Below are 57,671 nucleotides of genomic sequence, written 5' to 3'. Positions count from 1 at the left end.
TGAGGGTCTCACTCTTTTTGTGAGGCTCTCAATAAAATGAGGTAATACAAAATTTAGTCATAGGCTGACATGTGCAGCCTGCGTTATAGGTACATGATAATTCAAGATTATCTTCATAACAACCTAGCAGTCTCATGATCAAACCCTTACGGGATTTTGTCGAACTTCTATAATTTGTGACTTAGGGAATTCGAACCTGTCCATTACCTCTAACTAGCCATTTATAAGTAGTCAGTTCTTCTAAACCCATAGGACCTCGAGCATGTAATTTTTGAGTACTTATACCAATTTCAGCACCTAAACCAAACTGAGCACCATCGGTAAAGGCGGTTGAAGCATTAGCATAAACAGCAGCTGCATCAACAGATCGGAAAAACTGATTAATTCTTTCAGAATCTTCACAAATCATAGACTCTGAGTGCTTTGAGCCAAATTTATCAATATGATTCAATGCATCCTTAAAATGAGGTACTGTTTTAATTGATAGTTTGTAAGACAAAAACTCTGTACCAAATGAATCTTTATTAGCTAAAAATAAAAGAGAACTTGGATATTTATCCAAAAGATACTTATACGATTTTTCGTCAGCTAAAATCTCAACATTCTTTTCTGCTAATTGACTAACAAGATCAAATAAATCAGTTAATCTATCTTCGTGAATAATTAAACAATCCAATGCATTACAAACACTTATTCGTCGTGTTTTGGCATTAAATACAATAGCCTTGCCTTTATTTAAATCTCCAAATTTATCGAAATAAACATGCACAACGCCAGCACCTGTTTCAATAACAGGAATACTAGCGTTATCTCTAACATAGTTAATTAATTGCTGAGAACCACGTGGAATAAGGACATCAACATACTTACGTGCTTTCATCAGTTCTGTTCCTGCTTCTCTTGAAGCTGGCAATAATTGAATTATATTGGAATTCAATTTATTTTCTTTCAACACATTTTTGATTAAACCTACAATAGCCTTATTGGAATTTTCAGCATCGCTTCCACCCTTCAAAACACAAGCATTACCAGACTTGAAACAAATTGCAAAAACATCGAAACTAACATTAGGTCGTGCTTCATAAATAACTCCGATGGTTCCCAAGGATACCGATATTTTCTCTAGTAAAAGACCATTATCCAAAATTTTACTCTCTAAAATTCTTCCCAAAGGTAAAGGTAGTTTTATCAGGTTTTCTATATCACCAGCAATGCCATTTATACGATCTGCGTTAAGTAACAAACGATCATACTTGGGATCATCCAAAGACATTTTATCCAAATCTATTTGATTTTCTTTAAGTAAAAAAGACGTGTTCTTTCGTACAGATTCTGCCAAGCACATTAAAATTTTATTGGTGACACTATCGCTAAGAAAAACCATTTCTCGTGATGCCTCTTTTACTTTTTTGAATTGTTCCAAACAGTTCATAATCTTCTTTTATATATTAATAATACGCTTAGTGTTTTGAAAAATTGAATAACGACATCATCAATTAATACAAGAGCAAATAATCGTAATGAATTAGTGGTCGAACACCCGTTTTTCCTTGATACTTTTCTGCCATTTTTTTATCATACTGAGCCTTTCCTATACCTATTAGATTTTCAGACTCATCAATAATCTTAATAATATCACCCTTCTGGAAATCACCTTCAAAAGCTGTTATTCCAACAGGTAATAAACTTGTTGCTTTTAAAGAACATAGCGCATCTAAAGCTCCCATATTAATAGTCACTTTAGCTTTTGCAAATCCCTCAGAGCATTCCAGCCATTTTTTAACACTAGAGGTTCTCTTATTCGGCAAAAACATAGTATGATCTACTGAATCTCGGTCATTCAACAGACTTATTAAAATATCTTCAGTCTCGCCATTTGCAATATGAACACGTATACCCGATTTAGCAACTCGACTTGCGATATTACATTTTGTAAGCATACCTCCCCTTCCAAAATTTGATTTCGTAGTTTGTATATACTTTTTTATTTTATTCAAATCAGCATCAACAGTTCTTATTACAGAAGATGAACTATCATCTGGATGACCATTATAAATTCCATTAATATTAGATAATAAAAAGAGAGAATCAACATTCATCATTTCAGAAATTAAACCTGACAACTCATCATTGTCGGTAAACATAAGAGCTGTAACCGAAACAGCATCATTCTCATTTATAATAGGGATTATATTCGTTTCAAGCAGACTTGTCAAACAATTTTTCATATTTAAATAATGTTCACGAGTTCTAAAATCTTGTTTAGTAACAAGAACTTGAGAGCATACAATACCATATTCACTAAACATTGAAGAATAAATGTTCAATAATTCAACCTGCCCTACAGAAGACCATACTTGTCTTGCAGATACAGAATTCATTTTATGGGGCATTTTTACTCGAGCTCTACCAACAGCAACTGCTCCCGACGAAACTAAAATAGGCTGAAAACCCATAGAGATTGCCTTGGCAAGTTGTTTTACAATACTCGATATTCGTTCTACATTTAATTCACCATTATCATTGGCTAGAACATTAGAACCTAATTTGATGCATATACGTTTTTTCACTATGTAAAATTCTACAGGTAAATATTTCCCCTATAAACCAAGCAAATGACTTATTGGATTTTATTATTTTTCTATCTTGTTGTATGAAGTTATCAAACCTTTAATTAATGCAGAACTAAAGCCATGATGCTCCATTTCGTTTAAGCCCGAAATGGTAATACCCTGCGGAGTCGTTACTTTATCAATCTCCCTTTCTGGATGACTATCGTTTTTAATAATTAATTCAGCCGCACCTTTTAGCGTTTGAGCAACAATTTTTTGAGCTAAACTTGAACCAAAACCAATTTCAATTCCCCCTTGAGTAGAAGCTCTTATAAAACGCAAAGCAAAAGCGATACCACATGCACCCAAAACGGTCGAAGCTGCCATCAATTCTTCTGGAATTAATTCTGTAATGCCAACTTGATTAAAAAGTCTCAAGACCTCTTCCTCCTTCTCTCTAGTTGCACGATAAGAAGAAATACAAGTCATAGACTCACCTATGGCAATGGCCGTATTTGGCATAGCTCTAAAAATAGTATACTCCTGTCCTAACATCTTCTCAATTTCTGAAGAACTTATTCCTGTTGCCAAAGAAATGATGGTTACTTTTTTAGCATCCAAAAAAGGACTTATTTCCGCCAACACCTCAGATAATTGCCAAGGCTTTACCACCAAAAATATATAATCGGCTCCATCAACAGCTTCGCAGTTATTTTTCGTTACGTGTATGCCTTCCTTAAGAAGATGATCAAGTAAGTGAACTCGTCTCCTAGTTACGGTAATATTATCAGCTGGAATCAAATTCGTTTTCAATAAACCTTTGGCAATAGAACCGCCCAAATTTCCTCCTCCTATAATTGCAATCTTTTTCAATTCCATACAAACACAATTAACATATTAATAAACTTAATTACTCCTTATTTGCTTTAATAAACTGCTAACCTAAATTCAATATCACATTTCTTTTTAGAAATTCATCTCATAATAAACCCATAATTTTACAGGAATTAATTAATACAAAACGATATGATTTAGTTTTAAAACAACTTTCACAAAACAAGAAAGAGAATCAATATCAGACTTTCTTCATTTGAATAAAAGATCTTATTTCATCTCCTAAATTACTTAAGATACGGTGAAATATAAAACAATTATCCAATAGTTAAATGTACACAATTTAAAATATGCTGAGCAACAGATTTAACAAATTGCACGCAATATAACATTTAGTTAAAATACAAACGGATAAATTGATTCAAAATACATAATTTTAAAGTAGAATAAAATCTTAAGGAATACGATTAACCAAACTAATGAGAAAAGACATTTTAAATAACTGCTACTGCATATAACATATCTACTGGATCTGGTTCTTTAGATGCAATCAGGTTTCCCTTTTAAATGGAATCCATAGGATTCAAATAAAATACGAGTCCGATGGAGTCGCAAGCGTACAATTTGATATTGTTATAAATATATAATGGCGATAGGATAAACTACATTATTATAAAAACATGTTACGGTGGGCTGCACCTTTGGTCGTTTGTTAATTAATATAGCTAGAAAGATTATGGGACGCTGTCCCTAAAAATTTCGATGAGTAGCCAAAATGTTTATTTAATGCTGAACACATTCAAATATTTAGCAAATTAAAGAATGTATAATTTAAGGTCCAGAATACCGTAATATCATTTAAAAAAATGCTTTGGTTTAGGAATTGTAACAGATACCCCTGCAACAATATAAATGCAGGAAAAGGAATAATAAATAGCCAAACAGAAAGCTTCAGATAATATATCTACAGAACCAAAGAGAGGAGTTGTAGCAGAAAATTCACCACAAAAGGAAACCTCCTGAAAATAGAAGAAACATTAATTTAGTGCAAGCTAAGCTTGTTTAAGTGCTAATCGACTTCAAAACACATTTTTTAAACGGCTAATTTTTAATTAGAGAGACCTCAAAAACAAAAGATTTAATTGAGTTATTACAAATGATAAAACTTATATTTGTTTAGTCCCTAAAAAACAAAAATGAACTTAACAATTGAAAACATACTATTAGTTGGCTCTCTATTACTTTTTATAAGTATTATAGTAGGCAAAACTTCTTATAAATTTGGTGTGCCTACCTTATTGCTATTTTTAGCAATAGGCATGTTAGCTGGCTCAGAAGGAATTGGTGGCATTAATTTCGACAATCCCAAAATAGCCCAATTTATAGGTATCGTTTCGCTTAATTTTATTCTATTTTCGGGAGGACTTGACACGCATTGGCAAACTGTAAAACCGATACTTAGTGAGGGTATTTTATTATCTACCTTGGGTGTTTTATTAACAGCATTATCACTTGGAACTTTTGTTTGGTGCGTTACAGACTTTACTATTTATGAAAGTATGTTGTTGGGTTCAATCGTATCATCGACAGACGCAGCGGCTGTATTTTCCATTTTGCGCTCAAAAAATCTTGCTCTAAAAACAAATCTACGACCAACTTTAGAGTTGGAAAGTGGAAGTAATGACCCGATGGCTTATGTACTTACTATCGCGTTTTTAACTCTAGTCATTAATCAAGACCAAAGTATTGCTTCTATTATCCCTTTATTTCTACAGCAAATGATTTTGGGCGGCATTGCAGGTTTTGGATTTGGAAAACTCAGCAAATTCATCATCAACAAAATAGACCTTGACTTTAAAGGACTATATCCTATTTTAGTAATAGCCTTAATGTTTATTACATTTTCAGTAACTGATTTTGTGGGTGGTAATGGTTTTCTTTCCATTTACATTTGTTCAGTTTACTTAGGCAACCAAAACTTACTTCATAAAAAAGCCATTTTAAAAATGTACGATGGTTTGGCCTGGCTAATGCAAATCGTATTGTTCCTTACTTTGGGATTACTTGTTTTTCCTACTCGAATTTTCCCTTTTTTGGGTATCGGAATGTTAATTTCCGCATTCTTGATCATAGTAGCGCGACCAGTAGGTGTTTTTATCAGTTTGATATTTTTCAAAATGAAGTTAAAAAGGCGCTTATACATATCATGGGTTGGCTTGCGTGGTGCTGTTCCCATTGTATTTGCAACATATCCCTTATTGGCAGGCATTGAAAAAGCGAATATGATTTTTAATATTGTATTCTTCATTTCTGTTACATCTGTTTTAATTCAAGGAACAACTTTAACTTTGTTTGCAAAATGGCTAAAGGTGGCATTACCAGAAGAAACAAAACCCACTTCTAAAGCCAACAAGTCTGTTTCTGAAGTGATTAAAACAACAATGAAAGAAATTGAAGTTTTACCTGGTTGTTATGCTGTAGATAAAAAAATTGTGGAATTAGATTTTCCAAAAGAAGGAATCATTGCAATGATTAAAAGAAATGACAAATATCTAACACCAAGTGGCTCTACGGTACTTGAAGCAAATGATATGTTACTTATTCTTTCGGACAACCAAGAAGGTATTGATAAGGTTAATGATTGCTTAAAAAGATAATTACACAACTAAAAAAGACAACAAATCAATCTTAAAATAACTTGAGGATCTCCTTTTAGTGAGACTCTCAATAATACACAGATCTGCATTTAGCATACAAATTTATTGGAGCAGAGCACCGTTATATTATTAAAAACAATGTTTAATACGAAAGATCTGAAGATAATAATTTAAAACATTACGGTGCGCGGCACCTTTGATTGGTTACATGGTTAATATAGCTACAAAGATTACGGAACGCTGTCCCGAAAATTTACCCGAAAATTGATTGTATCTTTTGAAGTGAATGATTAATGTTGAAAAGAATAAACACTATACATTATTATTACACAGCATCTGCGATTAGCATACACATTTATTGGTTGAATGAATAATACAGCTACAAACATTACGGGACGCTGTCCCTAAAATTTACCCGAAAGTTGATTGTATGTTTTGAGGTGAATGATTAATGTTGAATTTAATAAACACTATACATTATTATTACACAGCATCTGCGATTAGCATACACATTTATTGGTGCAGAGCAACATCATAGTTGTAGCAAATAAAATTATTGTGTTGTTAAGGTGCAGAGCACCGTTATATTATTAAAGACAATGTTTAACACAAAAGATCCTAATGCAATAATTTAAACCATTACGGTGCGCTGCACCTTTAATTGGTTACATGGTTAATACAGCTACAAAGATTACGGAACGCTGTCCCTAAATATTCCCATGAGTAGCTAAAATATTTATTGGGTGCAGAGCACCTTTAAATATGTAGCAAAATAAATAGCGTTTAGTTAAAGGTACAGAGTACTGCCATATCATTTTAAATGATGCTTTGGGTTAGGAATTGTAACGAATAACACTACATCAATAATAAATACTGAAAAAGGATTATAAATAATCTTCCCAAAATTTTCGGGATTGAAACATTAAAATAAGATATCTGCAGGAGCCAAAGCGAGACTTGTAGCGGAAAGCCTGCCCGAAGGGAACGTCCTAAATAAACTATCGATAAAGTGTACTCCTACAATAAATATGAGATTACGTCAGTCGCTTAGGCTCCTTCGTAATGACAATTCAAAAAAAACCCGATAGTTTAGAACTATCGGGGCTAAATAAAATATAGTGTATTCGCTATTAGATTTTAGCGTTTACCATTGCAACAATTTTGTTTTCAAGAGCTTGCGCCTTGTCAACAATTGCTTGTCCTTTTGCGATGATATCTGCAGCCCAAGCTTTGTCAGCTAAATCGGCAGCATTAATTTTCACATTCATGAAAGCACCAATAACACCAGAACGAGCGGCTAATGCACCTACGCCAGCATCGGTTACCGAGTTAGGGTTTCCAACTTCGGCCATTGCCTTAGCAACATCCATAGAACCTAAACAAAGCTCCATGGTTTGGAAAGGAACCATAGTTGCAAACTTAGTTGCTTCTTCCATAGCCTCGGCACGAGCAGCTTTCTCCTCCTCTGTTTTCTTAGGCATACGAATAGCTTCCATAATTTTGTTGAAGGCATTGGTATCCTCATCCACTAAATGAATTAGTTTTGTGTGATACAATTTACCCATTTCTGCCCAATCGGAAAACTCTTCCCAACGATCGTCCCATCCTGGTTTGTGAGCCGAAAGATTGGCAACCATTGAACCCAAAGCAGCCCCCATTGCACCCATATAAGCAGAGATAGATCCTCCTCCTGGAGCCATAGATTCTGAAGCTGTTTCATCAACAAAAGCAGTTAAGCTCATGTCAACCAATTTTTTCGCTCCTTTGTTAGCTTCGTTCTCAAGAATGTACTCGATAATTTTTTTGTCAGCTTCGAATGGATAAAGTTCGTCTAATCCTAAAGATTTAACAGCAATTTTGATAATCTCACGATCTGCAATACCCGTAGAACGACCTTGCATGCGTAAGTAATGCTTACCTGCATCCAACATAGCCTGCAATGGCACAACACCAACCAACTCAGAACCCGTAACACGAATACCACGAGCTTGAGCCTTAGCACAAACTTCGTCGAAAGCTTTGTGAATTGGAGTGATTGAGATATCAGTCATATTCATAGAAATTTGAGCAACGCCAAATTCTTCGATGAACCAACCAATTGCTTTAGTAGCTTTTAATGTTCCTGGTTCCATGACTGGATTACCGTTAGCATCTTTTACAATTTTACCTGTTGATGGATTTCCTTCGCGCTTTGTACGACCTCTCTCACGAACATCGAATGCAATGGCATTGGCACGACGTGTAGAAGTTGTGTTTAGGTTAAAGTTATATGCAACAAGGAAATTACGAGCACTTACCGCAGTAACACCCGATTTAGCAACAGATTCAGTAAACTCAGCAGGTCCAAAATCTGGTTTCCAACGCTCAGTTACTATACGATCTTTTACTGCTTCGTACTCACCAGCACGACATGTAGCCAAGTTTTTACGTTCTTCAATACGTGCAGCATTCTCGTAACAATATACCGGAATATTCAATTCAGTACCGATACGCTCAGCCAATTTGTGAGCATAAACCACTGTCTCTTCCATAGTAATGTTGGCAACTGGTACCAATGGACAAACGTCGGTAGCACCGAAACGAGGATGAGCTCCTGTATGTTTACTCATATCAATCAATTCAGCTGCTTTTTTAATAGCACGACATGCTGCTTCTAAAACCTCATCAGGCGTACCAACCATGGTTACAACAGTACGGTTAGTTGCTTTACCTGGATCAACATCAACAAGGCTTACACCTTCAACAGATTCAATTTCGTGAGTGATCTGATTGATGATATTCATATCGTTCCCCTCAGAAAAATTAGGAACACATTCGATTAATTGTTTCATTATTTATATACGTTAATTTGTTGTTTGTTTTATTATAATTATCAGTCGCTTGTAATCGATTATAAATCATTATTAGCTAACTTGATTACACTAATTTATGACGAATTTCACGAATAGTTTATTCTATCTGTTCGACTTAATTGTATTGATAAACCTTTTATATTTTAATGATTTCTCTCCAAAATTAATCAACAATCCTAATTTGAAATTGGTTGCTTTAAGATAATTTATTGTTTGTTGCTCATCAATCTTTAACAAGAATGATTTACTTTTCAACTCTACAATTATTGACTCAAAACAAACATAATCAGCTCTAAAATATTTATTCATCTTTTGACCATCATAAAAGAGTTCTATCTTCTTTTCTCTTTCATAAGGCACATTTATTTTTTCCAATTCTTTCGCTAAAGCTTCAGCATATACACTCTCTATAAATCCAGATCCCAAATTACTATGAACTGCCATACATGCTCATATAATAATATAACACTCTTGTTTGTATAATAAATCAGTCATTCGTGAAATTCGTTTTAATTAGCGAAATATAATCATCTACTACAGCACTTGTCCATTAAGAATAACCGTATCGACCAAATTACTACCATATGCATATGGCATAAATTCGATTGAAGGAATTTCCTTGGTGATAAATACATTGGCAATTTTACCACGCGCGATACTTCCTACTTCATCCTGCAAACCCATAGCGTATGCCGAGTTAATGGTAGTCGCATTAATTGCTTCTTGTGGTAGCATTTTGTAATTGATACAAGCTAAAGATAAAATAAATTTCATATTACCTGATGGTGATGAGCCTGGATTGAAATCAGAAGCTAAAGCAACTGGTAAACCTGCATCGATCATTTTACGAACTGGCGAACAAACCATGTTTAGGAAGAAAGCAGCTCCTGGCAATACCGTTGGCATTGTTTCCGATCCTTTTAATGATTCAATTTCGGCATCGCCAACAAATTCAAGATGATCAACAGAAAGCGCATTGTATTTTACACCTACCTGAATACCACCCGAATAATCCAATTCATTAGCATGAATCTTAGGACGCATTCCGTGTTTCATTCCCGCATTCAAAATACGATCAGTCTCTTCAACAGTGAAAAAACCTTTATCGCAAAAAACATCAATATAGTCAGCTAAATCTTCAGCAGCTACCATAGGTATCATTTCGCTAATTACCATGTCAACATATTCGCTTTGACGCCCCTTGTATTCAGCAGATACAGCATGAGCTCCCAAGAAACTTGACTTAATTTGTAGCGGTGTTGTTTCTTTCAATCGTTTGATGACACGAAGCATTTTCAATTCATCTTCAACAGTTAAACCATATCCTGATTTAATTTCAACCGCTCCTGTTCCCAAACTAATAATTTCGTGAATACGTTCCATTGCTGATTCGTAAAGCTCTTCTTCAGTAGCTTCGTGCATACGTTCAGCAGAATTCAGGATTCCACCACCCCGCTTAGCAATTTCTTCGTATGATAAACCTTTAATCTTATCAGAATACTCAATTTCACGAGAACCAGCATAAATTAAGTGAGTATGTGAATCGCAAAATGAGGGGAAAACCATACGACCTGATGCATCAATTTCTTGCATAACATCTACACCTTCAGAATCGTCAAAATTTGGCATATTCGCCATCGTTCCAAAATCTTCTATTTTACCTTCACTGATTAATAAAAAAGCATCATCAATACAATTAAGCTTAGCCATATCAGCACCAGCAACCCATTTTATTGGTTCTTCTTCAACCTGAACCAACTTCTTTATATTCTTAACAAGTAATTTCATACTTTTATTGGATTAATAATTTATAGTTATCAATTCATTCATAGCTATAATCAATTGATAATAGCCAATTTATACACTACGAAAGTAAATAAAATGACACAATATTACACCTATTATACAATTTAAAACCATAAGAATACAAACCTTTTCGATAAGGTCCAATCACACATTCATTATCTATCCAATAATGAGTGTTTTCTATGGAATCTTTCTATTTTTACAGCGCGAAATCAGGTTTGAAATTTTAAAGATGAGAAATTCGATTAAAGATTATTGATTTAATTCAGTATTCATAAAAATCATCTTATCTCTGATATCTCACATCTTATAACTAATAAAAAGATATGTTTAAAAAAGTCCCTCACACTTACGTTATTGTATTTGCAATAGTCATTTTATCAGCCATTTTAACTTGGATTATTCCAGGTGGTGAATACGATAGAACTATTGTAAATGTTAATGGAACCGATCGTTCTGTTATCGTTCAAGATTCTTATCATCAAGTAGAAAATAGTGGACAAAGTTGGGAAGTTTTCTCTTCATTTTTCAAAGGCTTTGTAGATAAAGCCGACATTATCATGTTTATTTTGATTATTGGAGGTGCTTTTTGGATAATGAATGCTAGCAAATCGATTGATGTTGGGATATATTCTTTTTTGGAATTCACTAAAAAGCTCGAAAAAAACAAGTTCATTCGGAAAATAGGCGTCAATAACATTATACTAACGCTCATCATGCTCATATTCTCCATATTTGGAGCCACATTCGGAATGAGTGAAGAAACAATTGCCTTTACCATTATATTTGTGCCAATGGCAATTAAGATGGGCTACGATTCTATTGTTGGTGTAGCAATTTGTTTTGTAGCGGCCGGATTAGGTTTCGCAGGAGCACTACTAAATCCCTTTACTATTGGTATTGCACAAGGCCTATCGCACTTACCTTTATTCTCGGGTATAGAGTACCGATTATTCTGTTGGTTTATAATTAATATTATCGGTTTTGCTTTTATCTTACGTTATGCTGCTAAGGTTCGTAAAAATCCTAAAAGTTCTTTAGTTTACACAGATGATGATTATTGGAGAAAGCATCATGCATCAGATGTTGAAAATATTGAATACCACACACCAAAATCAGCATGGGTAACCTATATTATACTGTTAGTAAGCATGATCACATTCTCATTCTACTACCCACAAAGCACTTTAAGAATTGGTAATTCTGAATTAACAACTTACATTCTTCCTTTTGTAACAGGTCTATTTGCCCTATTTGGATTTATGTCTTTACGTAAGTCTGTTCACTTTTTTATTCTTAACCTTCTTTTGTTCACCATTATTTACCTAATTGTTGGGGTAATGGGGTACGGATGGTATATCATGGAAATCTCTACGCTATTCTTTGCCATGGGAATATTCTCTGGTATTGCCTACAATAAATCGGCTAACGATATCACCAAATTATTCCTTGAAGGTGTTAGTGATATTCTATCAGCTGCTCTTATTGTCGGTTTAGCCGGCGGAATTCTTATCGTATTGGAGGAAGGTCAAATTATTGACTCTATCCTATTTTACATCTCAAAATCGATGAATGATTTTGGAAAAATCACCTCTGTTGGTATGATGTACATCATTCAAAACATCATCAACGTAATTATTCCTTCTGGATCTGCCAAAGCAGCTTTAACCATGCCTATGATGTCACAATTTTCAGATCTAATTGGCGTATCACGTCAAGCAACGGTAATGGCTTTTCAATTCGGAGATGGATTTACAAATATGATTACACCAACTTCTGGTGTTTTAATTGGAGTGCTAGGTGTTGCCAAAATCCCTTACGACAAGTGGGTTAAATGGATTGGCGGATTTATGGTCGTCCTAATTATATTAGGGTTTCTTCTTCTTATTCCGACAGTAACTATGGAGTTGAATGGTTTTTAATCACAATATATCTAACAAAAAGGATGGTTTTAGCCATCCTTTTTTTTATTAATCACATTTTATTCCATTCTACTAGACTTCTGAAATTGCATCTACCGGGCAAACTTCTACACACAAAGCGCAATTAATACAATCATCTGCATTAATAACGAATATATCTCCAGCCGAAATAGCATCAACTGGACATTCATTCATACAAGAACCACATGCAATACACTCATTTGAGATAATATAAGCCATAGGATAAACATTAAATTAAATCAGTATTGATATTTATAGTAAATTTAGAACATCATTAATTAGTTTGCAACTAAATAAATCGTTTATTAAGATTTGTTATAAATAACGATATCTTTGTATTTCAATAAGTAATAAAAAACAATATGGAAATTGATTATAACACAGTTGCCTTTGCATTTGGACTCACCCTTTTTGCAGGACTATCAACAGGTATTGGAAGTGCCATAGCCTTCTTTGCAAAACGAACAAATACCAAATTTTTATCTTTATCATTAGGTTTCTCTGCTGGTGTTATGATTTATGTCTCGTTTGTAGAAATTCTACAAAAAGCGAAAGTTGCCTTAGTTGGTGCTCATGGGGAAGTCAACGGAACAATTTATACAGTTCTATCCTTCTTTGGAGGTATCTTATTAATTGGTATCATTGATAAATTAATTCCTTCATACGAGAATCCTCACGAGGTTAAAAAAATTGAAGATCTTGATGAGAAGAAAGCAAAAGATAAAAAATTAATGAGAATGGGAATGTTTTCGGCATTAGCTATTGGAATTCACAACTTCCCGGAAGGTTTGGCAACATTTGCAGCCGCCCTAACGGATCCAACTATCGCTATTCCAATTGCTGTAGCCATCGCTATTCACAATATTCCTGAAGGAATTGCAGTTTCTGTTCCAATATTTTATGCGACAGGTAGTAGAAAAAAAGCATTTGTCTATTCTTTTCTCTCAGGTTTAGCTGAACCTATTGGCGCATTAATCGGTTTCGCACTTATATATTCTTTCTTAGGATTAAATGACACTATTTTTGGTACTCTATTTGGCGGTGTTGCTGGTATTATGGTTTTCATCTCACTTGATGAACTTTTACCTACTGCCGAAGAATATGGAGAACACCATATTGCAATTTATGGATTAATAGGTGGTATGGCCGTTATGGCAGCAAGCTTATTGCTTTTCTTATAAAACACAAAACATATAGAATCAATAAAGCCAGTATTTAATGAATAGTGGCTTTAATTGTATATGAATAGGATGATCAAGGAATAATCCTTTTTATCACTCTAAGTTTATGAGAATATTGCTTTGTATCAACATTAAATATGCCAATATGGTCTACATTATCGATACGTACTTTTCCTGATGCATGTATAATTTTATGTCTATCCCAAATAATACCAACATGCGTAATTTGCCCTTCTTCATTATCAAAAAAAGCTAAATCACCAGGTAAGGCTTCCTCTACAAAGGTTAACACTTCACCTTCCTTCACTTGGTCTCTTGCATCTCGAGGCAAACAAATACCATTTAATTTATAAACTATTTGACTTAAGCCAGAACAATCTATTCCATAGGGCGTACGTCCTCCCCAAAGATAAGGCGCATTAAAGTATTTTAATGCAGACTCGATAAGAGAATTTCTAAGTTCATCAGGGTTTTTACCATTAGAAGAAACCACACCTTGATAATGATAAAGTTTATCAGCTAACATAAAGGTTTTTTTCTCTAAATCGCAAAATGGAAATGAACTACCAGGAACAATTAACTTATTTGAATAATCCTTCTCTTGAAAAACCAAGTTAAATGTATCATTAGCAACAACAGGAAAATCTTTATTTAGTTTATGAAAAAGATCTTCATCAATATCTGTTATCATCAAATTGTCTACCCAACCTTCATACTGATCAAAAGCCATTTTAACTTTCGACCATTTTTCAGTAGATTCTATCACTTCAAAATGCTCACCAAAAAGAATTTGGCTAAGCATTTCACTTTTTTCCGTTGGTTCTTTCCGAACAGGAATTACACTTAAATCAGAAATGCCATAAGTCATTTGCAATACAAATTTTAGCTATTGATTAATACTTAATTCTTTATTGATCGTAATTAAATCAAATGTATAAATAAATCAAGTCAATTACTTCCTTTTTACTCTTAAGCTTAATAATAATGTAAAAAGAGCCAATAACACCTTATTTTAAAGGATAATTATTACTTTTATGATAGGATTTTAAATACTATTTTAGATCTAATACAGACTCCAATCTACATAACATGAAGAAATACATTCGCTGGATTCGTCAGAATATCAATGCTATATATAGAATTACACTTTTCATTATAACCTTAGGCATTATATCCCTTATATATCCTAATATAGGGAATTTTAGATACGAATATCAAAAAGGGAAACCTTGGATGCACGAAACATTAATTGCTCCTTTCGATTTTGCTATTTATAAAACTGAAACTGAACTGAATGCCAACAGAGATAGTCTTCTTGCAAAATACGATCCTTATTATCAATTTAATCCAGAAATTTCAAAAAAAATAAAGACCGAATTCAATTCTAATTTCGAAAAAAAATGGACAACATATAGCCAAACTGAAAATTTCAAAAATTTAAAATACAATAAATCAAAAATTGCTTTTGAGAAGAATCGCATTCATCTCTATTTTCAAGATATGTTTGCTGGAATTTATGATGTTGGAATTATAGAAGATGCCAACGCTAAATTTAAATCTCCAAATAGAATAAATAGAACCGCAAATAATGTAAGTGAAAAAGTAGAAACCAAAAATTTATACACACCAAGAACGGCCTATGAATATATTAGCAAAAACTTAAAAAATGATTTTAAAAGTAAAAGCTACCAGGTCTTCTTTCAAAATTTAGATTTAGACACCTATCTAACACCCAACCTTCTTTATAATGAAGACATGTCGGATAAGGTTAAAAACAGCATGCTCAGTAATATTTCACTTACAAAAGGCCTAATTAAAGCTGATACTCGAATTGTGTTGATTGGTGATATTATTGATGACGATACATTCAGAATCCTAGAGTCTTTAAAACGAGAATACGAAAGTATTTTAGGATCATCACAAAGTCATTATCTTTTAATGACAGGACAAAGTTTGTTGATTCTTGCGTGTTTGGTTTTATTATACTTATACCTAAGAAATTTTCGTTTAAAGATACTCGAAGACAACAAAAAGCTTCTTTTTATATTACTCTTAGTTACACTATTTGTAGGCCTTTCTAGCTTAGTCACAAAATTTCCAAACATCAATATTTATATTATTCCATTTGTATTGATTCCGGTCGTTCTTAGAACACTTCTCGATTCTCGATCGGCTCTGTTTATTTATATTACAGCTTTACTCCTTTGTGGCTTTTTAGCTCCTAATAGTTTTGAATTTATATTCTTACAACTTTCTGCAGGTATCATGGCCATATACTCCTTACCTCAACTCGAAAGACGAGGTCAGCTTATTGTAACTGCTATTATTACATTCTTTACATACAGTATTATATATTTTGCTTTTGCAATTACTCAAGAAGGAAGTATTCAGGAAATTGAATGGACAAATTTCATCTGGTTCGCAATCAATGGCCTTTTATTGACTTTCTCGTACTCACTAATATACATTTTTGAAAAATTGTTTGGTTTTATTTCAGACGTTACCCTAATTGAACTCGCTAACCAAAACCATCCGGTTCTTCGCAAACTTATTCAACAGGCACCTGGAACTTTCCAACATTCCTTAACTGTAGCAAATCTTGCCGAAGCAGCAATCAACGAAATTGGTGGCAATCCCCTTCTTGTTAGAACGGGTGCCCTTTACCATGATATTGGGAAGATGAAGAACCCCGTATATTTCATTGAAAATCAAATGTCCAATAGAAATCCTCATGACAATTTAGAGTTTGATAAGTCTGCACAAATCATCACAGATCACGTAAAATATGGCATCCAGATTGCAAAAAAATATAAACTACCTCAGCAAATTATTGATTTTATTGAAACACACCATGGTTCTGGTCGTGTCCAATATTTTTACACATCATTCAAAAATAAGTTCCCTGATAAAGAGATAGATGAAGAAAAATTCACCTACCCTGGTCCTGATCCTTTTTCAAAGGAAACCGCAGTTTTAATGATGGCAGATTCGGTTGAAGCAGCATCTAGAAGCTTAAAAGAAAAGACACCCGAAACAATTGAAAATCTAGTTGGTAGCTTGATAAATAAACAAATTGCTGAAAATCGCTTTGAAATAGCTGACATCAGCTTTAAAAATATTCATCAGGTTAAACAAATATTCACAAAAATGCTTATAAATATTTATCACGCACGAATTGAATATCCTAAAGAAATAAAGAGAGATTAAGAAGAAAGCTTGACTGATTTAAACAGTCAAGTTTTTTTTTACGCTTTTAAAGACCACAAAAAAAACATAAGCAGACCATCCATTAATTTATAACCTCCATTTGAGGACAAAAATATTCTTGTAATTAATCGAAACAATCCTTAACTTAAGGATTAAACAATTCATTTTTATTTGTTTGCACAGAATAATTGCTAATAACAATTCAATTAACATCTAACGCAAAACACCCTCGATTATGAAACGTTATAACTTATTTTTCCTAAGTATTCTACTGGTACTCTCTTCAATAATCGCCTGCCAACCCGAAAAAAAAGAGGTTAAAACCACAAAAGACACAGTTATGCAACGCAAGCTTGCTAATTATGCAACGGTTAAACTAAACGCCGATTTAAGCGGTTTAACAGATGGTCACGCCAAGTTATTCTCTCACCTTTTAAAAGCAGCTGATGCTATTGATGAACTGTATTGGTTACAATCCTATGGCGACAAAAATGAACTTTTAAATAAAATGGGTGACGATTCTGATATTAAAGCTTACGCCATGATTAATTATGGTCCTTGGGATAGATTGGATGGTAACGCTCCTTTTACGGATGATTATCCTCCACGCCCTTTGGGAGCCGGTTTTTTCCCATCGAATATGAATCAAAATGATTTTTTTGCCATAGCTGGCAATGAGAAGTTTTCACCTTTCACAATCATAAAAGAAGACCCCATAGGTGAACTAAAAGTTATATCTTATCACGAAGCATACAAAACTCAAATTAATAAAGCCGTAGAACATATACGCAAGGGTACCGAATACTGTGATTGTCAAAACTTCAAAGCATACTTATTACAACGAGCCGATGATTTATTAACGGATAATTTTATGAAGAGTGATTCTCTTTGGTTAAAATTAAAAGATAATAAGATTGACTTTTTTATAGGTCCAATTGAAAATCGTGAAGATCATCTTATCTGGACAAAATACTCATATGGAGCTTTTGTTCTATTAAGAAATGTGGAATGGACAAAAAATGTTGAGAAATTTTCATTATTACTTCCATACTTACAAAAAAACTTACCTGTAGACGATGAATTTAAGTCTGAAGCACCAGCAGATAATACCGATATTGTTATTTACGACCTACTATATAACACGGGCTACTGTAATGCAGGTAATAAGCTAATTGGTTTAAATCTTCCAATTGGAACCGAGCAAGTTGTTTCAAATTCCAGAAAAATTCACTTTAAGAATGTTATGGAAGCTAAGTTTCAGAAAATTCTTAAACCAATCACAAATCTCGTTATTAATAAAAAGCAGAGAAAGCATGTAAAATTCAATTCTTTCTTCCAAAACACAATATTCTATGAGATTAGTAATAGCCTTGGAATCTCCCAAACTATAAATGATAAGGGGAGTGTTAAAAATGCCCTAAAAGAACATCACGCAGTTATTCAGGAACTAAAGAATGACGTTTTAAGGATGTTTTTCATCACAAAACTGCACGAGATGAACGAACTTAAGGATGTTGATATTATGGATAACTATGTGACACATATGGCAGACGTCTTTCGTTCAATAAGATTTGGTATAACTGATGCTCAAGGTGTTGCTAGCATGATTCGTTTCAACTATTTTAAAGAGCAGGAAGCATTTAAATATGATAACAAATCAAATACTTATAAAATAGACAGTGACAAGATGAAGAAAGCCGTGGAATCTCTTTCAAAAATGGTTTTAGAAATCCAAGGGAATGGCGATTATGAAATGGCATCTGAATTAATTCGTGACAAAGGTTATATCCATAACGAACTTCTAAATGATTTGTATCGAATTCAAAGAGCACAAATTCCTAAGGATATTGTTTATGATCAGGGAGATCAAGTTGCGATGGAATAATTCATAATAATAAAAAAAAATAAGAGCTTGTCTATTCTGACAAGCTCTATTTTTATGATACGTATTTAAAAAGTTTATTTTAATTTTACATTCCTAATATAGAACAATAAAAATATAAACTAAATTTAGAAGTTAATTCTAAAGATACTCTATGCATAAATCTATACTCTTCTTCCTTTTTCTTAGCTTTTCATATATATCGCTATCTCAAAAAATTACAATAAGAAATGCATCTAACAAAGAGCCAATTGAAGATGTATATTTATATACCAAAAACTCTTCAACAAATAGCTCTACCAAAGGAGAAGCAGATTTAACAAATTTCTCAAAGGATGCTATCATCTTTTTTCAACACCCCGCTTTTCAGAATCTTCATCTTGCATATACCGAAATTGCAGCTAATTTGTTTATCGTTGAACTTAATCCTCAACTTTTCAATATTAATGAAGTCACTGTTGCGGCCAATAAATGGGAACAAAATCCTAATGAGGTTCCTATAAACATTGTTCAATTTAATAATAGTACAATTAGAAACTCTGAGGTTTCAACAGCAGCAGATCTACTTAATGAAAGTGGACAAGTATTTAATCAAAAAAGCCAAATGGGCGGTGGAAGTCCAATGATAAGAGGTTTTGCTGCCAATAGAGTTCTTATTGTTCTCGATGGTGTTCGATTAAATAACGCCATTTATAGAAGTGGAAATCTACAAAACCTTCTCAATATAGATCCTAATAGTTTGGAATCAGCCGAGGTTGTTCTTGGTCCAGGCTCTGTAATATATGGAAGTGATGCCATAGGTGGTGTTATGGATTTTCATACCATTAAACCCAAACTTTCTACCGATTCCAATTTTAAATTTCAAATAAATCATAAAACAAAATTTGCATCTGCAGACCACGAAGTTGGACTACACACTAGGTATTTTGTAGGAAATAACAAATGGAGTTATGCTGGTAATATCAGTCAATCGGATTATTCTGATTTGAGAATGGGACGAAATGGTACCAATCAATATGACAGAAATAAATATGTAATTAGAGAAGAAGATAAAGATGTCGTTGTACCTAATTCAGACTCTTACATACAAGAAGGAAGCAAGTTTGATCAAATCAATATTATACAAAAGCTACGATTCAAGGCTTCAGACAATCTTGATTTTCAATATAACTTTCTATTTTCAAATACATCAGATATTCCTAGATACGATCGACTAATTCAATATTCAGGAGATAATCTCAAGTATGCTGAATGGTATTATGGTCCTCAAAGACTTCAGATTCATTCACTAAATATCAAAAATAAAAAATCAAATTCAATATTCGACAGTTATAAATTTATTGCAGCCTACCAAAACTACAAGGAAAGCCGCCACACAAGAAAATTTCAAAATGATGATATTAGTAATCGATTCGAAGATATCGATATTGTCTCAACAAATATCGACTTTAATAAAAAACTAAATAATCAAATTGAACTTTTTTATGGAGCTGAATATATATACAACTATTTAAATTCATCAGCCTATAACAAGAATATAGTAAACTTATCAATCTCTGACCTAGATACTCGTTATCCTGATAATTCCAGATACTCAAGTCTTGCATCTTATGCCAATATAAAATGGAAGCTTAATAATAGATGGACACTTAATAGTGGTTTACGCTATTCTCATATTTGGATAAAATCAAAATTAAACACAGATTTCTACAATTTTCCATTCAATAACTTAAATTTAAATACAGGAGCACTAAACGGTAGCATTGGAGCAACATTACAAACACCTAACAACTACATTGTAAAACTAAATGCAACCACTGGATTTAGAGCACCTAATATTGACGATATTGGAAAAGTTTTTGATTCAGAACCAGGAAAAGTTGTTGTCCCAAACAAAGATTTGAAATCGGAATATGCTTATAATTTTGATTTTAGCTTGAGTAAAAATATAACGCCCGATTTATTTGTAGATATCAACGGATTTTATTCCATTTTAAAAGATGCTATGGTCCGACGTGATTATAGTTTCAATGGCCAATCGACCATGATGTACGATGGGGTTGAGAGTCAAGTGCAAGCTATTGTAAATGATGATAGAGCAACCATTTATGGTTTTAGCCTTAATGCTAAGGCTAAAATGACTTCAAAACTACTATTAGACGCATATTACAATTATTCTAAAGGAGAATATAAAGATGGAAGTCCTGTAAGACATGTACCTCCCGTTTTTGCAACTATGGCTTTAAAATACACTACTGAAAAACTAAAATCGAAACTATCCCTAAATTACAATGGTAAAATAGCCAATAAAGATTTAGCTGACTCGGAACAAGCAAAGGCTTACCTTTATGCAAAAGATGATCAAGGTTTACCCTATTCTCCAAGATGGGTTTCCTTTAACTTAAATAACAGCTACCAATTTAGAGATAAGATTATTTTAGGTTTCAGTGTCGAAAATATCTTCGATATGGCTTACCGTCCCTATTCTTCGGGAATTTCTGCACCAGGTCGAAACTTTATTTTAAGTCTATCATTCGAAATAAAATAATAAATATTTTCTACCTGAGATGTCTATTCATCCACGTTAGATTTTTTTTCCTGATTGTTTTCATCAGATAAAACATCCAATTTTTGGTCCTCTATTGTATCTTCTTCAATTACTGGATTAACTACAAGTGGAATATTATTACCTATTGATGAGTATATTAAACCCCAAGTCATAACTAAACTTGTAGCAATAATAATAAATAGAAGAATTCCCGGATCAAAAGACTCGTTGGTATATTCCTGAGGAATAGCATAATAAAGCAAAACCGTTATTAATCCACGGGGTGCTATCCAAACTTGTGGGAAAATATTAAAACCAATGAAAGCACGAAGAAATAACCAACGTATAGCATAAATACTGACTAAGAGCATTAAACTAACCTCCAAAACCTTAAAATCTAGCAAATTAGAAACAACAATACTCACTCCAAATATAACGAAGAAAAAAGTTCTAACAACAAAGGCAGACTCCATTGTTATGATATGCAACTCTCGTTTTAGAACATCAAACCTCTCCTTATGGAGATATTTTCGGAAACGACCACGGTAAAACAATTCATTATTTTGAGCAATTATACCAAATACTAAAATAATAATTAGTGGCGATAAGTGTAATATTTTTCCTACAGCATAAAGTAAAACTAAAAGTGAAATCAATAAAAACAAATGTGCTCCATCTTTAATAAACTGAAACATGTACAAAAGTAGGTAACTAGCAGCAAAAGCAACAATGCAAGAAACAACGATACTTATCAGAAAACTTAGCATAGGATTCATAAGTACTGAAGTAGACATCGGATCTGGATTCTGAAACTCAATAACATTCAAAACAAAATAGAACAGCATGATTCCTATAATGTCACTAAAAGTACTCTCATAAACATGAAATTCTCTTTTTTCCAAACTCAAATTTCCAACACTGGGAATGATAATAGCACTAGATAATATAGACAAGGGAGTCGCATACAAAACAGATGTGATCCAATCCATATTTGGAATCATATAATAGATAATAGCAGAAGCAACAAGCAAAGATACCACCAATCCTAAGGTGGCAACAATCAAGGATTTAACAATGATATTAATTTTCTCTTTCTTCAACTCTAAGTCAAGTGCAGCCTCCAAAACAATCATAATTAAACCTACGATTCCAAAAATTTCAAGAAGTGGGAAAAAATCGACTTCGGGAACCTTCAACAACTTTAAACCGTATTGAATAAGAACGCCTAAACCAATAAGCATTAGAACCGCTGGAACATTCGTTCTATTAGCTATTTTAGTAAAAAGAAACGAAAGCAAAATGATTAAACAAGCTGCTATAATTAATTGATATGAGTCAAATCCGAACATTGCAATAGATTAAAATTGATTTAATTTCGAAAATAATCAAAATTTGAGATAATCAGCCAACAAAACACACTTTATCATAAATTAAAAAGCTCCGAAAATATTCGAAGCTCAACTGTTCATTTTCCCTTATAACTTTGTTTTTCGTTTGAAGAACAAAATCAAGCCTGTAATAAGTATCCATATTATAGATAAGCCTGCCAAAGGGATAAAAAGAATATAGAATTTCCCAAATATATATTGATAAATTCTACCCGTATGAATCTCAAGACACAAGTTCCACAATGACATTGGAGAGCTCTTAATCTGCTCTGGCATATTTGGAAAATGAATTGTGTCCGTCATATTCCCCACACCTAAATTATAATCAAACACAAATTCACGTCCTTCATCATCTCTTAAATAACCCGCAATTGGATGAGCCGAGATTGGAGGTCCCATTCTTTTAACAGGCATATAGGGTTTCCTTGATATATAATCGAAAATTAATTGTCTTTCTGGAATCCAATAAAACAAACCTGAAAATGAACCAATAAGATATTGCCCAGGTTTAATCACTTCTAACACATTAACGCCCATTATAGAAACTGGAGCTTGAGATACAAATGATAAGGGTGCTGTTTCAAAAAAGTCATCAGAATAATAAATGCCTTCATTAGTTGCTAAAAGAACTCGATCAAGTTCTACATCATAGCATATTCTTCTTAGTTGATCGTACCAAGGGTTTGGGTTATCAAGATGAGTAAAAGGCAATTTGCCAACTTTTGCATTTGCAATACCAATAAGTAATGGTGGACGTAAAAACATGCCAGTTAAAGCTGATAAAATCAAAAATACAATCATCCAATAGCCTAAACGGTTGTGCCATTTCAAATTAAATTTTAGAAATAATGCCTTCGTCTTTACATCTCGTCCTTTCTTTCTTATCCTTTTCATCCATTTAGGATAGATGAAATAAATCATACCCGAAATTGACAGAAGAATAAAAATCAAGCCAATAAAATCCACAAAAAGTTTTCCTGGTAAACCAAAAACTTCACCTGAATGAACTTCCCACAAAGTTTTAAATAAAGATACTTTACCGTCATAATCTGCTTTAGCAAGCAACTTAACTTTCTCAAATCCAAAATCAGTTTGTTTCAGCAAATTCGAACGAGTCAACACATATAAATCACCTTTTATCTCAAGTAAATCTACAACTCGCTTTTCAGAAACTGGTAAATCAATTTGCACCCAAGATTCATTCTTAAACTGGTAGAGACCTAATAAGGTTCCTGCATAAAGCTCTCCTGAACTTGTTTTAAATAATTTCTCAATTTTGCAATTATCAATTCCTTTGGGAAAACCTTGATTAAAGCTCTCGAAACTTTTATAATTATCGTTCGTTTTCCAAACACCAATATTACCATAGATTAAAGCCGTATCCACTACAAGTTGCAAACCAGATTTCACCGCTGCTTTATTCCAATTTTGATATTGATATTCACGACCTAAATAGTCGCGATTAACATTTACCGACGAAAAGGTTTCACGATGATTCATTACTATACCCGAAAGTGAAAATAGCAAAATAAATATGGTAAGAACCAAAGATGGCCACTTATGATACTTCTTAAAAAACCTAGTCCAATTCTTCATCAATAATACAATTTTGAGAGCTAAAACCTAAAGTCTAAAATAAACAAAAACTGCTCAAAAGAGGATGAACCCTTTTTTGAACAGTTTAAGTCATTAACCCAAATATAATCTAACATTAATCTTACTAACAAGATTTTTTTGTCAATCTATTTGATAATCGCCTATCAAATACTTTAAAGAATACGTAGTGGCTAAAAAGCCACTACATATTTGTGATTTAGTTGTAAATTTTTAATTCTTAGTTAAGAAACATTTTCATGTCTTCGTCAACAGTTCCAATTCCTGCAATCCCGAAAGTATCTACTAATACTTTAGCTACATTTGGAGAAAGGAAAGCTGGCAATGTTGGTCCTAAGTGAATGTTCTTAACACCTAAAGAAAGAAGTGCTAACAATACAATTACAGCTTTTTGCTCGTACCATGCAATGTTGTAAGCAATTGGTAATTCATTAATATCATTCAACTCAAATACTTCTTTCAATTTCAATGCAATAACAGCTAATGAGTATGAATCGTTACACTGACCTGCATCTAATACTCTTGGAATTCCTCCGATATCACCTAGCTGTAGTTTATTGTAACGGTATTTAGCACAACCAGCAGTTAAAATAACTGTATCTTTTGGTAAAGCAGCAGCAAATTCAGTATAGTAATCACGACTTTTCATTCTTCCATCGCAACCTGCCATAACAAAGAATTTACGAATAGCACCAGTTTTAACAGCATCAACAACCTTATCAGCCAATTGCATAACTTGGTTATGAGCAAAACCACCTATAATAGTTCCTTTTTCAATTTCAATTGGAGAGGCACATTTTTTAGCCACTTCAATAATTTCAGAGAAATCTTTTATTCCATTTTCATCAGGCTCAATATGCTTGAATCCAGGGAAACCAGAAGCACCTGTTGTATATACTTTATCTTGGTATGTAGATGTTTTTTTAGGAGGAACAATACAGTTTGTAGTGAAAAGAATAGGTCCGTTAAATGTCTCAAATTCTTCGTTTTGTTTCCACCATGCATTTCCGTAGTTACCTACAAAGTGCTTATATTTTTTGAATGCTGGATAATAGTTTGCTGGCAACATTTCTGAGTGAGTGTAAACATCAACACCTGTTCCTTCAGTTTGCTTCAACAATTGCTCCATATCTCTCAAATCGTGACCTGAAATTAGGATACCTGGTTTATCACTTACACCTATATTTACTTCAGTAATTTCTGGATTACCATAAGCTGTTGTGTTAGCTTCATCTAAAATTGCCATAGCAGATACACCATTAGCACCACATTCCATTACTAAAGCTACCAATTCGTCAACAGATAAAGAATCGTCAGTAGTCGCTTCTAAAGCTTTTTGCATAAATGCATACATTTCAGCTTTCTCTAAACCTAGGTTATAAGCATGCTCAACGTAAGCAGCAAAACCTTTCAATCCATAAATAGTCAATTCTCTTAAAGAACGAACATCTTCATTTTCAGTTGATAAAACACCAATTACACGAGCTTTTGCATCAAAATCATTTTCAGCATCAGCAAACCATGTTGCAGAATGATGAAGATTTTCAAATTTAACACCAGCAGCTTCAGCTTGAGTTTTAATCTCTTCACGTAGCTTAAGTCCAGTACGAATAGCTTCAACGAATTTTACTTTATCAAAATTGGCATTAGTAATGGTCATAAATAAACCAGTCATTATAAAGTGGTTCACTTTATCATTTTCAATACCAGCTTCACGAGCCTTAGTACTATAAACCGAAATACCTTTCATTACGTACATCAATAAATCCTGAATATTTGCAACCTCATCGGTTTTTCCACAAACACCCTTTACTGTACATCCAGTTCCTTTTGCTGCCTCTTGACACTGATAACAAAACATAGCCATAATAGTATTTTTTAAAATATTAATTAGAATATTTAATTTACAAAATCGATGGGTTATAACCTATTTATATTTGACGAGTGTTATTCCCTTTCGACACAACAAATATGAGGTAAAAGTTCAATAAAAAGTGTAACGAATGTTACAAAGAGGAAAATTTTCAGATTTTTTTATCTTTTATTCTCTTTATCAGGTAAGAAGTTTCAAATATAATTAAATAGAAGCAATAAATTAGCTTAAAATTCGGGTAAGCATACACATTCTAATTTTACTAACTCGATTTTTTCACTAACTTTGAAAATAGACTAATAATTAAAACGAACCACCAGAAGGTGAAATCAAATTATAATTACGACCTCATGCTTAAAAAAGCTTTACTTCTTCTTGTTGCGACGACTTTATGTTTTTCTGCTTTTTCTAAAGGGAAAAAAGAATTAACCGTTGTATTCTATAATGTAGAAAATCTATTCGATACAATTAATCAACCCGATAAAAGAGATGGTGATTTCACACCACTAGGTAAACTAAACTGGGATACGAAAAGATATAATGATAAAGTTTCAAAACTTAGTTACGTGTTAAGCTCCATAAACAAAGAAGCTTTACCCGCAATTATTGGACTTTGTGAAGTTGAAAACAGAGACGTGATCGAGGATCTTATTGATCATGACAGATTAAAAAAAGGTAAATACAAAATTGTCCATAGTGAGAGTCCTGATAAAAGAGGAATTGATTGCGCTCTTATATATCGAAAAGACGATTTCAAATACCTAAAACACGAAGCAATTAATATTGAATTTCCATGGGATAAAGAATATAAAACTAGAGATATTCTTTATGTACAAGGTTTAGTCGGTAAAAAAGACACTTTAAACATTTTCGTCAATCATTGGCCTTCCCGTCTTGGTGGTCAAGAAAAATCAGAACCAAATCGAATTTATGTTGCCATGCAATTAAGAAAAGCTATTGACAAAATTCAAGCAAAAAATCCATTTGCCAAAATTATCATTATGGGAGATTTTAATGACGAACCAACTGATAACGCAGTCGTTGAAACACTTAATGCTGATAATAATAAAAATACAAGCAACCCAATGGGACTATATAACCTGATGTATGACGTAGAAGCTAATGGCGAAGGGTCATATAATTATAGAGGTGATTGGAATATGCTTGACAATTTAATTGTATCTAATTCACTATTAAGTAAAAACAAAGGCTTTAGAACAGAGCACAATGCAGGAATAATATATCGCAATAAACACATCTGTTATAAAAACAAAGAAGGTATTTACACACCAAGTAGAACTTACGGAGGTCCTAAATACTATGGTGGTTTTAGCGACCATTTTCCTGTTTATTTCAAAATCACAAAATAACTAAGGCTGAGTATTCTCAATTATTTAGTTCGAAAGAACCATTAGAGCATATACATTTCACGTATATGCTCTCTTTTTATTAAATTTGCAGCGACTAAAAAGTAAACATTATCGTATGGACTTTAAAATTGTATCAAAATTTAAACCAACTGGCGACCAACCCGAAGCTATTAAACAACTGACTGAAGGTCTGAATAATGGTAATCCTTTTCAGACGCTTTTAGGTGTTACAGGATCGGGAAAAACCTTTACAATTGCCAATGTAATTAATGAAGTTCAGCGACCAACATTAGTTTTAAGTCATAACAAAACACTTGCAGCCCAATTATACGGTGAGTTTAAAAACTTTTTCCCTGATAATGCTGTTGAATATTTCGTTAGTTATTACGATTATTACCAACCAGAAGCCTATTTACCAACAACGAACACTTATATAGAGAAAGATCTTGCAATTAATGATGAAATAGAAAAATTAAGATTAAGAGCTACCTCTGCACTTCTTTCGGGACGAAAAGATGTCATTATCGTTTCATCCGTTTCCTGTATTTATGGTATTGGTAACCCTGAAGATTTTCATGCCAATGTCTTAGAATTGGTACAAGGTCAACGTATTTCCAGAAATAAACTTCTCCTTTCATTTGTTGATGCTTTATATTCAAGGAATGAGGTCGAATTTGAGAGAGGTAACTTTAGGGTTAAAGGAGATACAATAGATATTTTTCCTGCTTATGCAGACTTTGCCTACCGTATTACCTTTTGGGATGATGAAATTGATGAAATTTACTCCTTCGATCCTCTCAATGGACACAAAATAGAACGCTATGATAGAATTACAATCTACCCAGCTAACCTATTTATTACCAGTAAAGACAAGGTTCAGAATGCCATTAAAATGATTCAAGACGATATGGTTGCCCATGTAGACTACATGAAAAGCATAGGTAAACATCTTGAAGCTAAACGCGTTGAGGACAAAGTGACTTTCGATTTAGAAATGATTAGGGAATTAGGCTATTGCTCTGGTATTGAAAATTATTCTCGATATTTTGATGGTCGGGCTCAAGGCTCACGTCCTTTCTGCTTAATCGACTATTTCCCAGATGATATATTAATGGTTATTGATGAAAGTCACGTTACCCTATCACAGGTGAAAGCGATGTATGGTGGTGACCATTCACGTAAAGTAAACCTTGTGGATTATGGATTCCGCTTACCTTCAGCTCTAGATAACCGACCACTAAAATTTGAGGAATTTGAAGCCTTAAGTTCACAAACAATATATGTAAGTGCAACGCCAACAGATTATGAATTAGAAAAATCAGAAGGTGTCGTTGTGGAACAAATTATTCGACCTACAGGTCTGCTAGATCCACAAATTGATGTTCGTCCAAGCCTGAATCAAATTGATGATTTAGTTGCTGAAATTCACAAACGAAGCGAAATTGACGAACGAGTTTTAGTCACAACTCTAACTAAAAGAATGGCTGAAGAGCTTTCTCAATATTTTGCAGATCTAAATATCCGTTGTCGTTATATTCACTCCGACGTTGACACACTTGATCGTGTAAAAATTATGGAAGATCTCCGCTTAGGTCTCTTTGATGTTTTAATTGGAGTCAACCTTTTACGTGAAGGACTCGATTTACCAGAAGTTTCCCTAGTTGCCATATTGGATGCTGACAAGGAAGGTTTTCTTAGATCGACAAGAGCCTTGGTGCAAACCTCGGGACGTGCTGCCCGTAACATCAATGGTTTAGTTATCATGTATGCTGATAGAATTACTAAATCGATGAAAGAAACCATTGATTCAACCAATTATAGACGAGAAAAACAATTAGCCTATAATTCCAAACACAATATAACACCGACTCAAATAATTAAGGATAAAACCAGTATCATGCAAAATGGTAGTAGTTCGAGTCCTAATGCATACTCTGGTCCAGAAACAGTTGAAATTGCTGCCGATCCTGTAGTACAATACATGAGTAAAGAAGGTCTTGAAAAATCGATAGCTAAAACGAAGAAATCGATGCAAAAATCAGCAAAAGAATTAGATTTCCTACAAGCCGCTCAATTCCGCGATGAAATGTATAAACTTGAGAAACTCTTGAAAGAGAAATCTTAAAAGACGAAACCCTTATATAGCAAAGAGGCCATTGAAAATTAATTCAATAGCCTCAATCTATTTTTTCACAGCTCTAAACGATTAACCTAAGTAAGTCTTAAGTAGTTTAGATCTTGAAGTATGTCTTAAACGTCGAATCGCTTTTTCTTTAATTTGACGAACACGCTCACGTGTTAAACCAAATTTTTCGCCAATCTCTTCAAGAGTCATTTCTTGAATTCCAATACCAAAAAACAGTTTAATAATGTCACTTTCTCTTTCTGTTAAAGTAGCAAGGGCACGATCGATCTCTTTAGTAAGCGATTCGTTCAACAAGCTACGGTCAGCGATTGGTGAGTCATCATTAATCAAAACATCAAGTAAAGAATTATCTTCACCATCAACAAAAGGTGCATCTACTGAAATATGACGTCCCGATACACGAAGCGTATCAGCAACTTTGTCAGCAGGCAATTCCAATTGATCAGCAAGTTCTTCAGGAGATGGTTTTCTCTCGTTCTCTTGCTCAAATTTAGAAAAAGCTTTATTGATTTTATTCAAAGATCCAACTTGGTTCAATGGTAAACGAACAATTCGAGATTGCTCAGCCAATGCTTGCAAAATCGATTGACGAATCCACCATACGGCGTAAGAAATGAATTTAAATCCTCGAGTTTCGTCGAATTTCTCAGCTGCTTTAATCAAACCTAAATTACCCTCGTTAATAAGGTCAGGTAGACTTAAACCTTGATTTTGGTATTGTTTAGCTACAGAAACAACAAAACGTAAATTAGCTCTTGTCAACTTTTCTAAGGCTTTTTGATCACCTTTTTTTATTCGTTGTGCCAATTCAACTTCTTCTTCAACGGTAATAAGATCTTCTTTACCAATCTCTTGTAAATACTTATCAAGAGAAGCACTCTCACGATTGGTAATTGATTTTGTTATCTTTAATTGTCTCATAGTCCCTTTTTCAACCCGAAATATTGTGCAAAATTAGCTCTTTTTAAATTTATAGCCAAAACTGAGCAGTATTATATTCAAGTTATTTATTAATTACAGTTTTACCCCATCACCATTCTGCAAAAAAAAGACAAAATACTAATGCTTTATATTTGAAAACACTCGAAAAAACAGCCTCTCATCTCACTTAAAATCTGATGAATATAACTATATAAAAAACAAGTTTTATAATATTTATAGAGATTCATCTTTCTTTATTGCCACTTAATTCAATGTTCTATCAACTAATTTACACACACATTCCATACTGGAATACATCGAGTACACTTCATTTTCTTTGATATCTTTTGAAATTTTCACCAATAAATTAATATGAACAAACTTAATCATCCGAGCGCGTTCTACTGTATTACGTAAGTTAGCATAAAATGTTTCCTTTTACTAATATATATTTTGTATCCTAGAATCTAAGGAACCTATTATTATCTCTAACCATTAGCTATTATTAGTTTTACTCTGATCAACTTTAACAACTAGATCGACTTAAGAAAATATCAAATATTTTTAACTTTTTCTAATAGTATAAACGTATTTGATTCAGTATTGCTATTTTTGACCTTAATTTAATATTATTAGCTCAATTTTGAACTACAATATTCTCTCAATAATAATTATTAACATATCGTAAAAATGAAAATTTGTTTCTCAAAATACCAAGGCACAGGTAATGACTTTATTCTGATTGACAATAGAGATAAATCATTTCCAGCAGAAAATATTTCTCTAGTAGAAAAGTTATGCGACAGACGATTTGGCATTGGCTGCGATGGACTTATGCTACTTGAAAACGAAGAAGGATTTGATTTTAAAATGCGATATTTTAATTCTGATGGAAAAGAAGGTAGTATGTGTGGTAATGGTGGACGCTGTATTGTTGCTTTCGCCTATAAATTGAATATAATAAAAGATAAAGCTCATTTTATTGCTGTCGATGGGGAACATTTTGCTAATATAAGTTTCGAAGATGAGCAACTCATAGTTAGTCTTCAAATGCAGCATGTTTCTGAAATTGAAAATGGAGAAAATTTCTATTACTTAAACACTGGTTCGCCACATTATACAAAATTTATAGCAAACCACGATAATTTCGACACCTTCACCGAAGGAAAAGCGATTCGATATAACAAACGCTTTAAAGAAGTGGGAACGAATGTTAACTTTATCTCTGGAGACAATAACCATATTCAGGTTAGCACCTATGAACGCGGCGTAGAAGACGAAACCTACTCTTGTGGAACAGGAGTTGTTGCATCAAGTATTTCGGCCAAAATACAATTCAAAACGGAGAGCAATCACTTTTATGTGAAAACGCTAGGTGGCAACTTAGAAGTTTATTTCGATTATAAAAAAGACGATAAATTTGAGAATATCTGGCTAAAAGGACCTGCAACTTTTGTTTTCAATGGTAAACTTGAATTTTAAACTCAATAAAATACACTGTAAAATAGCCTTTAATTCTCAGCGAATTAAAGGCTATTTTTATATTTAGTAAAAAAAATTAATCCCATTTTGTAATCTGATCTTCCCCAGTATAGTTATTTATATAATCTAAAGCATATGCTACAGTATCAACAAAAATATACATTTTTCTAAAAGATTCATTGGCAAATTTTTCTTGATACTGCATATCAAACTGTGCCTTTAATGCCGAATAAAACCCATCAACATCAATAAAGACAATCGCCTTTGAATGGTATCCTAATTGTTTTAAAGTAATTACTTCCATTATTTCCTCAAGCGTTCCAAAACTACCTGGTAAAGCAATAAAAGCATCCGACTTTTCGCGAATAACTTCTTTCCGTTCTTTCATATCTACAGTAACAAGCAACTCATCGGCATAATCAGAAGCAAGTCCTTTCGATTGAATTAACTCAGGAATAACACCTATTACTTTACCTCCTGATTCTTTGGTCGCAAAAGCTGCCGCATGCATTAATCCAACGCTTGTTCCGCCATACACGATGTGATTACCAGAAGTTCCAATTGCTCTTCCCAAATCTTTGGCCACCTCATAATATTTATCGGCTAAATAATCACTTGATGAACAGAAGACACATATATTTTTATTCATAACTATATCTCTTTAAACAAAGAGCCCCTGCGAAAAAATCACAAGGGCCATTATATAAAAACTCAAATTAAGTTCTCTATTACTAAATGCTCATTAAGCATCGATATTGGCATAAGTGGCATTTTGTTCAATAAATTCACGACGAGGTGGAACCTCATCACCCATTAACATAGAGAAAACACGATCTGCTTCCACAGAGTTTTCAATTGTCACTTGGCGTAGTGTTCTCATCTCAGGATTCATTGTTGTTTCCCATAGTTGATCAGCACTCATCTCTCCAAGACCTTTATAACGCTGAATATGCAATGAAGATTCTTTTCCTCCACCCATCTCATCAATAAGTCTTAAACGTTGATCTTCAGTCCAACAATACTGATGATTCTTACCTTTCTTAACTAAATACAAAGGAGGCGTTGCAATATACAAGTAACCTTCTTCAATTACCGATTTCATATAACGGAAGAAGAATGTCATAATTAGTGTTGCAATATGGCTACCATCGACATCGGCATCACACATGATCACAATTTTATGATATCTCAATTTTTCTACATTAGCTGCTTTACTATCCTCATCAGTACCGATAGAAACACCTAAAGCTGTAAAAATATTTTTGATTTCTTCACTTTCGAAGACCTTATGCTGCATCGCTTTTTCCACATTTAAGATCTTACCCTTTAGTGGAAGAATAGCTTGAAATTTTCTATCACGACCTTGCTTAGCAGTACCACCCGCCGAATCACCCTCAACAAGGAATACTTCACAATTAACAGGATCTTTATCAGAACAGTCAGAAAGTTTTCCTGGTAAACCAGAACCACCTAATACCGTTTTACGTTGAACCAATTCTCTTGCCTTACGAGCTGCATGACGAGCTGTTGCGGCCAAAATAACCTTTTGTACTATGGTTTTAGCATCCTTTGGATGTTCTTCCAAGTAATTAGCCAACATGGCACTTACAGCTTTATCAACAGCAAGACTAACTTCTGAGTTACCTAATTTTGTTTTAGTTTGACCCTCGAACTGAGGTTCTGCAACTTTTACTGAAACGACAGCAGTTAAACCTTCACGGAAGTCGTCACCCGAAATATCAAATTTCAGTTTAGATAACATACCCGACTTATCTGCAAAAGATTTAAGTGTTCTAGTTAAACCTCTACGAAAACCAGTTAAGTGAGTTCCACCTTCAATCGTATTGATATTATTTACATACGAGTGTATATTCTCAGAAAATGAAGTGTTGTACTGCAAAGCAATCTCAACAGGAACCTCATTTTTATCAGTTGAAACATTAATGGTATCTTCTATAAGACGTTCACGTGTACCATCTAAATACTGAACAAATTCTTTAAGTCCTTCTTCAGAGTGAAACGATTCACTTCTAAAAGAACCATCCTCTTGAACATCTCTTTTATCAGTAATTGTAAGTGTAATTCCTTTATTAAGGAAAGACAACTCACGTAAACGACCTGCTAAAATATCATACTTATACTCACTTACTATAAATATTGAGTGATCTGGTTTAAACGTAATGTTAGTTCCTGTATGATCCGATTCGCCAATTACTTTTACATCAGCAAGTGGTTTCCCTTTTGAATATTCTTGTAAATAAATTTTTCCATCGCGATGAATCTCTGCTTGCAATAAAATAGATAAAGCATTGACACAAGAAACACCCACACCGTGCAATCCACCAGAAACTTTATATGAATCTTTATCGAATTTACCACCAGCGTGCAAAACAGTCATAACAACCTCTAGTGCTGATTTATTTTCTTTCTCATGAAGTGCAGTTGGGATACCACGTCCATCATCCTTTACTGTAATAGAATTGTCTTCATTAATGAAAACTTCAATATTCTTACAGTAACCACCCATAGCCTCATCGATAGAGTTATCGACAACCTCATAAACCAAGTGATGCAAACCTCTTACATTAACATCACCGATATACATTGAAGGACGCTTACGAACCGCTTCTAAACCTTCTAATACCTGAATACTATTTGCTGAATAGTCGGTATTTCCTTTATTCACATTTTCTAAATCACTCATTTACCAGATCTTTAGTATTATTTTAAAGAAGTCTGAAAAAGAACATTCTTTTTCAAAAAAAAAGAACCTCGTTTACAGATTCTAAACATTCGATGTTTGATCTCAAACTAGATCAGATTACAATAGCGTTAATTATCAAAATTAAAAACAATTAATTTTTCTGTTAATCAACGCATTACATTAATCCGAAATGATTTCTTTTGAGATAAACAAAGATAATAAAAATGATGAATTTGGCTCACTTTATTTCAATAAAAAAACACAGATAAATAGAGTTTTTTATGAAAAATTTATGCGGCATAAAAAAATGGTTCAAGTTTCAATCTCAATAGAGATTTTCAACTCAAACCATTCATAAATGAATCCAAATATTCTGTGTTCAAATCAACTTAAAATAAGAATTGAATTTGAACTTATTTTTACAATTTAGAATACTAATTTCAATCCAAGCATTCCATTAACACCTTGACTTGGATAGCCATACCACAAATAAGATTCAGCATCAAAGATATTATTCACATTTGCATAAACAGATAAAATATCATTCCATTTATATTCTGCTCCCAAACCAAAATCAGCCAACACATCTAAAGTCGCCATATCACCATTTGTCATAACTTTTCTTTCTCCCACAAATAGCAAACGTGCATTAAATAGCCATTGATCATTAAAACGATAATTAGCTTTTGCCTCCATCTCAAAATTTGGCATATTCCAAGCCTCATCTAAGACATCTAACGAATAATGTGTATATTTTGCCAAGGCATAAAGATTAAGCTCTTTATTAACCTGTAAATTCATTTCTCCTGTAAGGCTCAATTTTGATAAGTTATCGTAAACAACACCATATTTGTTAAAATAATTAGTTTGATATGGTAATCCCTCTGGAGAAACAGCTTCATTAGCCATTGAGAAGAAGTATTGATTATCTATACTTGCATATTCTACAGATAACAAAGCGTTCGATTTAGAAGATATTCTCGTTTTTAAACCACCATATACTCTGTAATCGGTACTTGTATTTTCCACATCAAGACCCGAATGTACGAATGGGTTAGAATTTGTTATTGACTGCATCGTATTTAGGTCTAAATTTCCATCTAATCCGGCAAACATATCCAAAACTTGATCAACCAATACAAGATTAAATTTAACATCAGGATAAAGCTTAAATTCAGAATCATTCCCTAAGATACTTTGAGCTTTAACCCCTAGTTTCATATTAAAATTACCTGCGGTTAAATTATACGATGGATTCACAACCCACAGCGTTGAATTCACATCACGATCTTTTGAGTCATCTATGTCAACGCTCCAATACACAAGGTTATTTGATTGGATAAAGTTCAATGAACTTTCTAGAGCCCAAAAACCATCACCAGCTTTTAATTCCGCACTTCCATTGACACCCATATCGATCTCACTCACGTTATATTTATCAGTGAAATATTCCAACTCAACACCAAGTTTATAACTTAAATCCTTAGCATCCCTGTTTAAGGTTTCATAACTCGTCTCAAGTCCCACAAGATTATATCTTTGTTTATCGTAATCAAAAATATTTCTCCCTTGATCATACAAAGAAGATCCATAATAATTAAACGATTTATTTTTAAAGAAAATTCGAGAACTCACCTTTGCGTCTGACAAATAATGATTTCCATAAATCTCTGCTAAAAATTCACTCCAATCAGGATCTACCTTACGCCCATTATCCAATTCTAGTTTTCCATTACTGGAATAGTGTTGTAAATGAAGACCAAAATCCGTTTTCTTAGAGTTCAGGTTATTATATCGATAATCGGCAAATAAAGTTGCGTAATTTCCTGCTGCCAAATCAAAAGAATGTCCATGAGCCTTTTTCAATGGAGCGCTTGTCATTTTAGCCGCTTTAATAGAGCCTGGTTTAAAATCAACATTCAAAGATTTACTTCTTATCGAATAATCAAATTGCTTTTTAAAATTCAACGTATCAACAACATTAGGCATTTCGCCAATACGTTTAGCTTTCTTAATTTTTGGTTTAAAGTTAGTTCTTACGTTGACTTCTTTTTTTAAGTCTCTATCTTCTTGAGCATACCCAAACAAGCACATTACAACAAACACGCCTGTCAGTAAAATTGATTTCGTTTTCATATCTTAGTGTCTCTTCTTTTTTTATTTTGATATTATAATTAACCTAATCTTCAAGCTCGCCAACCATTTCATTCAACATTGATTTGGCATCATTTACAGATAAAGAATCGGCCTTATTGTATTTCTTTTCTTTAAGTTCTTTTTGTTGAATTATCTTTGTTTCTTCTTTATCTAAATCGCTCGCTTTTTTATCCTTATCATCCTGTATTGGTTTCAGCTTTACCATAGCAGCCTCAATAATTCCATCGTCCTTTATCGCATAATTATCGATAACACTTTTCAAGGTATAACGAGCTTGGAACAAATCTTTTTTAGCCACAAAAATATCCGAAAGTAGAATAAAACTTTTCCCTAGCCAATAATGGTGAGGCGAATTCATATCAATAAATTCATTCACAAGCTTCTCAGCTTCAACAATATTATGAGCTCTATAAAACAAGTCTGCTAATAAAAATCGAGATTCAGCACCTTCAACAGATTGAACTTCATTAGCTAATTTTACTAAATCGTTTTTAGCCAATTCATCATTGCCAATAGCTAAGTATGCTTTAGCTCGCTTATACAATATTTCTTTTTTACCCTGCTCACCCGTTTCTGGAGATAGTAATAGATCATGCGACTCTGCTATCAGATCAGAATAATTTTTCAACTCATAATAACATCTAAACAGACCCCAATTAGCTATTAGTTTATTTTCATTAATTGTAGCCTTTTGTTTAAGCAGTTGAAAATAGCCCTTGGCTTTTGAATATTCCTCATTCTTATAGTAAATTTGAGAGACGCCCAATAAAGCTTTTTCTGTAAACAGATTATCTTCTGTTTCTAAAACAATCGTAAAAGCATTTAAGGCTTTAGTATAATTTTCTCGATTAAAAGCCGATTCACCTTGATAATAAGCCGCATTTATTCGAAACATACCATTAGGATAGTCTATAAGATATTCCGCAAAGGCTTTTGTCGATTTTTCATTCTGACCATCCATATATAAGCGCTCTGCCGACAAATAAACTAAAGAATCCTTCTCGGAAGACTTAACAGCATTACCCTTTCCCAATGATTCTGCAAAGGCAAAATAAGTCTGAACATTATTCATATCGATGTAGACATTCTTCAGTCCCATTAAAGCACTTTTCGATTCGCTACTATTGGGATAATCCAAAATAACCAATTTATAATTCCTTATGGATTCTGGATAAGTCTTCCTATTATAATTGAGTTGACCTATTTGTAGTAGCGTTTTAGCCGTATATTCGCTCTGTGGATATTCTAGAATTAAACTGTTATAAATAGACAAAGCTTCGTTCTCATCCCCTTTTTTAATTTTAGCTTTTGCTAATTCAAACAAGGCATCATCTTTATAGTCTGATTTTTTGAATTTCTGGGAGAAATCCTTTAAAAGAGTAATTTTCATATCCACTTGCCCCAACAAACCTTTCGATAAAGCATTTTGATACACAGCATAGTCTGTAGACCAGTTATCAGCAACAATTGCTTTAGAATAATACTCTGAAGCCTTCTCGTAATTTCTTTCTAGAAAATAACAATCACCAATTCTATTCTGAACATCAGTCAAATATTCGGAAGTCTCACCATCCATTAATTGTTCATACTTACGAAACCATTTTATCGCTTTAGAGTAAGAATCCAATTCAAACTCGCAATATCCTAAATTGTAATAGGCATTATTAAAATACTTAGAATTACCAACACCTGGTGTTTGAATAAATTCTTGATAATTCTTAATGGCTACAATAAAATTTTCTGTTCTATAATAAGTTTCAGCCTTCCAATACAAACAATCGGCAGCTATATCTCTGTCGTATATTTTATAAACTAACGACTTATTTAAATATTGAAGAGACTGTTCATAATTTGACTTTTTGAACAATTCTAAAGCATAAAAATAGGCAACACGTTGATATGCTTCTTCTATACGTGGAGATTTTTTAAGAATTTTATCCATCGACACTAAAGCCTGCTCATAACTCTTTGTGCTCATATATACACTTACTAAAAAATCATAAGCCTCATCATTTTCGTCCGAATTAGGATAAAGAGTCAAGTAATCATCGAACGCACTAATTGTTTCGTTCACATCAGCTATAGATAACTCATAACTTATCTTGGCAAAGTTAAATAGCGCACTTTTCTTTAATAATTCATCAGCATCAACTTCAGCAGCCTTTTTAAAAGCCGCCTTTGCTTTTCCTTTATCATTTAATTTCAAAAAGCAGTCAGCTAAATTGTAATTTGATATCTGAAAAATAGCATCACCTTTATCTTTTATTTTAGAAAATAACAGACTCGCATTCTTATAATCTTTTTGCTTATAATATGAGACTGCTAAAGCAAAAATCTCCTCTCTATTCAAATCGGCTTCATAGCTATTTAAATATAAAATAGCATTCGAATAATCTTTTTGATTATAATAAGCTAAACCAATCATTTTAGAAATTTCAGCAACTCTTTCAACACCTTTTTTCTCGAGAAGTTTAGGCGCATAACCAAGCAATTTATCGTATTTCTCTTGCAGAAAATATATTTGAGTAATATAATATGGAATCAATGGTGAATATTTATCATCATCAGCAAGTTTTTCAAAAGCATTTAATGCGGTTTGATAATTTCCAACTTCGTAAGCGATATGCGCATAATAATAATTGGCAGGCAACTGATATTCTCCTTTTTTATCGATAAGATCAAAAAAATATTTTACCGCTTGATCTAGATCTTTGGTCTTAAAATAGGAATAGCCCTTTATAAACAAATACTCATCCTCATTTTCCTGACCAACCTGATAAGCATCTGTTCTATCCAACCATCCTATTGCTTTCTCGTACTTTCCTTGTTTGTACTGTTGTCTTGCTAATTGAAAATACGCCTCATTAACATGTGTATTCCCTGGATACCTATCCAAAAAATGCAACATTTTTTTCTCAGCCTCTGGTCGAGAAAGTTCGATAGCACAATAAGCCAAATAGAATTCTGCCTCTATTTTTCTATCCGAAAATTCTTTTTCGTTTTCCGACACAATCTGGAAACAATATCTAGCACCACCAAAGTCTTTACGTTTAAACAAATCATGTCCTTTTGTCCAATTATCAGAGTACCCTTGTGCGTTCACATTATTTTGAGCCTGTGAACTTTTAAATGGGTAACTTAATACGAATATAAATATGATGGAAAGTATAAATCGAAGGCGCATATTGTCAAATATAATATGAGATTGAAATTAACATTTTAAAAATGTGCTTAAAGATACTAAACTGATAGCAGCTCTAATAAAAAAACATGGTTTTAACGCAAAATATTATCCTCATTAAAAGAACGTCATAAAATAGCATAAATTGCTCAATTATGAATAATTGTTTTGAGATTTAGATAAATTTTAAAGGAAGGAAAGATCATGCGAAATAATTTTTTAGATTTGTAAGATAGAGGCTCTAATGTTGCACTAAAGTCCAATCACAGCATAATAACAAAATAACAATGACTGAAACGCCTATCATAAAACTAAACAATGCTATTATTCGACAATCTGATAATATCATTTTAAAGGATGTAGATCTTGAAATTGAAAAAGGGGAATTCGTCTATCTTATTGGCCGAGTTGGTAGTGGGAAAAGTAGCTTACTAAAAACCTTATATGCTGAACTACCTTTAAAAGATGGATCTGGCAATGTTGCAGGTTATTATCTTCCTCTAATAAAGAACAAACAGGTTCCCTTTTTAAGAAGGAAAATTGGCATCATCTTTCAGGATTTTCAATTACTTACCGATAGAAATGTTGAAAACAATTTACTCTTCGTTCTAAAAGCGACGGGATGGAAAAATTCTAATGATATAAAATCTCGTATATCTGAAGTTTTAGAAAAGGTGAATATGAACAATAAGGGTTATAAAATGCCTCATGAACTTTCTGGAGGAGAACAACAGCGTATTGTAATCGCCAGAGCACTTTTAAATTCTCCTGATATTATTTTAGCCGATGAGCCAACAGGGAATTTAGATCCTGAAACGTCTGATGATCTTGTTAGATTACTTCACGATATCAGCAAAAGTGGCAAAACGATTATAATGGCTACACACCAGCACGATTTATTGGCTAAATTTCCTGCTCGAGTAATTGAATGTAAAGACGGACAAGTTATCGAAATTTCCAAAAACACAGCAGAAACTGTTATAGACTTTACCGAATCAGAATCTATTGATTAACGAAAAACCATACAACAAAAAACTACAAGAGATTAGAACGAAACAATCTCTCATATTCCCTATTGCTTTTGTTTTTATAATGTGGGGCGTAAAACTGTTTGAATGGGGGCTTGACATCAATTTACATCAAGGAGGTGTTTTTCCTTTGCAAATAAAAGGTTTGCTTGGCATTATTACTTCACCATTTATACATAGCGATTTCGAACACCTTATAGCTAACACAATTCCCATATTTGCTTTAAGCTGGGGAATCTTCTATTTCTACAGACAGCTAGCTTTTCAAATTGTTTTGTATTGCTTATTTACCACAAATATCTTGTTGTGGCTTGGTGGTCGCGAAGCATGGCACATTGGAGCTAGTGGCTTGGTTTACGCCTTTGCCTCCTTTTTATTCTTCTCTGGTCTTTTCAGAAACTATTATAAGTTAATAGCTATATCTTTTGTCGTCGCCTTTTTATATGGTGGACTATTTTGGGGTGTATTCCCTGTTGTCAAATATGTATCCTGGGAAGGTCATTTATTTGGAGCTTGTTCAGGCCTAATTTATGCAATTGCTTTTAGAAAAGAAGGACCACAAAAACCTCAAGTCATTTGGGAAGAAGATGATGACGAAATCCCCGAAGAAATTTGGAATCATAAAAATGAAAACGAATCTTAGATTCCAATTAAATACAGACTACAAACAAAGATTATTCTTAAAATGAATAAAAGCAAATACGTCCACAGTTCTCTTTTATTTTTTGAGTCTATTAAATACTCAATTTCTATCCCCAGAAACAAGAATGCTTATCAGACTCAACAATTTCGATAAAAGAATGAATGTTTGAAACCGATGAATTGGGTTCATACAGCTCCCAATTACCATTGGCTCTCATCCAATATATTTTCCATATTTGTTGTGTTTTCACATATTTACAACGAGCAAATGGATATTCTCTTTTTTTTGATTCATCATCCCATTGTGGTCGAATCTCGAAAAGAATAACTTCATTATTTTTAAAGGAATAGCCCAAATCAATCTCATCTCTTATTTCAACGGGAGGTCTCTTGGCTTGAATATAGTCCGCTATCGTTTTTTCATTAACATTAAGAATACGCATACCTTTATAATTATTTTAAAATTTACAATTCTTCTCAATCTAATCCATTATCCCCATCTTCTTCATAAGGAATGAAGCGTTTAATTTTTGACTAATACCATTCTTCAACTTATAATCAAATATTAATTGATCGTTTTCAAGTTCAACCTCAAAACATTTATTGTTGACACACTTAGGGTATTTATTTTCCAATTCGCCAATCAACAAGTCGTGTGTCGCAATCATAACAACAGCATTTAAACTAATCAGTTTTTCTAATAAACCTAAAGAGCCCAACTGTTTATCTTTCGTATTCGTTCCTCTTAATATCTCATCTAAAACGACGAAGGTTTTAGGTTGATTTTCAACATGATCAATAACCTCCTTAATACGTAAAAGTTCTGCATAAAAATACGATTCATTATTTGAGAGCGAGTCTTGAATCTTAATACTCGACATAATTTCACATGGCGTAAATTCAAAATGCTTTGCACATACAGGCGATCCATTCATCGCCAAAATTAAATTCGTTGTTACTGTACGCAAATAAGTACTTTTCCCAGCCATATTAGCACCTGTAACGATATTTACACAGGGCATTCCACCAAAATCAACAGAATTATTTACTCTAACTGAAGTTGACAAAAGAGGATGTCCCATATCTTGAGCTTTAATCTTAAAATCTGATTCTAAAACTTCTGGATAAGACACATAAGATTTGTTATTGAAGGCAAAAACAGCAAAAGACATCAATGGCTCCATATTAGACAAAAAGGAGAACCAATTGGGAATAAACTGCTTATGCTTCTCCTTCCATTTATTTAATTGAAACAGGATTTGAACATCGAATAAAAATAAGGCGTTTAATGGTATTGCAACCAGCCAATTAAATCTCAAATCAAATAGATTTAACAAACGAGAAAATAATTTTAACACTTGACTAGCTTTCATTTCTTGCGAAATAAGCTGCTCTTTAAAATCAGATAAATAAGCCGACTCAAAACGCTCATCCTCTGTTAATTTAACTAAAAATGCATATTTTTTTAAAACTGATGATGATTTCCCTAAATGTGAGTGTGCGCTATTTATTAGTTTTTTATTTGATCCTACAATAAGCATATTCATAAAAATAGGAATCAACAATGAGTTGAGCGTAAAAGGACCAAACACTATAGCAACTAGCCATAAAAAACTAATTACTGGAGAAATAATAGATGCAATTTTAAGAAAGCTTAATTGACTTACTGGTTCATCTAACCAAGCTTGTAAATTCACCAATTCATCGCCATTTTCAGAAATAAGCATAGCTCGTGCTTGAAAATTTTGTACAAAATCATTCTTCTCAGATAACTCCTTAATAGCAGATTGTTTTTTCTTTATAATTTCACCATTCAATTCGGATTGACAAAGAAATTTAGCAAATGTATCCCTACCAAGTTTTGTGAAACAGCGATTTAAATATTGAAAGAGAGAACCTTTCCCAAAAAGATCAAAATCATCTGCCAAGTGAGGATTTAAAATTTTGTATCCGTCTCCAGGATATCGATCATCAAAATCATGCTTTAAACATCTCAACTCCCCTATATTCAAGGCTAATTTATTCTCAAGAATTTTAAGTTTAGCAACGAGAGTCAAATCAAGCTTAACAACAAAAAGAAAAGTTAAAAAACCAACAAGAGAAGAACCTAAAAATATAACAATTGGCTTATGAAAAATAAATAAAGCTAAAAAAGCAATAAACATGACGAATGTTAGCAAACGTGCGACTGACAAATAAGTAATGCGTTTTTTATTTTTATTTATCTGGATATTAAGATTCGTTACATTATTTGAGTAGTAACTAATACAAGATGAGTTGTGCATTTATATAAATTAGAAATAATTGATTCAATTTTTGTTCAAATTTATAAATTTCAATAGTAGATACAACATAAAAAGAGAGAAGAGATATACGAATGATACCTCTTCCCTCTTATATTAATTATTTCTTTTATATCAACCCAATATAAATTGAATTAAGAACTTTAAAATATTAATCTTAATCCGACTACTCCCATATTACCAGCCTCGATAAATACACCCCAATGTCTACAAAAGTCATAGGAAGAACCAAGACACCATATCGTATCAAATGACTCGATATTATTATCTAAATCAACACCAATAGTACCACCAGCATATAAATCAAATCTAGAATCCTCAACAAGCAATGGTAAAATATGGAAATTAGCCCTTAAACCCATGAAAATATCTCTATCTCCCTCGTAACTACCATCTTTCAAAAATGCTTTTCCTTGCATTCCCAATGAAACAAGCTTATTTAAACGATAAGTATAACTCGCCTGAAATCCTAAGCCTGTCCATTTTTCATAGGTTGAAACTCCCACAGACAAAACATGAGTCGGATCTTTATACTTATAACCATCACCAACATTTAAAGAATCCAGAATACGAGTCGAATCTACTTCCGTTTCTTTCTTGGCAGACTCATCATCTAACATTCTATTTTTTTTCTCTTCATAAAACAACCTCATCTTCTCTAAAAGAGCTTTTACATTTGCATCAAGAACATTCACTTTTTCCGTCAACCTGTTGATGTCAGTCTTAAGATTTTCTACAGATTTCGACTGCTCTTCTTTTACCACATACTCATTAAATTGTGTATTGAAATCTGCTTGAGATCCTTTCGGAACAAAAGCTTGATAGGTTTTTCCCATCTGCAATGTTGAAGCATTTGTTTTTATAGAATTCACCTTCTTCTGTCCTATACTAGCTTGTCCCAAACCTCCTGCTTTTTGAGATTCAACAGAATGTGACGTTTCCTTCAAATTCTTTCCATTCGAATTCTTCTCATCTACTCCATTTTGCACTGCAACTCCTATTTTTTGAGATCCAACAAGAGGTGTTTTTTCATTCAAACCAGTTTTATTAACCTTCTTAACAGTATCCATTTGAACATCTGTTTGGGACAAAGAACTTTCTACTGAAGTCTCTTTTGTTGATTCATTACCCGAACATTGTCTAAATAACAGTATAAACACCAGAACGACAATTATACTAAACAATACATACATCGAAGTTTTTAAAATACTTTCTTTCATAATATTTGTGTATAGGCATTAACTCCTTAACGGAGACAATCAATTAAATTTAACCTACGTATATTTGTAAAAACATTATAGGCAGTAGGATTGAGCCATTCAAAATTCTGCAAACAAATTCATTATCAACTCTATTAGTACTACTAAGATAGTGAATATATGATTATTATATAATTTTATTTTGTATCATAAATAAAAAAAGAGATGCTCTAACGAACATCTCTTACTAAGATTAAAAGTAAAATAACTTTCTATTTCTTATAATATTTCATCGCTTCAGGTAAAAAAGCTTGAATATTCTTCACCCTTGTAGCATCAGCTGGGTGGGTTGATAAAAACTCAGGTGGTTTTTGTCCACCACTCTCTCCCATACGTTTCCAGAAATCAACAGCTGCTGCAGGATTATAACCTGCCATAGCCATAAAAACCAAACCCATTTTATCAGCTTCATTTTCGTGCGATCTCGAAAAAGGTAATGTGACGAGAATATTAGATCCAGCACCGAATGCAGTCATCCATACTTGCTGCGTTTCAGCCGGTTTCTCATTTAACAATACACCCAATCCAGTTCCCAATGCCTGAATCCCCAATTGCTGACTCATTCTCTCGTTACCATGTCGAGCAATAGCATGCGCAATTTCATGTCCCATAACAACAGCCAAACCTTCTTCGGTTTGTGTAAATGGGAGAATTCCCGTATAAAAAACAACCTTACCACCTGGCATACACCAAGCATTAGGTGTGTCGTCGTCAACCAAATTAAATTCCCATGCAAAATCAGCCACACGATCAGCCATACCATGCTCCTTCATAAAAATTTCGACAGCATTAGCTATGCGTTTTCCTACTCGCTTAACCATATCAGATTGTTCTTTATTACTAGAAAGCTTACTCTCCTTTAAAAAACTATCATACTGGGTTAAACTTGTTGCTATCATTTGGCTCTCGGGAAACAAGCTCATTTGTTTGCGTCCCGTAATTGGCACTGTAGCACATGCAGTTAGAAATGCAATTAAGCACAAGAATAAAAATTTCTTCATCACTATATTTTTCTTAAATTTATTTGACATCAATACGTTTTATAATTTCATTAATATTTGATGTAGGCAAGAAACAAGCCTTATCCTTACAAAGATAAAAACTTGTTATTTCATTACTAAATCTATTTTTCAATAGAGGTAAATCACTTTCATGTTCACTACCTAAAACTAAGACGTTAGGATAGAAAGAAGTATTAAAATCTCTTTGAAACTTTTTTGCATTCTTACCAGATATAACCAATTCATAGGGTGATTCAATTTGTTTCAACATTAAATTTGCCCATTTTCCATGATAAGATAAGTATTTTAAGGTCTGTTCCTTCATATTTGATAACATCTGCTCAGATATTCCAATATATGCCTGTTTTCCTAGTATATTTCCTAGCAAATAAAGCGATTCTGCCATTGATGCATTTGAAGAAGGAATCACATTATCCATAACCTCCATTTTTCTTGCTACAAGTTCAGCATCTTTTATCGATGTATAAAAAAACATTCCTGATTTATCATCATAAAAGTTTTCAATCACATAAGCAGTCATAGCATCTGCTCTTTGCAACCACGTTTCGTCGAAACTAACTTGATATAAAGCTATAAATGCTTCAATTGTGAAACTATAATCATCGAGAAAAGCATTTATTCTAGAATCCCCATTTTTGAATGTTCGAAACAATTGAACTCCAGACTTACTCATTCGCTCATTAATAAAGTCAGCAATTTGAATGGCCTTTTCTAAATAGGCGTCGTCACCAATGGCTTTATAGGAATCTATATATCCTTTTATTAGAAGAGCATTCCACGAAGTCAAAAACTTATCATCCAAACCTGGACTTATTCTCTCAGCTCTAGCAACAAGAAGCTTATCCTTAGATTCTTTAATTGAGTTATCAAACACCGCTTCAGTCATCTGATATTTTTTCAACAAATCTAATTTATCTTTCTTGATATGAAGAATGTTTCCCTCTTCCCAATTAGCCGATTCTAAAACTTCAAAATATTCTGAAAACATAGATGATTTATCTCCAAGAACATGATCAACCTCTTCCTTTTCCCAAACGTAAAATTTACCTTCTACGCCTTCGCTATCAGCATCAAGAGCTGAATTAAATCCGCCTTCGGTTTGTGCGAGTTCTCGCTCAATAAAACCAATCGTTTCTTGAATCACTCTTTTATAAAGCGGTTTCTTCGTCAATCGGTAAGCCTTGGCATACAAACTCAAGAGCTGTGCATTATCGTACAGCATTTTCTCGAAGTGTGGCACTTTCCAATATTTATCTACCGAATAACGAGAAAAGCCACCTCCTATTTGATCATAAATACCTCCTTCAGCCATCTTATCCAAACTCAGAGTTAGATGATCTAAAACCTCAGCGTCTTTGCTATAAAAATAATAGTTCAACAAAAACTCTAATGAAATTGGGATAGGAAATTTTGGTGCACGATTCTCACCACCGTAATCTTTATCGAAACTTGACTTCCAAGCATTCACAGTTCGATCCAGATCTTTCATAGAATAAGAACTATTATTCACTTTCTCTTCAATCAAACCAGTAGCTCTTACGTCTTCTGAAATTTGCTCAGCCGATTTCAAGACTTTATCCTTTTCTGTAATATAAGTCTTACTAATAGCCTTCAAAACTTGTACCCAATCATTCGAAGGAAAATAGGTGCCACCATAAAAAGGTTGACCATCTGGTAAAGCAAAGCAATTTAGAGGCCAACCACCACGTCCCGTAATCAATTGCACAGCATCCATATAAACCTGATCAATATCAGGACGTTCTTCTCGATCAACCTTCACACAAACAAAGAGTTCATTCATTAGCTTAGCAATCTCTTCATTTTCAAAACTCTCATGCTCCATTACATGGCACCAATGACAAGCGGAATAACCTATTGATATTAAAAGTGGCTTATCTTCAGCTTTGGCTTTTGCTAAAGCCTTATCGCCCCACGGATACCAATTTACGGGATTATGTGCGTGCTGCAACAGATATGGTGATGTTTCATTTATAAGCGAATTCGTATGTTTTTCTTTCATTCCTTTATTTTGAATTTGCGCCCCTGCAGAATTCACAGTTATTACTACTAAAAACGCAATAGCTAGTATCACAAAGGCATATTTAATTTTCATAGATATAAATATACTCTTTATTTTTATTTAATTTAAATAAGAAGAAAATTGGACATTTTGTGAATAAGATAGAGCTAAGCAGAAAAGATTAAAAGATGTACTTCAATAGAACTTATAAAAAAATAGGAATACCTACTAATTAGAAACTCACAGAGCATTACAAATCAAACAGTAGCTTCAGAAAACAAATAACTATTATACCCTTTAAAACATGTAAGGTCTAGAAAGAAAATCCCCGTAAATAAAACTTACGAGTAATTAACTCATAATCAATAGATTTAAAATAGATTAAGCTCTATATATTATTGATTTATAAACATTGAAAGATTAAAAAACCTCTTGTTTGTTCACGTATTTAATAATCATTAGCTTCAATTTATTTGAGTCTATGGGTTTCGACATATAGTCATGGCAACCAGCTGCAATTGCTTTTTCTTTATCGCCATTAAGAGCAAAAGCCGTTTGTGCAATTATAATAACATCTTTATTAAACTTACGTATTTCTCTGGTGGCTTCATAACCGTCCATTTCTGGCAACTGAATATCCATTAAAACCAAATTGATGTCGGGATTATTCCGACAAGCTTCCACCGCCTCCGTTCCAGTTCTCACACTAATAATTTCTTTTCCGAATTTGTGAGCAGTAATAGAAATAAGCTTTTCTGATATTTCATCGTCCTCAACAATTAATATTTTCAAGTTGTTAATCGAGCTCTCTACCACAGGAGATAAAACTTCATTTTTTGCACAATTTTCTTTTATTACTTCGCTTTTATACGGCAAGTTAAAATAAAAAGTACTTCCTTTTCCTAATTCTGATTTTACCCAAATTTTTCCGCCAAGCATTTCAGCATAAGCTTTTGATATTGCAAGTCCTAAGCCTGAACCGTCAAAAGCCCTTCGATTCCCAATATCAGCCTGTTCAAAACGATTAAAAATTGCATGGATACGGTCTTTAGGAACACCTATTCCTGTATCTGTTACAAAAAACTCAATAAAATTATTTTTTAAGGCATAGCCAAAAGTGATTGAGCCTACTTTAGTGTATTTAATTGCATTTTTAACTAGGTTTGTTAATATACCATGGAGCTTATCTCCATCTGTAATTATGCTTACCTGATTAGGTAACATTGGAGGTTCTAAAGATAAAGTCAATCCTTCCTGTTCTGCTTCGGAAGAATGAAAATTATAAATTTCATTCATAACGCTCTCTATAGAAACCATTGTATTTGAAATGTGTACTTCTCCAGCCTCAATTCTTGAAAGATCAATAATATCATTAATTGTATTGAGTAACCGCTCACTACTTTTGTTAATAATATCTGAGTATAAACTAATTTCAGAACGGCTTAAATTAGGATTATTTAGTAGATCTATAAATCCACGAATACCATTCATTGGGGTACGTATTTCGTGGCTCATATTAGCGAGAAATGCACTCTTAAGCCGATCACTTTCCAACGCTTTATCAAGTGCCTTCTGCAACTCTTTTTCATTGGTTTTTCGTTCAGTAATATCAACACCAACAACAGTAACTATTCCATTTTCATCTGCTTTTGTACTTTGCCATCCCAACCATTTATACGAACCATCTTTACAGAAATAACGATTTTCAAAGAAAGCCTCTTTCTTATCCCCTAGCTCTTTTGAAATTTTATCCAATGTTCGTTGCTTATCATCGGGATGAATAAATTCAACAAATGACTTCGATATAAATTCTTCTATAGAATAACCCAGTAATCGTATCACAGCCTGGCTTGCTTCAATAAAAAAACTCGTATTTAAATGTCTTTTAGCAATAATACTAGGTGATATATTAAAAGTGTTTTGTAAATTTTCTTCACTTCTGCGAAGAGATATCTCTGCTCGTTTCCGTTCTGTTATATCTTCTACAAATGCTGTACTAAACCTAATGTTGCCACTAGCATCTGCAATAGGAATAGCATATAAAGCGACATCAACATCCTCACCATTTTTACGAATATATTTTTTCTCGATGAAAAAACCTGTCGTATCCAAAGAAAACATATCCTGAAAGAGCTTTTTGTTTTTGGGACGGTAATTTGGATGTGTCACATCATAAAAAGAAACTCCCACAAGTTCTTCTGCGCTATAACCCACCATTTTTTCATATGCCGAATTTGTTGTGATGAAATTACCTAAGAGATCAACAGTACATATTCCAATGGGCGATGAATTAATGATTAGATTCAATTTTTCTTCGTTTGCCATTAAGGCTTCTTCAGCTTGCCTTTTAAGAATTGCAATTGAGGCCTGTTTTAGAAATGCCTCTATTAATTGTTTATTCTTAAGCTCAACTATTTCTTCTTTTAAAAATAGAACAACACTTCCAAAAAATTCATTCTTGTTTACTAAATCAATGACGTATATCTCCTTTACTCCTGCAAGCTTTTCTATTGATTTACAAATAAGTTTCGGTATCGTTTTAACCAATAATCCATAAAGACCTTTTTCATAAAGATGCAATTTTCCATCTTTACAATGTATATCTGGATCCTCAGCCTCAATCTTCATTCCTATCGGATTTTTTCCCACTTTATTACTTATGATCTTAAGTAATTTATCTGCTCCTAATATTGAATGAACCGTAGAAAAGCCGGTTTTTGAATCAACAGAATTAACGACAATATATGAGCCTTTACCGGCAAATTCTTTAACCTTCTCTCCAACAAAATCATAAATATTACTGTCTAGTGGAAATTCCACAAACTGCATGGCTGTTTTCGTTAAAAAATCAATATCCTTTTGATGTTTTCTTTCTTTTTCTTCTGACTGTTCCCGTTCTGTAATATCCAGAACTCCGGCAATTGAACCGTCAAAATTACCGTCCTTATCAAATATTGGTGCGGTCTCTAATTCAGTAAAAATTCTCTTACCATTCTTGCAAATAAATTCAAAATGATGTTGTTCTTTTATTCCAATTTGGCATCGCTCTAAATTTTCATTGGCGATCTTAACTACTGCCTCATCCATAAAATCAAAAAGTGATCGCCCATACATTTCTTCGTAAGAATACCCCAACATTCGGGACAAACGTGGATTGACAAAAGTGGTTACATTATTTTTGTCGATAACCCAAATCCCTTCTTGTGACCGATTAACTAATTCACGGTATTTTTTTTCACTGTTAAGCAAATCATTTTCTGTCTGCTTCCCTTCGGTAATATCCGATGATACAATCATGATATAATCGAGTTCTCCCTTATCCTTATAAATTGGTGTTATTGTTGAATGATACCACAAACGATTACCTTCAACATCATGCATTGGAGCATCCAATGTTATTATTTCACCTGTTTCTTTGACCTTACGCAAATTCTCGCATACAATATTTTTTGTCGAATCAGAATAAAAAGATAAAGGGTATTGTTTACCATAAAATGCAGTGATATCATCAATTTTAAGTTGATTAATTCCAGCACTGCTCATATATTGCAGATTAAAATCCAGATCAAGTATTGTAGTACATAAGGGTGATGCCTCAAGCCAAATTTGACTTTTAAGTTCAGCTTTCTCTAATCCAGACACCTTAGCTTCTAATTGATTGATTTTAATTAGTAGCTGCTCTTTTGTCATGATATCTTTATTCATCATACGATTTCCCCTCAAAAAATATTTAGCAAACAATATACAAATTTATACAGACCAATTTCAGATCATCACAATTCTTTTAAGTAGCATAGTATTTATAGGGTAAAATATAAACTGCCATTTATAACTCTAATATTAGCTTTACAAAAGCATAAATACACGAAAACAGTTCATAACGACTAAATAGATTCCACTGATAATAAGCGTATTGGTGAAAATTCACAAAACCCATTGTATCTAAAAACAGGACCAAATTCAGTTCATAAATCTGACTTATACTTTTTTCCAAATTAAATTAAGGTCAAAATTAATCATGAGCTATTTAAAGAACACATATAACTTCATACCATTCTGTAAGTCGAGAGTTCAACTTTCTTCATTAATAAAGGTATAGACTAAAATTTATTTAATATGATTATAAATTACAAAACCAGTTTTAACAATACTTCCATGATTCTAAAAAAAAAGTAATATTTGTATATTAAAAAAACATAACGAAACTCAATAGATATGAGCATTAAAGGAACAGAAACAGAAAAAAATCTTCTAAAATCTTTTGCTGGAGAATCTCAAGCAAGAAGTCGCTACACTTATTTTGCTAAGCAAGCAAAAAAAGAAGGTTACGAGCAAATTGCAGCTTTATTCTTAGAAACTGCTGAACAAGAAATGCAACATGCTAAGCGCTTCTTTAAATTTTTAGAAGGTGGTGAAGTTGAAATAACAGCTACTTATCCTGCTGGATCAATTGCTACTACAATTGAGAACCTAAAGGCAGCAGCTATGGGCGAGAACGAAGAATATACTGATTTATATCCAGAATTTGCAAGAATAGCAGCTGAAGAAGGATTTAAAGAAGTTGCTTCTGCATTTAAAACAATTGCAAAAGTTGAAGAACAACACGAAAAAAGATACTTAAAACTGTTAAAAAATATTGAAGACGGAAAAGTATTCGAAAAAGACGGAAAAGTTGCCTGGTACTGCAGAAATTGTGGTTATGTACATTATGGTACAAAAGCTCCAAAAAACTGTCCTGCTTGTCAACATCCTCAAGCTTACTTTGAAGAAAAAAGTGAAAACTATTAGAAATAAAGAGCTGCAAATTATTCTATTTGCAGCTCTTTTTTTTATTCCTCATTCAATAAATCTGGACGTAATTGCTTCGTTCTTTCATAGGCCTGATCCTCTAGCCAGATTTCAATTTTTTTATGATCTCCCGAAAGTAAAATTTCCGGAACTTTCCATCCTCTAAATTCAGCAGGACGTGTATATAAAGGAGGTGCTAATAAATTATCCTGAAACGAATCTGTTAATGCAGACGTTTCATCTCCCATTGCACCAGGTAACAAACGAACAACACTATCTGTAATAACAGCAGCAGCCAATTCTCCTCCAGTTAAAACAAAATCACCAACAGAAATTTCTTTTGTAATAAAATGATCACGAATACGCTGATCAATTCCTTTATAATGTCCACAAAGGATTATAATATTCTCTTTTAAAGAAAGCGTATTTGCAGATTTCTGATCGTATTTATCTCCATCAGGAGATGTGAAAATAATTTCATCATACGTTCTCTGATCGGTAAGACTTTCTATTGCCTTAACTATTGGTTCCAATCGCATCACCATTCCAGCTCCTCCACTAAAAGCATAGTCGTCAACTTTATTATGCTTATCCTCGGAAAAATCACGAATATTATGAACGTGAATTTCAACCACACCTTTATCTTTTGCTCTTTGAATAATAGAATGCCCCAATGGACTTTCTAATAATTCTGGGACAACAGTTAATATATCAATTCTCATCATTTCTAAATTTTGCTCAAAAATAGGCATCAAGCCTTAGTAAAACAAAAAAATATGAACATTGAAAAATATATTAAATTTATTTTTTGTTTAAAAAGATAAATACAAATCAGTCAGTAAAATACCTCTTACTCCCTAAAAATAAAGCCTTGCGACAACTTATTACATCCTACCAAATAAATATTTTTACTTATTCTTTGATGTTTCATACATTAATACCTAAATTCGTAATACATAGTATTAGAACTCTAATCTCTATATTGTCAATTTTATAGGTTACTTTAGCCTATTTTTCAATAAAAAGCACATGAAAGAACAAGATCTTACGCCCTCACATGAGAATGAAACTGAGCCAAAAGTAGAATTAACAGCTGAAGTTTCTCATGATCAATCAGAAACTCAAATTCAGGAAGAACAAACTGAATCTGATGATAATCCTGATACTGAAAATTTAGAATCAGATTCAAAAACAGAACTCCAGGAAAAACCTGATTATGCTTCGATGGAAAAGCATGAATTAATTCACAGGCTAAAACTGATTCTCGATGTTGAATTAGATAATGATTCTAAAGAAAGAGCGGAAAGTATTAAGGTTCACTTTTACAAAAAACATAATGCTACCATAGAAGAGTTGAAACGAAACTTCGTTAAAGAAGGTGGTAAAGAAGAAGATTTTCATCCTGAAAAAGATGACCAGGAAATCGAAATAAAAGCACTTCTACAAAAATACAGAGATAAGAAAGCTGAAATTCAGAAAAATTTTGAACAACAAAAGGAAAACAACCTGAAACAAAAGCTTTTAATTATTGAAGAACTCAAACAATTAATCAACGGACAAGAGTCATTCGAAAAAACTTTTCACGAATTTAGAGATCTACAAAAAAGGTGGAAAGACTATGGTATGGTACCCTCCCATTCGGTAAAACATTTATGGGAAAATTACCATCATGCTGTTGAGCAATTTTATGACTACAGTAAAATTAATAGAGAATTGCGCGATTTAGATTTACGCAAAAACTATGAAACAAAAACAACTCTTTGTGAAAATGCTGAAAAACTTCTTGAAGAAACATCTGCAATAAAAGCTTTTAACGATCTTCAAAAACTACATGAAAGATGGCGTGAAGTTGGTCCTGTTGATAGAAGCAAAAGAGAAGAATTGTGGAATAGATTTAAAACGGCATCGAACACTATAAATAAAAACCAACAAAATTTCTATAATGCTATTCGCGAAGAGCAAGTGGCTAATCTAGAGAAAAAAACAGCTCTCTGTGTTAAGATAGAAGAAATTGCTTCTGGAAATATTGATACGCATCAAAATTGGAATGAAGCCTCTAAAAAGGTGCTTGATATACAAAAAGAATGGCGTACAATTGGTTTTGCTCCAAAAAAAGATAACAATTCTATATATCAACGCTTCCGTGAAACTTGCGACCTATTTTTTAATCATAAACGCGATTTTTATGTAGAGCACAAAGATAAGTTAAACGAAAACCTGAAGCTGAAAATAGTCCTTTGTGAAAGAGCTGAAGAATTACAAAATAGCACAGATTGGAAGCAAACAACCAATGAGCTAATTAAAATTCAGAAAAAATGGAAAAGTATTGGAAATGTGCCTAGAAAAGTTTCCAATGACATTTGGGATCAATTTAGAAAAGCATGTGATACTTTCTTCGATAGAAAATCAGAACATTTTGGATCTTTAGATTTAAAGCAAACTGAGAATCTCAAACTAAAAAAAGAAGTTATTGAAAAAGTATTAAACTTCACTCCTAGCGAAGACAATGACGAAAATCTAAATACGGTAAAACAATTCCAAAAAGAATGGTCAGCAATTGGTCATGTTCCTTTTAAGAATAAAGAACATATTCAAAATGATTTTGGGAAGGCTATAAATACCTTATACGACAAAATGAATATGGACTCTAGTAATTTGGAAGTTCAAAAATTCAAATTAAAAATTGATTCTATTCTTGAGGGTAGAAAGGTAGAAGATACGCTTATTTATGAACGTAATAAACTCTACAACAAAATTAAACAATTGGAGAGTGATATTATACTTTGGGAAAACAATATGGGTTTCTTTTCTTTATCAGATAAATCAAGTTCGATATTAAAGGAAATGCAAGAAAAAATAAATCAAGGTAAACAGAATCTTACTTTATTAAAGCAAAAAATAAAACTCATTGACGATTTGGCTAAATAACAGTTAATTAGATAATTAAATATCTATTTTAAAATGCCATAAGATCTATAAAAAATAAACATGACACCTCTTTGAAAATTCAGAGAGGTGTTTTTTTCCCTTTAACCGTTTTAAGTTCGGGAAATAGTTTTTCCAAACGCTATATTTTGCCTACTTTTGTGGTTTTAATCAACCATTAAATCATCATACAAGTGTCTGCAACTAAATACATCTTTGTTACTGGAGGAGTAGCCTCATCATTGGGAAAAGGAATTATAGCATCATCATTAGCTAAACTATTACAAGGCAGAGGGTATTCTGTTACAAACCAAAAATTGGATCCCTATTTAAATGTTGATCCAGGAACTTTAAACCCATACGAACATGGTGAGTGTTATGTTACTGACGATGGTGCAGAAACAGATCTAGACTTAGGTCACTACGAGCGTTTCACAAACATGCCAACCTCACAAGCCAATAATGTAACAACAGGTAGAATCTACAAAACTGTTATTAATAAGGAGCGTAAAGGAGACTATTTGGGTAAAACCGTTCAAATTATCCCTCATATTACTGATGAGATTAAACGTAACGTAAAACTATTAGGAACTAAAAATAAATTCGATTTCGTTATTACCGAAATTGGAGGAACTGTTGGTGATATTGAATCACTACCTTATATTGAAGCTGTTCGTCAATTGAAATGGGAATTAGGAAATGATGCTTTAGTTATTCATTTAACACTTGTTCCTTACCTAGCTGCATCAGGCGAATTAAAAACGAAACCAACTCAACACTCTGTTAAAGCTCTATTGGAAACGGGTGTTCAACCAGAAGTATTGGTTTTAAGAACAGAACATGAGCTTTCATCTGACATAAGACGAAAAGTAGCTTTATTCTGTAATGTTGATCCAAGAGCGGTTATCCAATCTATCGATGTGGAAACTATTTATGATGTTCCATTGAAAATGCGTGAAGAGGGACTTGACGCTATTGTTCTTGAGAAACTTGGACTAAGTTCAGAAGGTGAACCAGAACTTAAAGCATGGACTAAATTTTTGGAGAGACATAAAAACCCGAAATCAGAAATAACTATCGGTTTAGTGGGTAAATATGTTGAGCTCAAAGATGCTTACAAGTCTATTGCAGAATCTTTTATTCATGCAGGTGCAGCTAATGAATGTAAGGTTAATATAAAATGGATTCACTCAGAAAAATTAACTCCAGCCAATTACGCTACCGAATTAAAAGACCTTAAAGGTATTTTAGTTGCTCCAGGTTTTGGACATAGAGGTATTGAAGGTAAAATTCTTGCCGTAAAATATGCTCGTGAAAATAACGTTCCTTTCCTAGGAATTTGTTTAGGAATGCAAGTTTCAGTTATTGAATTTGCAAGAAACGTTC

The 57,671-nt window shown here is 33.0% G+C and carries 37 protein-coding genes (1 of these 37 only partly in view); 14 read left to right on the top strand and 23 right to left on the bottom strand.

Translation table 11 applies throughout. The features are described 5' to 3' along the window. Nucleotides 1-181: 181 nt before the first annotated feature. The 3 genes from EMN46_RS10125 to proC all read right to left on the bottom strand — a co-directional run bounded on the left by EMN46_RS10125 (nt 182) and on the right by proC (nt 3,431). The gene (locus EMN46_RS10125) at nt 182-1,432 is read right to left on the bottom strand and encodes a glutamate-5-semialdehyde dehydrogenase (RefSeq protein ID WP_154200686.1); all 1,251 of its coding nucleotides are present in this window, start codon (nt 1,430-1,432) and stop codon (nt 182-184) included. 64 nt (nt 1,433-1,496) lie between these two features. After that, a complete protein-coding gene (proB, locus tag EMN46_RS10120; protein WP_368667519.1) occupies nt 1,497-2,570 on the bottom strand; it encodes a glutamate 5-kinase in 1,074 nt (357 codons plus the stop codon). Between the two features lie 63 nt (nt 2,571-2,633). Continuing rightward, on the bottom strand, nt 2,634-3,431 hold the full coding sequence (gene proC, locus EMN46_RS10115) for a pyrroline-5-carboxylate reductase (RefSeq protein ID WP_154200685.1): 798 nt from the start codon (nt 3,429-3,431) through the stop codon (nt 2,634-2,636). 1,151 nt (nt 3,432-4,582) lie between these two features. Between proC and EMN46_RS10110 the strand changes: the two genes are divergently transcribed. Further along, nucleotides 4,583-6,043, top strand: coding sequence for a potassium/proton antiporter (locus EMN46_RS10110; RefSeq protein WP_154200684.1), 1,461 nt, complete (start codon nt 4,583-4,585; stop codon nt 6,041-6,043). Between the two features lie 1,130 nt (nt 6,044-7,173). Here EMN46_RS10110 and ftcD read toward each other — a convergent pair. From ftcD to hutI, 3 genes are all read right to left on the bottom strand, one after another. Continuing rightward, the gene (gene ftcD, locus EMN46_RS10105; RefSeq protein ID WP_154200683.1) at nt 7,174-8,874 is read right to left on the bottom strand and encodes a glutamate formimidoyltransferase; all 1,701 of its coding nucleotides are present in this window, start codon (nt 8,872-8,874) and stop codon (nt 7,174-7,176) included. A 123-nt stretch (nt 8,875-8,997) separates the two neighbouring features. Then, a complete protein-coding gene (locus EMN46_RS10100; RefSeq protein WP_229130332.1) occupies nt 8,998-9,339 on the bottom strand; it encodes a GxxExxY protein in 342 nt (113 codons plus the stop codon). Nucleotides 9,340-9,429: 90 nt separating this feature from the next. Continuing rightward, complete coding sequence (gene hutI, locus EMN46_RS10095; RefSeq protein WP_154200682.1) at nt 9,430-10,683, bottom strand: imidazolonepropionase; 1,254 nt, start codon at nt 10,681-10,683, stop codon at nt 9,430-9,432. Between the two features lie 344 nt (nt 10,684-11,027). Between hutI and EMN46_RS10090 the strand changes: the two genes are divergently transcribed. Then, entirely contained in the window at nt 11,028-12,623 is a 1,596-nt protein-coding gene (locus EMN46_RS10090; protein ID WP_154200681.1) for a YfcC family protein, read from the top strand. A gap of 72 nt (nt 12,624-12,695) precedes the next feature. Here EMN46_RS10090 and EMN46_RS10085 read toward each other — a convergent pair whose 3' ends face one another. Next, nucleotides 12,696-12,863, bottom strand: a complete 168-nt coding sequence (locus EMN46_RS10085; RefSeq protein ID WP_154200680.1) for a DUF362 domain-containing protein — start codon at nt 12,861-12,863, stop codon at nt 12,696-12,698. 143 nt (nt 12,864-13,006) lie between these two features. Between EMN46_RS10085 and zupT the strand changes: the two genes are divergently transcribed. After that, nucleotides 13,007-13,825, top strand: a complete 819-nt coding sequence (gene zupT / locus EMN46_RS10080) for a zinc transporter ZupT (RefSeq protein ID WP_154200679.1) — start codon at nt 13,007-13,009, stop codon at nt 13,823-13,825. A gap of 73 nt (nt 13,826-13,898) precedes the next feature. On the opposite strand, the gene EMN46_RS10075 is transcribed toward zupT, so the two are convergent. Next, nucleotides 13,899-14,693: a C40 family peptidase gene (locus tag EMN46_RS10075; RefSeq protein WP_154200678.1), complete on the bottom strand. Its 795-nt coding sequence runs from the start codon at nt 14,691-14,693 to the stop codon at nt 13,899-13,901. A 221-nt stretch (nt 14,694-14,914) separates the two neighbouring features. On the opposite strand from EMN46_RS10075, the gene EMN46_RS10070 reads away from it, so the two are divergent. The 3 genes from EMN46_RS10070 to EMN46_RS10060 all read left to right on the top strand — a co-directional run bounded on the left by EMN46_RS10070 (nt 14,915) and on the right by EMN46_RS10060 (nt 21,462). Beyond that, nucleotides 14,915-17,032: an HD family phosphohydrolase gene (locus tag EMN46_RS10070; protein ID WP_154200677.1), complete on the top strand. Its 2,118-nt coding sequence runs from the start codon at nt 14,915-14,917 to the stop codon at nt 17,030-17,032. Nucleotides 17,033-17,267: 235 nt separating this feature from the next. Beyond that, nucleotides 17,268-18,917 carry a Zn-dependent hydrolase gene (locus EMN46_RS10065; RefSeq protein ID WP_154200676.1) on the top strand — a complete coding sequence of 550 codons (1,650 nt, stop codon included), beginning with the start codon at nt 17,268-17,270 and terminating at the stop codon, nt 18,915-18,917. A gap of 151 nt (nt 18,918-19,068) precedes the next feature. Beyond that, on the top strand, nt 19,069-21,462 hold the full coding sequence (locus EMN46_RS10060; protein WP_154200675.1) for a TonB-dependent siderophore receptor: 2,394 nt from the start codon (nt 19,069-19,071) through the stop codon (nt 21,460-21,462). 23 nt (nt 21,463-21,485) lie between these two features. Here EMN46_RS10060 and EMN46_RS10055 read toward each other — a convergent pair whose 3' ends face one another. The 3 genes from EMN46_RS10055 to hcp all read right to left on the bottom strand — a co-directional run bounded on the left by EMN46_RS10055 (nt 21,486) and on the right by hcp (nt 26,331). After that, nucleotides 21,486-22,811, bottom strand: a complete 1,326-nt coding sequence (locus tag EMN46_RS10055) for a cation:proton antiporter (RefSeq protein WP_154200674.1) — start codon at nt 22,809-22,811, stop codon at nt 21,486-21,488. Nucleotides 22,812-22,937: 126 nt separating this feature from the next. Further along, on the bottom strand, nt 22,938-24,446 hold the full coding sequence (locus EMN46_RS10050) for a PepSY-associated TM helix domain-containing protein (protein ID WP_154200673.1): 1,509 nt from the start codon (nt 24,444-24,446) through the stop codon (nt 22,938-22,940). 238 nt (nt 24,447-24,684) lie between these two features. Next, the gene (gene hcp / locus EMN46_RS10045; protein ID WP_154200672.1) at nt 24,685-26,331 is read right to left on the bottom strand and encodes a hydroxylamine reductase; all 1,647 of its coding nucleotides are present in this window, start codon (nt 26,329-26,331) and stop codon (nt 24,685-24,687) included. Between the two features lie 356 nt (nt 26,332-26,687). Between hcp and EMN46_RS10040 the strand changes: the two genes are divergently transcribed. Then, nucleotides 26,688-27,707, top strand: coding sequence for a hypothetical protein (locus EMN46_RS10040; RefSeq protein WP_154200671.1), 1,020 nt, complete (start codon nt 26,688-26,690; stop codon nt 27,705-27,707). Nucleotides 27,708-27,822: 115 nt separating this feature from the next. Continuing rightward, nucleotides 27,823-29,832 (top strand): excinuclease ABC subunit UvrB, encoded by a 2,010-nt coding sequence (gene uvrB, locus EMN46_RS10035; protein WP_154200670.1) that lies wholly within the window; start codon nt 27,823-27,825, stop codon nt 29,830-29,832. 81 nt (nt 29,833-29,913) lie between these two features. On the opposite strand, the gene EMN46_RS10030 is transcribed toward uvrB, so the two are convergent. Further along, nucleotides 29,914-30,774 carry an RNA polymerase sigma factor RpoD/SigA gene (locus EMN46_RS10030; RefSeq protein WP_154200669.1) on the bottom strand — a complete coding sequence of 287 codons (861 nt, stop codon included), beginning with the start codon at nt 30,772-30,774 and terminating at the stop codon, nt 29,914-29,916. A gap of 690 nt (nt 30,775-31,464) precedes the next feature. On the opposite strand from EMN46_RS10030, the gene dapF reads away from it, so the two are divergent. Next, nucleotides 31,465-32,256, top strand: a complete 792-nt coding sequence (gene dapF, locus EMN46_RS10025; protein WP_154200668.1) for a diaminopimelate epimerase — start codon at nt 31,465-31,467, stop codon at nt 32,254-32,256. A gap of 76 nt (nt 32,257-32,332) precedes the next feature. On the opposite strand, the gene EMN46_RS10020 is transcribed toward dapF, so the two are convergent. From EMN46_RS10020 to EMN46_RS10005, 4 genes are all read right to left on the bottom strand, one after another. Beyond that, nucleotides 32,333-32,905: a TIGR00730 family Rossman fold protein gene (locus tag EMN46_RS10020; RefSeq protein WP_154200667.1), complete on the bottom strand. Its 573-nt coding sequence runs from the start codon at nt 32,903-32,905 to the stop codon at nt 32,333-32,335. Between the two features lie 93 nt (nt 32,906-32,998). Further along, a complete protein-coding gene (gyrB, locus tag EMN46_RS10015) occupies nt 32,999-34,960 on the bottom strand; it encodes a DNA topoisomerase (ATP-hydrolyzing) subunit B (protein ID WP_154200666.1) in 1,962 nt (653 codons plus the stop codon). Nucleotides 34,961-35,386: 426 nt separating this feature from the next. Next, nucleotides 35,387-37,096 carry a hypothetical protein gene (locus EMN46_RS10010; protein WP_154200665.1) on the bottom strand — a complete coding sequence of 570 codons (1,710 nt, stop codon included), beginning with the start codon at nt 37,094-37,096 and terminating at the stop codon, nt 35,387-35,389. A 43-nt stretch (nt 37,097-37,139) separates the two neighbouring features. Next, a complete protein-coding gene (locus tag EMN46_RS10005) occupies nt 37,140-40,220 on the bottom strand; it encodes a tetratricopeptide repeat protein (protein WP_195715238.1) in 3,081 nt (1,026 codons plus the stop codon). Nucleotides 40,221-40,585: 365 nt separating this feature from the next. On the opposite strand from EMN46_RS10005, the gene EMN46_RS10000 reads away from it, so the two are divergent. Further along, nucleotides 40,586-41,311, top strand: coding sequence for a cell division ATP-binding protein FtsE (locus EMN46_RS10000; protein WP_154200663.1), 726 nt, complete (start codon nt 40,586-40,588; stop codon nt 41,309-41,311). Then, nucleotides 41,304-41,969: a rhomboid family intramembrane serine protease gene (locus EMN46_RS09995; protein ID WP_229130331.1), complete on the top strand. Its 666-nt coding sequence runs from the start codon at nt 41,304-41,306 to the stop codon at nt 41,967-41,969. Before EMN46_RS10000 ends, EMN46_RS09995 begins: the two co-directional genes overlap by 8 nt. 106 nt (nt 41,970-42,075) lie before the next feature. Here the strand turns inward: EMN46_RS09995 and EMN46_RS09990 are convergent, their stop codons facing one another. From EMN46_RS09990 to EMN46_RS09965, 6 genes are all read right to left on the bottom strand, one after another. Then, a complete protein-coding gene (locus EMN46_RS09990) occupies nt 42,076-42,411 on the bottom strand; it encodes a DUF3024 domain-containing protein (protein ID WP_154200662.1) in 336 nt (111 codons plus the stop codon). 39 nt (nt 42,412-42,450) lie between these two features. Beyond that, nucleotides 42,451-44,253: a hypothetical protein gene (locus EMN46_RS09985; protein WP_154200661.1), complete on the bottom strand. Its 1,803-nt coding sequence runs from the start codon at nt 44,251-44,253 to the stop codon at nt 42,451-42,453. 161 nt (nt 44,254-44,414) lie between these two features. Continuing rightward, nucleotides 44,415-45,491, bottom strand: coding sequence for a hypothetical protein (locus EMN46_RS09980; protein ID WP_154200660.1), 1,077 nt, complete (start codon nt 45,489-45,491; stop codon nt 44,415-44,417). A 251-nt stretch (nt 45,492-45,742) separates the two neighbouring features. Next, on the bottom strand, nt 45,743-46,531 hold the full coding sequence (locus EMN46_RS09975; RefSeq protein WP_154200659.1) for a M48 family metallopeptidase: 789 nt from the start codon (nt 46,529-46,531) through the stop codon (nt 45,743-45,745). A gap of 19 nt (nt 46,532-46,550) precedes the next feature. Further along, a complete protein-coding gene (locus EMN46_RS09970; RefSeq protein WP_154200658.1) occupies nt 46,551-48,665 on the bottom strand; it encodes a thioredoxin domain-containing protein in 2,115 nt (704 codons plus the stop codon). A 327-nt stretch (nt 48,666-48,992) separates the two neighbouring features. Then, complete coding sequence (locus tag EMN46_RS09965; protein WP_195715237.1) at nt 48,993-52,262, bottom strand: PAS domain S-box protein; 3,270 nt, start codon at nt 52,260-52,262, stop codon at nt 48,993-48,995. Nucleotides 52,263-52,787: 525 nt separating this feature from the next. On the opposite strand from EMN46_RS09965, the gene rbr reads away from it, so the two are divergent. After that, nucleotides 52,788-53,360, top strand: coding sequence for a rubrerythrin (gene rbr / locus EMN46_RS09960; RefSeq protein WP_154200656.1), 573 nt, complete (start codon nt 52,788-52,790; stop codon nt 53,358-53,360). A 41-nt stretch (nt 53,361-53,401) separates the two neighbouring features. On the opposite strand, the gene trmD is transcribed toward rbr, so the two are convergent. Next, a complete protein-coding gene (trmD, locus tag EMN46_RS09955; protein WP_154200655.1) occupies nt 53,402-54,082 on the bottom strand; it encodes a tRNA (guanosine(37)-N1)-methyltransferase TrmD in 681 nt (226 codons plus the stop codon). Nucleotides 54,083-54,389: 307 nt separating this feature from the next. On the opposite strand from trmD, the gene EMN46_RS09950 reads away from it, so the two are divergent. Continuing rightward, on the top strand, nt 54,390-56,288 hold the full coding sequence (locus EMN46_RS09950; protein ID WP_154200654.1) for a DUF349 domain-containing protein: 1,899 nt from the start codon (nt 54,390-54,392) through the stop codon (nt 56,286-56,288). Nucleotides 56,289-56,479: 191 nt separating this feature from the next. After that, a protein-coding gene (locus EMN46_RS09945) for a CTP synthase (RefSeq protein ID WP_368667518.1) crosses the window boundary here: on the top strand, nt 56,480-57,671 show its 5' portion. 413 nt of this gene lie beyond the right edge of the window; only the first 1,192 of its 1,605 coding nucleotides appear in the window; the start codon lies at nt 56,480-56,482; its stop codon lies off the right edge, out of view.

It is taken from the genome of Ancylomarina sp. 16SWW S1-10-2 (genome assembly GCF_009669305.1).
In the GTDB taxonomy this organism is placed as follows: Bacteria; Bacteroidota; Bacteroidia; order Bacteroidales; family Marinifilaceae; genus Ancylomarina.
Note: the sequence above shows the minus strand (reverse complement) of the source record. Positions and strands in the feature narration are given on the sequence as shown.

Coding starts and splice junctions, on each gene's coding strand:
- EMN46_RS09975 (WP_154200659.1), bottom strand. CDS start 46,531: ATGAAGAAATTTTTATTCTTGTGCTTAATTGCATTTCTAACTGCATGT.
- EMN46_RS09965 (WP_195715237.1), bottom strand. CDS start 52,262: ATGACAAAAGAGCAGCTACTAATTAAAATCAATCAATTAGAAGCTAAG.
- EMN46_RS10010 (WP_154200665.1), bottom strand. CDS start 37,096: ATGAAAACGAAATCAATTTTACTGACAGGCGTGTTTGTTGTAATGTGC.
- uvrB (WP_154200670.1), top strand. CDS start 27,823: ATGGACTTTAAAATTGTATCAAAATTTAAACCAACTGGCGACCAACCC.
- trmD (WP_154200655.1), bottom strand. CDS start 54,082: ATGAGAATTGATATATTAACTGTTGTCCCAGAATTATTAGAAAGTCCA.
- proC (WP_154200685.1), bottom strand. CDS start 3,431: ATGGAATTGAAAAAGATTGCAATTATAGGAGGAGGAAATTTGGGCGGT.
- EMN46_RS10090 (WP_154200681.1), top strand. CDS start 11,028: ATGTTTAAAAAAGTCCCTCACACTTACGTTATTGTATTTGCAATAGTC.
- EMN46_RS10125 (WP_154200686.1), bottom strand. CDS start 1,432: ATGAACTGTTTGGAACAATTCAAAAAAGTAAAAGAGGCATCACGAGAA.
- EMN46_RS09970 (WP_154200658.1), bottom strand. CDS start 48,665: ATGAAAATTAAATATGCCTTTGTGATACTAGCTATTGCGTTTTTAGTA.
- EMN46_RS10070 (WP_154200677.1), top strand. CDS start 14,915: ATGAAGAAATACATTCGCTGGATTCGTCAGAATATCAATGCTATATAT.
- EMN46_RS10110 (WP_154200684.1), top strand. CDS start 4,583: ATGAACTTAACAATTGAAAACATACTATTAGTTGGCTCTCTATTACTT.
- EMN46_RS10040 (WP_154200671.1), top strand. CDS start 26,688: ATGCTTAAAAAAGCTTTACTTCTTCTTGTTGCGACGACTTTATGTTTT.
- EMN46_RS10055 (WP_154200674.1), bottom strand. CDS start 22,811: ATGTTCGGATTTGACTCATATCAATTAATTATAGCAGCTTGTTTAATC.
- EMN46_RS10100 (WP_229130332.1), bottom strand. CDS start 9,339: ATGGCAGTTCATAGTAATTTGGGATCTGGATTTATAGAGAGTGTATAT.
- zupT (WP_154200679.1), top strand. CDS start 13,007: ATGGAAATTGATTATAACACAGTTGCCTTTGCATTTGGACTCACCCTT.
- EMN46_RS09985 (WP_154200661.1), bottom strand. CDS start 44,253: ATGCACAACTCATCTTGTATTAGTTACTACTCAAATAATGTAACGAAT.
- EMN46_RS10065 (WP_154200676.1), top strand. CDS start 17,268: ATGAAACGTTATAACTTATTTTTCCTAAGTATTCTACTGGTACTCTCT.
- hutI (WP_154200682.1), bottom strand. CDS start 10,683: ATGAAATTACTTGTTAAGAATATAAAGAAGTTGGTTCAGGTTGAAGAA.
- EMN46_RS10075 (WP_154200678.1), bottom strand. CDS start 14,693: ATGACTTATGGCATTTCTGATTTAAGTGTAATTCCTGTTCGGAAAGAA.
- EMN46_RS10020 (WP_154200667.1), bottom strand. CDS start 32,905: ATGAATAAAAATATATGTGTCTTCTGTTCATCAAGTGATTATTTAGCC.
- EMN46_RS10060 (WP_154200675.1), top strand. CDS start 19,069: ATGCATAAATCTATACTCTTCTTCCTTTTTCTTAGCTTTTCATATATA.
- EMN46_RS09950 (WP_154200654.1), top strand. CDS start 54,390: ATGAAAGAACAAGATCTTACGCCCTCACATGAGAATGAAACTGAGCCA.
- EMN46_RS10085 (WP_154200680.1), bottom strand. CDS start 12,863: ATGGCTTATATTATCTCAAATGAGTGTATTGCATGTGGTTCTTGTATG.
- hcp (WP_154200672.1), bottom strand. CDS start 26,331: ATGGCTATGTTTTGTTATCAGTGTCAAGAGGCAGCAAAAGGAACTGGA.
- dapF (WP_154200668.1), top strand. CDS start 31,465: ATGAAAATTTGTTTCTCAAAATACCAAGGCACAGGTAATGACTTTATT.
- ftcD (WP_154200683.1), bottom strand. CDS start 8,874: ATGAAACAATTAATCGAATGTGTTCCTAATTTTTCTGAGGGGAACGAT.
- rbr (WP_154200656.1), top strand. CDS start 52,788: ATGAGCATTAAAGGAACAGAAACAGAAAAAAATCTTCTAAAATCTTTT.
- gyrB (WP_154200666.1), bottom strand. CDS start 34,960: ATGAGTGATTTAGAAAATGTGAATAAAGGAAATACCGACTATTCAGCA.
- EMN46_RS10000 (WP_154200663.1), top strand. CDS start 40,586: ATGACTGAAACGCCTATCATAAAACTAAACAATGCTATTATTCGACAA.
- EMN46_RS10030 (WP_154200669.1), bottom strand. CDS start 30,774: ATGAGACAATTAAAGATAACAAAATCAATTACCAATCGTGAGAGTGCT.
- EMN46_RS09980 (WP_154200660.1), bottom strand. CDS start 45,491: ATGAAAGAAAGTATTTTAAAAACTTCGATGTATGTATTGTTTAGTATA.
- EMN46_RS10050 (WP_154200673.1), bottom strand. CDS start 24,446: ATGAAGAATTGGACTAGGTTTTTTAAGAAGTATCATAAGTGGCCATCT.
- EMN46_RS09990 (WP_154200662.1), bottom strand. CDS start 42,411: ATGCGTATTCTTAATGTTAATGAAAAAACGATAGCGGACTATATTCAA.